Origin of the sequence: Pseudomonas sp. GM78, assembly GCF_000282475.1 — a bacterium.
Classification (GTDB): Bacteria; Pseudomonadota; Gammaproteobacteria; order Pseudomonadales; family Pseudomonadaceae; genus Aquipseudomonas.
Genome location: NZ_AKJF01000124.1, coordinates 1 through 44514 on the forward strand (window position 1 = coordinate 1; position 44514 = coordinate 44514).

38 protein-coding genes are annotated in these 44514 nt (G+C 60.8%); 13 read left to right on the forward strand and 25 right to left on the reverse strand.

Annotated features, from left to right (window positions below):
• Positions 1–120 precede the first annotated feature (120 nt).
• The 5 genes from PMI35_RS11985 to PMI35_RS11970 form a co-directional block, all read right to left on the reverse strand.
• Positions 121–891, reverse strand: coding sequence for an SDR family NAD(P)-dependent oxidoreductase (locus PMI35_RS11985; RefSeq protein ID WP_008061616.1), 771 nt, complete (start codon positions 889–891; stop codon positions 121–123).
• A gap of 49 nt (positions 892–940) precedes the next feature.
• Entirely contained in the window at positions 941–2032 is a 1092-nt protein-coding gene (locus tag PMI35_RS11980; protein ID WP_202949502.1) for an alpha/beta fold hydrolase, read from the reverse strand.
• Positions 2033–2428, reverse strand: a complete 396-nt coding sequence (locus tag PMI35_RS11975; RefSeq protein WP_008061630.1) for a phasin family protein — start codon at positions 2426–2428, stop codon at positions 2033–2035.
• A gap of 20 nt (positions 2429–2448) precedes the next feature.
• Complete coding sequence (locus tag PMI35_RS33345; RefSeq protein WP_008061632.1) at positions 2449–3765, reverse strand: alpha/beta hydrolase; 1317 nt, start codon at positions 3763–3765, stop codon at positions 2449–2451.
• 178 nt (positions 3766–3943) lie between these two features.
• Positions 3944–6004 carry a TonB-dependent receptor gene (locus PMI35_RS11970; RefSeq protein ID WP_008061634.1) on the reverse strand — a complete coding sequence of 687 codons (2061 nt, stop codon included), beginning with the start codon at positions 6002–6004 and terminating at the stop codon, positions 3944–3946.
• A gap of 293 nt (positions 6005–6297) precedes the next feature.
• Between PMI35_RS11970 and PMI35_RS11965 the strand changes: the two genes are divergently transcribed.
• A complete protein-coding gene (locus PMI35_RS11965; RefSeq protein WP_008061636.1) occupies positions 6298–7929 on the forward strand; it encodes a cyclic peptide export ABC transporter in 1632 nt (543 codons plus the stop codon).
• 107 nt (positions 7930–8036) lie between these two features.
• On the opposite strand, the gene fhuF is transcribed toward PMI35_RS11965, so the two are convergent.
• A complete protein-coding gene (gene fhuF, locus PMI35_RS11960; RefSeq protein WP_081504847.1) occupies positions 8037–8726 on the reverse strand; it encodes a siderophore-iron reductase FhuF in 690 nt (229 codons plus the stop codon).
• Between the two features lie 199 nt (positions 8727–8925).
• Between fhuF and PMI35_RS11955 the strand changes: the two genes are divergently transcribed.
• Together PMI35_RS11955 and PMI35_RS11950 are read left to right on the forward strand one after the other, a co-directional pair.
• Complete coding sequence (locus PMI35_RS11955) at positions 8926–10629, forward strand: ABC transporter ATP-binding protein/permease (protein ID WP_008061639.1); 1704 nt, start codon at positions 8926–8928, stop codon at positions 10627–10629.
• Between the two features lie 216 nt (positions 10630–10845).
• Positions 10846–12309: a sensor histidine kinase gene (locus PMI35_RS11950; protein ID WP_008061641.1), complete on the forward strand. Its 1464-nt coding sequence runs from the start codon at positions 10846–10848 to the stop codon at positions 12307–12309.
• On the opposite strand, the gene PMI35_RS11945 is transcribed toward PMI35_RS11950, so the two are convergent.
• From PMI35_RS11945 to PMI35_RS11910, 8 genes are all read right to left on the reverse strand, one after another.
• The gene (locus PMI35_RS11945) at positions 12306–13709 is read right to left on the reverse strand and encodes a DHA2 family efflux MFS transporter permease subunit (RefSeq protein WP_008061643.1); all 1404 of its coding nucleotides are present in this window, start codon (positions 13707–13709) and stop codon (positions 12306–12308) included. The genes PMI35_RS11950 and PMI35_RS11945 overlap by 4 nt on opposite strands.
• A gap of 73 nt (positions 13710–13782) precedes the next feature.
• Complete coding sequence (locus PMI35_RS11940; RefSeq protein WP_008061645.1) at positions 13783–15150, reverse strand: ATP-binding protein; 1368 nt, start codon at positions 15148–15150, stop codon at positions 13783–13785.
• Positions 15147–15809 carry a response regulator gene (locus tag PMI35_RS11935; RefSeq protein ID WP_008061647.1) on the reverse strand — a complete coding sequence of 221 codons (663 nt, stop codon included), beginning with the start codon at positions 15807–15809 and terminating at the stop codon, positions 15147–15149. Before PMI35_RS11935 ends, PMI35_RS11940 begins: the two co-directional genes overlap by 4 nt.
• A gap of 11 nt (positions 15810–15820) precedes the next feature.
• Positions 15821–16465: a tetratricopeptide repeat protein gene (locus PMI35_RS11930; RefSeq protein ID WP_008061649.1), complete on the reverse strand. Its 645-nt coding sequence runs from the start codon at positions 16463–16465 to the stop codon at positions 15821–15823.
• Positions 16462–17271 (reverse strand): SDR family oxidoreductase, encoded by an 810-nt coding sequence (locus PMI35_RS11925; protein WP_008061651.1) that lies wholly within the window; start codon positions 17269–17271, stop codon positions 16462–16464. Before PMI35_RS11925 ends, PMI35_RS11930 begins: the two co-directional genes overlap by 4 nt.
• Positions 17258–17932: a TenA family transcriptional regulator gene (locus PMI35_RS11920; protein WP_008061653.1), complete on the reverse strand. Its 675-nt coding sequence runs from the start codon at positions 17930–17932 to the stop codon at positions 17258–17260. Before PMI35_RS11920 ends, PMI35_RS11925 begins: the two co-directional genes overlap by 14 nt.
• Positions 17929–19416: an AMP-binding protein gene (locus tag PMI35_RS11915; RefSeq protein ID WP_008061655.1), complete on the reverse strand. Its 1488-nt coding sequence runs from the start codon at positions 19414–19416 to the stop codon at positions 17929–17931. Before PMI35_RS11915 ends, PMI35_RS11920 begins: the two co-directional genes overlap by 4 nt.
• Positions 19406–20083 (reverse strand): thermostable hemolysin, encoded by a 678-nt coding sequence (locus PMI35_RS11910; protein ID WP_008061656.1) that lies wholly within the window; start codon positions 20081–20083, stop codon positions 19406–19408. Before PMI35_RS11910 ends, PMI35_RS11915 begins: the two co-directional genes overlap by 11 nt.
• 159 nt (positions 20084–20242) lie before the next feature.
• Here PMI35_RS11910 and PMI35_RS11905 point away from each other — a divergent pair, with 159 nt between their 5' ends.
• The gene (locus PMI35_RS11905; RefSeq protein ID WP_008061657.1) at positions 20243–20668 is read left to right on the forward strand and encodes a potassium channel family protein; all 426 of its coding nucleotides are present in this window, start codon (positions 20243–20245) and stop codon (positions 20666–20668) included.
• A 54-nt stretch (positions 20669–20722) separates the two neighbouring features.
• On the opposite strand, the gene PMI35_RS11900 is transcribed toward PMI35_RS11905, so the two are convergent.
• The 4 genes from PMI35_RS11900 to PMI35_RS11885 all read right to left on the reverse strand — a co-directional run bounded on the left by PMI35_RS11900 (position 20723) and on the right by PMI35_RS11885 (position 25253).
• Entirely contained in the window at positions 20723–21607 is an 885-nt protein-coding gene (locus tag PMI35_RS11900) for a universal stress protein (RefSeq protein WP_008061658.1), read from the reverse strand.
• A gap of 21 nt (positions 21608–21628) precedes the next feature.
• On the reverse strand, positions 21629–22543 hold the full coding sequence (locus PMI35_RS11895; RefSeq protein WP_008061659.1) for a universal stress protein: 915 nt from the start codon (positions 22541–22543) through the stop codon (positions 21629–21631).
• Between the two features lie 192 nt (positions 22544–22735).
• Complete coding sequence (locus PMI35_RS11890) at positions 22736–24091, reverse strand: dicarboxylate/amino acid:cation symporter (protein WP_008061661.1); 1356 nt, start codon at positions 24089–24091, stop codon at positions 22736–22738.
• Positions 24092–24197: 106 nt separating this feature from the next.
• Entirely contained in the window at positions 24198–25253 is a 1056-nt protein-coding gene (locus PMI35_RS11885; RefSeq protein ID WP_008061662.1) for a tartrate dehydrogenase, read from the reverse strand.
• A gap of 136 nt (positions 25254–25389) precedes the next feature.
• Between PMI35_RS11885 and PMI35_RS11880 the strand changes: the two genes are divergently transcribed.
• Positions 25390–26298, forward strand: coding sequence for a LysR family transcriptional regulator (locus PMI35_RS11880; RefSeq protein WP_008061663.1), 909 nt, complete (start codon positions 25390–25392; stop codon positions 26296–26298).
• Positions 26299–26312: 14 nt separating this feature from the next.
• On the opposite strand, the gene ptrR is transcribed toward PMI35_RS11880, so the two are convergent.
• Positions 26313–27209, reverse strand: a complete 897-nt coding sequence (gene ptrR, locus PMI35_RS11875; RefSeq protein ID WP_008061664.1) for a putrescine utilization regulator PtrR — start codon at positions 27207–27209, stop codon at positions 26313–26315.
• A gap of 99 nt (positions 27210–27308) precedes the next feature.
• Between ptrR and PMI35_RS11870 the strand changes: the two genes are divergently transcribed.
• The gene (locus tag PMI35_RS11870) at positions 27309–28700 is read left to right on the forward strand and encodes an aldehyde dehydrogenase family protein (RefSeq protein WP_008061665.1); all 1392 of its coding nucleotides are present in this window, start codon (positions 27309–27311) and stop codon (positions 28698–28700) included.
• 76 nt (positions 28701–28776) lie between these two features.
• Here the strand turns inward: PMI35_RS11870 and PMI35_RS11865 are convergent, their stop codons facing one another.
• Together PMI35_RS11865 and nspC are read right to left on the reverse strand one after the other, a co-directional pair.
• A complete protein-coding gene (locus PMI35_RS11865; RefSeq protein WP_032831777.1) occupies positions 28777–30021 on the reverse strand; it encodes a saccharopine dehydrogenase family protein in 1245 nt (414 codons plus the stop codon).
• A gap of 27 nt (positions 30022–30048) precedes the next feature.
• Complete coding sequence (gene nspC / locus PMI35_RS11860) at positions 30049–31146, reverse strand: carboxynorspermidine decarboxylase (protein ID WP_008061669.1); 1098 nt, start codon at positions 31144–31146, stop codon at positions 30049–30051.
• A 524-nt stretch (positions 31147–31670) separates the two neighbouring features.
• Between nspC and PMI35_RS11855 the strand changes: the two genes are divergently transcribed.
• Together PMI35_RS11855 and PMI35_RS11850 are read left to right on the forward strand one after the other, a co-directional pair.
• Positions 31671–31877: a hypothetical protein gene (locus PMI35_RS11855; protein ID WP_008061677.1), complete on the forward strand. Its 207-nt coding sequence runs from the start codon at positions 31671–31673 to the stop codon at positions 31875–31877.
• A 725-nt stretch (positions 31878–32602) separates the two neighbouring features.
• A complete protein-coding gene (locus tag PMI35_RS11850; RefSeq protein WP_008061679.1) occupies positions 32603–32932 on the forward strand; it encodes a hypothetical protein in 330 nt (109 codons plus the stop codon).
• Positions 32933–33131: 199 nt separating this feature from the next.
• Here PMI35_RS11850 and cynR read toward each other — a convergent pair whose 3' ends face one another.
• Positions 33132–34013 carry a transcriptional regulator CynR gene (gene cynR, locus PMI35_RS11845; protein WP_008061683.1) on the reverse strand — a complete coding sequence of 294 codons (882 nt, stop codon included), beginning with the start codon at positions 34011–34013 and terminating at the stop codon, positions 33132–33134.
• Positions 34014–34134: 121 nt separating this feature from the next.
• On the opposite strand from cynR, the gene cynS reads away from it, so the two are divergent.
• Together cynS and PMI35_RS11835 are read left to right on the forward strand one after the other, a co-directional pair.
• Positions 34135–34602 (forward strand): cyanase, encoded by a 468-nt coding sequence (cynS, locus tag PMI35_RS11840; protein ID WP_008061686.1) that lies wholly within the window; start codon positions 34135–34137, stop codon positions 34600–34602.
• A gap of 60 nt (positions 34603–34662) precedes the next feature.
• Positions 34663–35322, forward strand: a complete 660-nt coding sequence (locus tag PMI35_RS11835; RefSeq protein ID WP_008061687.1) for a carbonic anhydrase — start codon at positions 34663–34665, stop codon at positions 35320–35322.
• A 43-nt stretch (positions 35323–35365) separates the two neighbouring features.
• On the opposite strand, the gene PMI35_RS11830 is transcribed toward PMI35_RS11835, so the two are convergent.
• Positions 35366–36868, reverse strand: coding sequence for an aldehyde dehydrogenase family protein (locus tag PMI35_RS11830; RefSeq protein WP_008061688.1), 1503 nt, complete (start codon positions 36866–36868; stop codon positions 35366–35368).
• Between the two features lie 165 nt (positions 36869–37033).
• Here PMI35_RS11830 and PMI35_RS11825 point away from each other — a divergent pair, with 165 nt between their 5' ends.
• Entirely contained in the window at positions 37034–37825 is a 792-nt protein-coding gene (locus PMI35_RS11825) for an N-acetylmuramidase domain-containing protein (RefSeq protein WP_008061689.1), read from the forward strand.
• Between the two features lie 287 nt (positions 37826–38112).
• Complete coding sequence (locus PMI35_RS11820; protein WP_008061691.1) at positions 38113–38628, forward strand: HvfX family Cu-binding RiPP maturation protein; 516 nt, start codon at positions 38113–38115, stop codon at positions 38626–38628.
• A gap of 66 nt (positions 38629–38694) precedes the next feature.
• Here the strand turns inward: PMI35_RS11820 and PMI35_RS11815 are convergent, their stop codons facing one another.
• Positions 38695–39669, reverse strand: a complete 975-nt coding sequence (locus tag PMI35_RS11815) for a nitrilase-related carbon-nitrogen hydrolase (protein ID WP_008061696.1) — start codon at positions 39667–39669, stop codon at positions 38695–38697.
• 95 nt (positions 39670–39764) lie between these two features.
• Positions 39765–40697: a GlxA family transcriptional regulator gene (locus tag PMI35_RS11810; protein ID WP_008061697.1), complete on the reverse strand. Its 933-nt coding sequence runs from the start codon at positions 40695–40697 to the stop codon at positions 39765–39767.
• Positions 40698–40899: 202 nt separating this feature from the next.
• Between PMI35_RS11810 and PMI35_RS11805 the strand changes: the two genes are divergently transcribed.
• Positions 40900–44388: a hypothetical protein gene (locus PMI35_RS11805; RefSeq protein WP_008061698.1), complete on the forward strand. Its 3489-nt coding sequence runs from the start codon at positions 40900–40902 to the stop codon at positions 44386–44388.
• Positions 44389–44514 lie beyond the last annotated feature (126 nt).

The following is a 44514-nucleotide window of genomic DNA, read 5'->3' on the forward strand; positions in this document are numbered from 1 at the left end:
GCGAAACCCTAAGTGGCTGTTACCGCACGAATGGATATGTACGCGGTCAACAAACAATAGATTGCCTGTCAGGCCGCCTTCGCCGACAAGCCTGGCTCGACAAAGTGTAGACCCTAACCTCTAGAGTCCCGAAACAAGATGCCCGCCATCCACCGTAATCACCGACCCCGTCATCCAGGACGAGGCCTGCGTCGACAGCAACAACAACGCCCCATCCAGCTCCTGCGCAGTCCCAAGGCGGCGCAGGGGAATGCGCTTGATCAGGGCCGCACCCTGTGGCGTGTCCCAAGCGGCTTGCGTCATCTCGGTAGAAATGTACCCGGGTGCGATCGCATTGACCCGAATACCATCACGGGCCCACTCAAGCGCCAGGCTCTTGGTCAGGTGCACGACGGCCGCCTTGGAAGCCGAATAGGCCGCCACGCCCGGCATCACCCGCTCCCCTTGGATCGAGGCGATGTTGACGATGATTCCGCCCTGCCCCTGGGCTTTCCATAGCCGCGCCACCTCCGTGGACACCAGCCAGACGCCGCGAAGATTGGTGGCGATGATGTCGTCGAACTCATCGATCGGCTGGGTCATCGCCGCCCCTTCATGGCCGACGCCTGCATTGTTGACCACCACATCCAGGGGCTTGCCCGTTGCGTTAATCGTAGCGACGGCCTGCGCCACCGAGGATTGGGACGCAACGTCCAGTTCAACGACCGTCACCTGCTCGGCACCAAGCGCCGAAAGCTCGACGGCAAGGGCCTCCAGCCGTGAGGTACGTCGCGCGCCGATCACCACCTGGGCACCGCAACTGGCCGCCAATCGGGCGAAGTGATTGCCCAGTCCCGAAGACGCGCCGGTGATCAAAATCCGTTGTCCGCTGAGCATCGCACCAAGGTTCATCGCAGTTCTCCACTGTTGAATTTGTGTGTTATCGGAAGGGTTGAAAGCCTTACAGGGAGCGCTGCCCCAGCCACTCATCGAGTGCCGGCCACATGCGTTTTTTCGCAGCCGGCCCAGCTATCAAGCTGACATGGCCGCCCGGCAACACCAGTTCCTGCTTGTCCAATGATCCGACCATCGCCACCAACGGTCGCGCACAGGCTGGAGGCACCAGCGAGTCGTGCTCGGCAATGACGTGCAGCAAGGGCACCTTGATGTTTGCCAGATCGATCTTGCGGCCAGCAATGTGCAAGCTGCCTTCATGCAGGCCGTTGTTCCACATCAATTCCTTGATCACCTGGCGGTAGTATTCGCCGGCCAGCGGCAAGTGGTCGTTGCCCCAACCCACCATCATCCGGTGGTGCCTGACGTAGGCGTCGTTCCACATGTTGTCCCACAGCCGCAGTTGCCCGGCGATGCGGCTGGCAGGGCGTTGCAGGTCGATCGCCGCCATGATCATCTCGCCGGGGATGATCCCCACGGTATCGACCAGCTTGTCGATCTCGAAAAAGCGTTGATTGGCGATGCCTCGCGACCAGCTCATCTGCGACCAGTCCACCGGCGTCGTGAAGCACAGGAGGTTCTTCAGCGGGCCGTCGACATGCAGCGCCGCATACAGGGTCGAGAGCACGCCGCCCATGCAGTAACCGGCCAGCGTCACTTCATCGACCCCGGCGTCTGCCTGTACCCGGGCCATGCAGTCGGGAATGAAGTCCAGCACATAATCTTCAACCCGCAGCGTGCGCTCGGCCTGGGTCGGTGCATTCCAGTCCATCACATAGACGTCGTAACCGCGATCGAGGAGAAACTCGATCAGGCTCTGGCGCTCGGCAAGGTCGAAGATGTAGGCCTTGTTGGTGGGGGCCATCACCAACAGCAATGGCACCCGATACACGTCCTGGCAGGTCGCGTGATACCGATACAGGCCCAGCGTGCCCCGCCGGTGCAATAACGTCCGGGGCGTTTTGCCCATCGCGGGGCCGGGTGAACCGAGGAATTCGAGCCCCTTGAGCCGGCGCTGGACCATCCGGTCGACCTCGGTGCAGAGTCGGCCCGCGAAAGCGCGGACGTGACCTTGATGCGGTTGCGTTGCAGCCATCATTCAATCCTCTTTGGGCGCGCGCCTGGTGGCCGGTTTAAGGGTTCGTTTCACTTTTTTCGGCGCAGCCGGCGGTGACGGCTGACGGGCGCGTGAGGGCCGAGGAACAAGCGCGTCATTGACGGGCGCTGGCAATAGGCGATCGAGCTTGTCTTCGATGCGCTGCACAGCGGTTGCCAGCGCATCGACTTCAGACCGGCTGGGCAGCTCCAGGCGGCGCAAGGCGCTGGCGAACGACCGGTCGAACACATGCTGGACACCCAGCGATACCTTGGAGAACTGGTTGACGGCCTTGGCGACTTCCGCCGACTCGAGCTTTCGCGCAGCCAGCGAGTTGATTTCGCCCTCGACCAGGCCGATTGCTTCACGCCAGATATGAAATGGATCAAGAATGCCCATGGCAATACTCCTGCTCAGCTTTACGCTTGTGGATAGGTCTGGTGCGCGATCCGCCGATCGAGCCGTGCGCTCAGCCGGCGGCGCATCAGGGACAAGGGTGCGCTCCAGGGCCGCAGCGCCACCCGCAGGGTGCTGGCGCAAACCGGAGAAACCTCGCGCAAGAGCGTGCCGGTCCAGCGTTCGGTTGCGACCGAGACCATCAGGCTCGACGTCGACAGCTCCCCCATCGCCGCGCACAGGCGTGAGGGTTGCGCGGCTGCCCTGTCGGCAATTTCCACCGTGCGATCCGCCGCGGGCTCGGTGCGAAAGGCACCCGCCAGTGACTCGCCAATACGCTGCAAGGCGTCAGCGCCCGCACCGATGACGGCATCGAAATTCAGGAAGCCATGGAACTGGCCCGCGTAATGCAAAAGCTCCACCGGCACCCCGGCTGCGCGCAAGCGAGCGCTATAGTCCAGCCCGTCGTCGCGGATCGGGTCGAATCCTGCACTGATGACCAGCGCCGGTGGCAGGCCTTGCATATCCTGACTGCGACGCGGGGATAGCCAAGGCGCTTCGGGATTGAGCGAATGGAGCGAGCCGGCCACGGTCTGGTTGATCTGCGCGAGCAGCCTGTCCGTGATCATGAAGCCTTCGGCATTCTCTGCGAATGAAGGAAACTCCTGCACCAGGTCGGTCGCCGGATAAGCCAGCACCTGCAGGCAGAGCGCCGGCCCCCCGTTACGCAACGCTTGCTGGGCCACGGCAGCACAGATATTGCCACCTGCCGAATCGCCGCCGATGGCCAGTCGCGAGGTATCGATACCCAGCGTCGCTCCGTTCTCGGCCACCCATTGCAGCGCGGCAAGACAATCCTCACGCCCCGCTGCCAAGTCATGTTCCGGCGCCAGTCGATAGCGCACGGCGATGCTGATGCAATTGGCGTTGCGGGCCGTGCTGCGGCAAATCGATTCGCAGCTATCCAGCCCACCGACCACAAATCCGCCACCGTGACACCAAAGGAACGCCGGCAGTAGCTGATCGGTTTGATGCGGTTTGAAAATACGTAACTCGATGGGCCCGCCCGGGCCGTCGATGACTGTCTCGTTCACAGTGGCGACCGGGGGCTGTTGCCCCAGGGCCAGCGAGGTCAGGCGCCAGACTTCACGCAGTGCGCGCAGCGAATAGTGTTCGACCGGGCGCAGGCGTGTGGCCATGTTGAGGATGCGTAGAAAAGCCCGGGCATCGCGATCGGGACGATCCGCTCGACGCACGTGCGGCATACCGATGACCCGAGTCCAGACTTGCTGGGTGTTCTTGCGTGTTTTTCCCGCGGGTAAACCGTTTGGCGCTGTCATTCAATGCCCCTCGAATGTGTCCTGCCAACAGCCTACCCATTACTGCCGGTCCACTCTCCCCCTCATGTGGATGGGGGTGACGCCCCCCCCTTGTGCTCTGGTGCAATCGTTTCTACTTGAGCCAAAACGTTCCTGATCTCCCGGCAAGCGCGGGGACCACGGTCCCCGCGCCCGTTGCCTACATGTCGTAGCGCAGGATCAGGCCCGCGGTGCGCGGGGCGCCGACATCGATGATGTCGCCACTGCGGTTGTTGGTGACGTATTCCTTGTCGAAGGCGTTCTTCACGTAGCCGGATATCGAGACGTTCCTGGTGAGCTTGTACTCGGCGTTGAAGTTGGCCAGCCAGTAGGCGTCGGCCTTGCGCTCGCCGGTAACCTGGCCCGCGTCATCGAACTCGTACTCGGACGGGGAAGTGCTCTGCCAGACGACATCAGTGTTGAGGGTCACACGGTCATTCCAGCGATAGGTCGCGCCCAGCGCCATCTTGTACTTGGGCGAAAAGAGGAAGTCTTCGCCGCTCATGTCCCGGCCGTCGCTGGTGACGAAGTCCTTGTACTTGCCATCGGTCACCGAGGCACCGGCATTCAGGGTCAGCTGTTGGCCGAAGTCTTTTTCAACGGAAACTTCCAGGCCCTTGATGTCACTGCTACCGGCGTTGAACACGTCAAGGAACTCGGTTTGCGGGTTCAGCACGCTGACCTGCTGGTCTTTCCAGTCGGTGTAGTACAGGTTGGCGCGGGTACGCAGGGTCTGGTCCATGAACGAGGCGCGGTAGGACAGCTCGTAGTTGGTGGTGAATTCCGGATCGTAGGATTCGTGTCCGCTGCCGGCACGGACGTTGACGCCGCCACCGCGATAACCTCGCTGCACCATGAAGCCCAGGTACTGGTTGGCAGCCAGCTCGTAGTCGAGTCCGAGTTTGGGCAGGACGGCATCGGAGGTCTGCTTGTCTTTGCCAGGCTGCGAGAAATCATCTTCCTTGACGTCGGTGTCGTTGGTCTCGTGGTCGTAGCGCAGGCCGGTGATCAAGGTCCAGCGCGGGGCGAAGGTCCAGTTGACTTCACCGAACACCGCCTTGTTCTCGATCGTCGTATCGCCCTTGACCGTGCCGAACGGATCGCCTTCGAAGAACAAGCGGTCGTGGAAATTGTTGGTGTTGTGGCCGTAGTAGAGGCCGGCAAAACTCTTCACCGTGTCCGAGTTGTAGTTCAGACGCAGTTCCTGGCTGAACAGATCGCCATATTGCTTGCGCAGCACCACCTGGTTGTCGACGGAGGACTGGTCGAAGTCCAGGCGGGCGTCGTAATCGGAGTCGGTGTTGGCCGTGAGGCTGGTGATGGACCAGTCGTCATTGAGACGGTAGTCGACCTTGGCACTGACGGTGTCCTGCTTGAGTTTGTCGTAGGCGTCTGTGTTGGAGTCGATTTTGTAATAACGGATCCTGTCGCCTTGGCGAACGACCGCGTTATCGCCCTTGCGGTTTTCAGCATGGGCATACGTCAGCAGCACATCAAGATCATCGTTAGGCAGGATCAGCAGCTTGCCACGGTAGTTCGCGGTGCGGGTCTGGTTGGCGTCGTTGCCGTTGAAGAGGTTGTCGATGTAACCATCACCCTCCTGATAATCCACGGCGATACGGCCGGCGATCTTGTCGTCGACGATCGCGCCGCCACCGGCCACCGCACCACCGCGTTCACCATAGGTACCGCCATTGGCCATCGCCGAAAGGCTGGGTTCGAAGGTGGGATTTTTGGTCTGGATGACCACGGCACCGGCCAGGGAGTTGCGGCCCTGGGTGGTGGATTGCGGGCCGAGGAATACTTCGACCTGCTCGACATCCCACAGCGGCATCGGGCTCAGGGTCAGGGCACGGTTGGGCTGCACGGCGCCATCGACGAATACCGAGACTGCGCCATTGAGCGCGGCCGGGCCCTGGTCATCGAAGCCGGAGACCGGCACGCCACGGATACCCCAGTTTTCGTTGCCGGACGTGTTGTAGACACCCGGTGTGCGGGCGAAGACATCGACCAGGCTATGGTCTTCCTTCTCGCGCAGTTGCTTGTCCGTCACTACGGCGACACTCGACTGGGTCTGCTCCAGGGTGCGGTTGATTTTTTCACCCGTCACCGTGATGGGCGCAATTTCCAGTGAGCCCGATGGTTCGGCCGCCCATACGCAGTTGGACAGGCAGACCGCCGAGCCCACCGCCAACGCCATTGTAGTTTTTTTGAAATTCACGCCCCGCTCCCCTGCGACAGATATTTTGTGTTTTTTCTTACGTCCAGAACGCCGTGTTCCTACAGCCAGCGGGAGTTTAATCTAAAGTAATGCTTAAACAAACACTATTGATAACCCCTCTCATTTGTATTTAAAGTGCCACTTCGTATCGGATCGAATACATTTCGCTCGCCCCCTGAACCGTTGTTTCCAGGGTTGGCAGCCTTGCATTCACAATGGTTAAGCTGACCGCTACCTTGCAGCAGCAACGGGTTGCCCGCCTTGATGGCGCCCTACTGACGGAGCCGCGTGAAATGGATTTGTTGTTACTCATGGCCAGACGTTCGTGGCGCGCTTTATTGATAGCGACACTCACGGGACTGGTCTGCGGCCTCGCAGCGGCGGGCCTGATCGCCAACATCAACCACAGCCTGACGGTGTTCGACCAACTGCGACCGGTAGACGGCCTGTACTTTGCCGGCCTGGTGGTGTTGGTGGCGGTCTCGCGGGTGATTTCCGACATCAGCCTGCTGCGCCTGGGCCAGGGCGCGGTTCACGATATGCGCCTGCACCTGAGTGCCAGGCTGGTCGATACCCCTTACGCGCAATTGCAGCGCCTGGGCAAACACCGCCTGCTGGCCATGCTCACCGACGACACGCAGGCCATCAGCCAGGCGGTAGAGTGGGTGCCGATCTTGCTGGTCAATGCCGGGATCATTGCCGCTTGCCTGGGTTACCTGGGCTGGCTCAGTCTGCCACTGCTGGGTTTGACGCTGTTGCTGATCGCCCTGGGCAGCCTCAGTTTCAACTGGCCGCAACGCCGGGCACTGACCTCGATCGCCCAGGCTCGCGAGCTCAAGGATCAATTGTTCGATCACTACCGCCTGCTCACCGACGGCAGTAAGGAATTGCAGCTCAACCACCCGCGCCGGCAACACTTCTTCACTCGCCTGCTGCTTCCTGTGAGCCAGCAGTACCGTCGGGATTTCGTGCATGGCATGAGTATCTATGCCGTGGTGCTCAACTGGGGCAATGCGGTGTTCTACCTGCTGATCGGCGTGGTGCTGTTCGCCGCGCCGCACTTCATCGAGCTGAGCGCCAGCCTGGTTACCGGCTACATCCTGGCCATCCTCTACATGATCACCCCCCTGTCGGAGCTGATGCATGCCCTGCCCACCCTGGGTCGGGCCAGCGTAGCACTGAACAAGATCCGCGCCCTGGAAGGCCAACTGCAAGGTGCCAACGAGTCCCTCGACACGAGGACTGCGACCAGGGTTCGCCGCCTGGTGTGCCAGCAGGTCACCCACACTTACTACCGCGAACGCGAGGACGGTCATTTCACCCTGGGCCCCATAGACCTCGCCCTCGATGCCGGGGAGGTGGTGTTCATCACCGGCGGCAACGGCAGCGGCAAGACCACCCTGGGGTTGTTGCTGACCGGCCTTTACCGGCCGGAGAGTGGTGACATCGTGCTCGACGAGAGCGTGTCCTCGGCCAGCGACAACCACCGTTACCGCCAGCACTTCTCGGCGATCTTCACCGACTTTTGCCTGTTCGAAAACCTGTTGGATGGCGACGACCCGCAACGGTTGCAGCAGGCTCAGGAGTACCTGATCCACCTGCAACTGGACCACAAGGTGCAGATCGAGGAAGGCCGGTTGACGACGTTGGCGTTGTCCACGGGGCAACGCAAGCGCCTGGCGCTGCTCAGTGCTTACCTGGATGATCGCCCCTGCTATCTGTTCGATGAATGGGCGGCCGATCAAGACCCGGTGTTCAAGCAGTTTTTCTACAGCAGGATCCTGTCGGACCTGCGCGAGCGCGGCAAACTGGTGATCGTCATTTCCCATGACGATACCTACTTCGACCTGGCCGACCGACTGATTCGCATCGAAAACGGCATGCTCAGCGATGTCACGCCCCGGGCGGAATGCATTCCCCTGTAGGAGCGAGCCTGCTCGCGAAAAACTCCAGGGCGACGCGTTTATCCAGACAGGGCGCGTTATCGTTGACGTCCATCGCGAGCAGGCTCGCTCCTACAAAGTCGAGGCGCTCAACCGTCCTGGTAGATGTAGTGCAGGTAGCTCACCTGCTCTGCCACCGGCAGGCGATGCAGCTTGGGGCAGGATTCGCACAGCACCAGCGGTTCGCCTTCAACGGGTTCGTGCAGCTGGTAATGCAGGCAGCAATGCCGCCGCAATGGCAGTCGGGGGACAATCTGCGGCGCCGGTGATTCGACCATGCGCTGCAGGCCCCGCAGCTTCAGACGGCCATCGTTGACGATCGCCTGCTCCAGCCACTGGTGCGCCTCGGCGAACCCGTCCCTGGACAAGTCGGCATCCATTCTGGCGAAGGCGCCGTCCCAGATGGCGACCATGTTGCCCCACAGTATTTTCGGAGCCAGGCCACCGGCGGCGGCCAGGGTGACGAACAGCGGCGCCAGGTGTTCGTGGATCAACCGCGACCAGTAGGTCGCGCGGTATTGCGGGGCCAGTTTCGCTGGTTGGACAGCCAACCCCACCGCCTGGGGTTGACCATCATCGTGCAGCAGCACCGCCTGCCCTTCCCAGAAATCGAGCGCTGCCTGGCGGGTAAGTACACAGGCGAACGCGGCCGGTAGAACGATGCTCATGTAGTTCATCGACCACTGCGAAACCACCGCAGCACGGTTCACCCCCGGATAAAGCAAGGCGAACCGGGTCAGCAAGGGGTGCAGCACGGCGGGGTCGGCAAGCCGACTCAAGGCGATGGAGGGTTGATCACCCGGCGCATTGCAGATGACCCGCTGAATCGGCGGCCAGGCCTGGGTCAGCCATTCTGGAAATTCGATAACGGGACTCCCGTGACTATCCCTGTTAATTGCAAACGATTAGCATTGGCCGATCCTATCCGTCCTCTCCTGCAAACTCAACGTCGCCAGCGACCGGGCTCACAAGGACCTCATGCAAACACTCCGTAACTTCTGGCGTCTGGCAAGGCCTTTCTGGGCATCCGAACAAAAGTACCCGGCCCTGCTGTTGTTGCTGGGTACGGTGTTGATGACCCTGTGCCTGGTCGGGGTCAACATCCTCACCAACTTCTGGAACCTGCACTTTTACAACGCCCTGCAGGACAAGGACTACGCCGGTTTTCTCCTTGGCGGCGTGCAGTTCATCGCGCTGCAGGTCGGCACCGCGGCCTTTACCGTCGCCGCGTTTCACTTCCAGCAAAAACTGACGTTGCGCTGGCGCCGTTGGGCGACCCGCAACATGCTCGGCCAATGGCTGGGCAGCCAGCGTTACCAGAGGCTGAAGCTGACCGAGACCGACGTCGACAACCCTGATCAGCGCATCGCCGAGGACATCGACCTGTTCATCGTCAAGTCGCTCAAGTTGAGCCTGGGGTTGCTGACGTCAGTGGTGTCGCTGTTTTCCTTCCTGCATATCCTCTGGCAGGCTTCCAGCCTGGTCAGTGTGCCGTTTGCCGGGCAATCCCTGGTCATCCCGGGGTTGCTGGTGTGGATCGCCCTGGTCTACGCGCTATTGGGCACGGGTCTGGCGTTCTGGCTGGGGCGCGCATTGCCACGGCTGAACTTCATGCAACAGCGGCGCGAAGCCGACTTTCGTTTCTCGTTGATGCGCTTGCGGGAAAACGCCGACTCGGTTGCCCATTACCGCGGCGAAGCCATGGAGAATGCCCGTTTCAACCAACGCCTGGAAGCGGCGCTGGAGAACTTCTGGGCGCTGGTGAAAAAGCAGAAGCTGATCATGGGTTACTCGACCTTCTACTTGCGCAGCGCCACGGTCATCCCGATGTTCATCATGGCGCCACAGTTTTTTGCCGGTGCGTTTCCTCTTGGTCGCCTGACCCAGATCAGCGCCGCCTTCGGCGAAGTGCATGCGGCCATCGCCTACCTGGTAGAGGTGTTCCCGGAACTGTCGGCCTGGAAATCGGTGATCGACCGGCTGATCGGTTTCCAGGAGCGCCTGGACAAGGTCGATGTCAAGTCGGGGGTCAGCCTGAGCCAGCAGTCCGACGGCCTGCATATCAAGGATCTGGACATCTGGCTGCCAAACGGCCGGACCTTGCTCGAAGGCTTTAACCTGTCACTTGAGCCCGGTGACAGCCTGCTGATCAGCGCGCCGTCCGGCTACGGCAAGTCGACACTGATTCGTGCGCTCACGGGACTTTGGCCCCATGCTCGCGGTTCGGCCCGTTACGACCGGGCGCGCACCCTGACCCTCTCGCAAAAACCTTATCTGCCGCTGGGCAGCTTGCGCGATGCGCTCTGGTATCCCCTGCCCCCCCATCGCGATCACGACCTCGAACTGCGCCTGGCCATGCAACAAGTCGGCCTGCAACACCTGGGCGAACAACTGGATGAGGAACAGGATTGGGCCCAGACCTTGAGCGTCGGCGAACAGCAACGCTGTGCCTTCGTTCGGGCACTGATGGTCCGCCCCAGCGTGCTGTTCCTCGATGAGAGCAGTTCGGCACTGGATCATGCGAACGAAACGCGCTGCTATCAGTTGCTCAAACAGACACTGCCGGAGGCGATCCTGATCAGCGTCGGCCACAATGCCTCGCTGGAACGCTTCCATCGGCACGTGCTGGAACTGCAAGGCGAAGCCCGGTGGCTGCATCGAAAGGTGGTGCAGCCCGTCTGACTGCGCAGGGCGCGCAACCGCTGTCCGGCGCTCAGGGGAAAATGCCCCCACATATGGGTTTTAGTACCCGCTTCGGGCCCGGTGTTTCCCTGGTGAGACGGTTGCCAGGCGCACCGCGCAAGCGCGGCATTGCATTGGCATGGATACTGCTGTTCACCCAGGGCTTGGTTGAGTGGTTGAAGCTGCTGGAATGCAGCATACCCTGGAGTACTCCCTATGCCTGCAATCGACGTGCTGTATAAATGTTTTCGCCCTGGAACAGTTGACTCGATTGCACCCACTCAACAATTCAATCTGCTGCGCTGGTTTTCGATTGCCAGCTTCCTTCTCGTCAGTGTGATTGCATTTGGGCTGGGCTCTTTGTCGACGAGTTTCCTGGTCGCGGAAAGCCTCGAGCGCGATGCACTGACGTCAGCACAGTTCATCCAGACCATCGCAAAGGGTGATATACGCCATCACGGACTGGCGGGTATGCAGATCGGGGAGTTGCTGGCATTCACTCAACAGAAGACGATGCCACAAGACCAGAAGCAGATCGCACAGCCCATCAGCTTCGAATTCCTGGACTATCTTGCGCAGCTCCCGAACTCGCTCCTGATCAATATCTATTCCCCACTTCGAACAGTGGTCTGGTCAACCAACAAGAAGCTGGTTGGGCGAGCATTCCTGAATGACGAGCTTGAGCAGGCATTCAGTTCCAAGGAGCGGATATCCACCAAGTACAGCAATGTCGATGCAGACCGCAGCGAACAGAAATTCCTGCACCCCCCGAAAGAATTCTTCATCGAAAGCTACATCCCTATCGTCGATGACCAAGGGAAAATTCTGGCGGTGGTTGAAATCTACAGGGAGCCTGCGGACCTCATTGAACGCCTCAACCACGGGCACTGGCTAATCTGGCTGTCCACCATGGGCGGTCTGATGGTTTATTTCGGGATTTACTGGATTGCCCGACGAACATCGATCCAGTTGGCGTCAAAAGAAGCTCAAGTCGTTGCCAACAAGACCTACGTTGGCTTGGGCGAAGTGTCCACGGCCATTGCCCATAGCCTGCGTAACCCACTGGCCTGCATCCGTTCAAGCGCAGAGTTGGCAAATGACATGGACGGCCAGCCTGCAAGCAAGCACCTCGACAATATTGTCGCTCAGGTGGACCGGATGTCGCGATGGGTACAGGAATTGCTCCTGTGCCTGGGCCCGATCCGCGGCGAGGCAGAGCTGGTGGATCCGATGGAGATGGTACAGGTCGCACTCGACAGCTTCAGTGCGCAACTGAGTGCATCAAAAATCCAGGTGGCGTTCAAAAATGAATCCACGCCCCGGGTCATCAGCAATCCGCTGTTGCTCTCGCAGATTTTGAGAAGCGTCATTGCCAATGCCATAGAGGCGATGCCGACCGCAGGAACCCTGAACATCGAGGCTCGCCTGGATGATGCCCAACAACGGCTGAACCTGACCATCTGCGACACCGGGGGTGGATCTTCCCGGCAACAGCAACTGATGGCCTTCAAATCTTTCTACACCACCCGACAAGGCAGGCTGGGTATTGGCTTTATCATGGTGAGGCAGATCATGGAATGTTTCGGCGGCGACGCGCGCCTGACAATCCAGGACAAACAGGGAACATCGGTGCACTTGAGTTTCAGGGTCCAGGACGGGAAAGCCAACGCACCGCACTAATCCTTGGCCCGTGCACGCTGCAACACCGCCTCCCCCGCCTGGGGCGGCAGTCGCAGGTTGTCCAGCAAGGCGATGGCCGCAATCACCGCCACACACAGGAATGTCAGCTGGAAGTCGGCAGTCTCGGCGTGCCCTGCGGTGCCATGGATGTTCATGGCCAGGCGCAGCAGCAACGCGCCGATGGCCACCCCCATCGCCATGCTCAACTGGAAGAACATGCTGAACAAGGTTGAAGCGTCGCTCATCTGTTCCTTGGGGATTTCGGCAAAGGCCAGTGTGTTGAACACGGTGAACTGCATGGAGCGCGACAGGCCACCGACGAACAGGATGAACAGGATCAGCGCCGGACTCATGCGCTCATCCAGCAGCGCACACGCCGCGATCGCCAGGACGCCAAGGATGCCGTTGACCATCAGCACCGGACGAAATCCCCAACGCTGCATCACCCAGGTGGTGAAGGGTTTCATCGCCAGGTTGCCGGCAAATACCGCCAATACCAGCAGCCCCGCATCGAACGCAGATAGACCGAAAGCCAGTTGAAACATCAGCGGCAGGAGAAACGGCAAGGTGCTGATGGCAATCCGGAAAATCGAGCCCCCGCACAGGCAGACGTTGAAGGTACGAATACCGGTTACACCCAGCGCCAACAAGGGTTGCGCATGCCGACGCATATGGCGCCAGGCGAAAATGCCGAGAACCACACCGGTGCCACTCAGTGCCAGGCCTTGCAGCACATCGTCACGACTTTGCCCGAGCATCTCCACGCCATACAGCAAGGCAGCGCTGGCGATACCCACCAACAGAAAGCCTCTGAAATCGAACGTCCTCGCACTGGCGTCGTCCCGTTTGGGCAGCAAGGCCAGCGCGGCAATCAGGGCCAACACGCCCAATGGCAGATTGAGATAGAAAATCCACGGCCAGGAAGCGTGGGTGACGATGAAACCACCCACGGGAGGGCCAAGTACCGGTGCGACCAGGCCGGGCCAGGTAATGAATGAGATCGCGCGCACCAGGTCTTTCTTCTCGGTGCTGCGCAGCACTGCCAGCCGTCCCACCGGCACCATCATCGCGCCGCTGATGCCTTGCAGCACGCGAGCGGCGACAAAGGTTTCGAGGCTGTCACTCAACCCGCACATCAACGAAGACAAGGTGAACAGGACGATCGCCGAACTGAAGACCAGGCGCGAGCCGAAACGATCAGCCAACCAGCCGCTCATGGGGATGGACACCGCCACGGCGAGCATGTAGGCGCTCATGCCAATGTTCAGGTCCACCGCCGCGACGCCGAACGTCCTGGCCATGTCAGGCAACGCGGTCGCGATCACCGTGGCGTCGAGGTTCTCCATGAAGAACGTGACGGCTACCAATAGAGCAATCCATGTTGAGCGGCGTTGGGACATCGGTCATTCCTGTTTGACTGCGTGGTTGCTCGACTGGCTAACCTGCGCACTTTGCGTCATGTAAATGACAACGTCAAAAGCGCCGGATTTCCAACGAAGCGCGCAATCCACCCTGCTCGCGATTCTCCAGCCTGACCTGCCCGCCCAGGCGATCGGCAATGGCCCGAACAATGGTCAGTCCCAAGCCTGCTCCCTGGTCATTTGCCCGGCTGTAAAATCGCTCGAACAGCCGCTCGCGGTCCTCTTCCTGGATCCCCGGCCCCTCGTCCTCCACGGACAGTTCATAGCCCTGTTCGGTTTTGGCCAGCCTGACGGTGATCAGCCCATGCACAGGCGAGAAATTCGCCGCATTGGTCACCAGGTTGTTCAACGCAATATCAATGGCGGCGGGATCGACTTTTACCTGGCTGACGTCGCCGCTGACATCGAACACCAGCTCCAGGTTTTTGCCCAACAACCAGGGCGTCAGCTGAATCAGGCTGTCGCGAACCGTGGCTTGCAGGTCAATGTATTCAGGGGGTTGAACGCCTGCCTGGGGTTCGATACGCGCCATCGTGAGCAACTGGTTGACCAGTCGGCTGGTCCGGTCCACGCCAGCGATCAGGTGTTCCAGCGATGCGCGGCGCTCCGCCTCGCTCCCCGCCTCCATCAGGTTCTGCGCATGCACCCTGAGCACCGCCAGCGGCGTGCGCATTTCGTGGGCGGCGTCGGCGATGAAACGTCGCTCACGCCCCAGTACTTCCTGAATCTGCGCGAGCACGCGGTTCAGCGCCGCTTGCATGGGCTCCAGCTCGCTGGGCAGTGGCGACAGGTGCAACGGCTCCAGTGAACCGCTGTGCCGTGCACGCAGGGTCGCCGCCATGTTCGCCAGCGGCTTGAGACCCCAGCCGATGGCCAGCCAGACCATCACCGCAAGCAGCAGGCTGCCCAACATGTTGGGCCAAAGGGTATGGCGCACGATCCGGTCGACCAGGTCCGCCCGTACGTCGTCCCGTTCACCGACCCAGATCCGCAGGTGATTTTGCTTGTCTTCCAGCAGGAACGCGCGCCAGTGGCGGTTGTTCAGGTCCACCACATCGCTGAAGCCGGGCATGGAGGGGGCAACGGTAAAAGAGGGAGCGCTGGCGGTGTGCACCAGCACTTCGCCCTGGGGATTGAAGACCTGAAAGGCAATCTTCCTTTCATAGGGGTGACCGTCACCCCTGGGCACCGCTTCGCTCAAGGCCTTGTTGAACGCCTCATACAACTCGGCGTGCTCCTTGCTGGCCAGTGGCATGCGCAGCACGCCTTGCAGCAATCGCGCGTTTTGCGCGAGTTGGGCGTCGTAGACTTCGGCAATTTCGTGATGGCTGTCGTACAGGTTCAAGGCGCTGATCACACCGAGACCCGCGAGCATCAGGCCGATGATCAGCGTCAGGGTGCGACGGCGGATCGACGTCACCGACGCTCCTCCACCAGATAACCGACGCCGCGAATGGTACGGATCAGGTCGGTGGAGAACTTCTTGCGCAGGTGATGGATGTGCACTTCCAGGGTGTTGCTTTCAGCCTCCTCGTTCCAGCCGTAGAGCAATTGCATCAGATGGTCGCGGGTCATGACCCGGCCCGGCGGCGAAAGCAGTTCGTGCAACAGCTGATACTCCTTGGGCGTGAGCGCCACCGGCTCGCCCTGGTAGCTGACTTGCTGGGTGCCAGGGTTGAGCCTGATGCCAGCGTGCTCGATCAACACCTGTGCGCGCCCGGCGCTGCGCCGCAACAGGGCGCGCAGGCGCGCCTTGAACTCGGCCAGGTCGAAGGGCTTGATCAAGTAATCGTCAGCCCCGGCGTCGAGCCCGGCAATGCGGTCTTCGGTGGCATCCCGGGCCGTGAGAATCAGCACCGGCAGGTTCGAGCCGCTGTCGCGCAGGCGCCGCAGCACTTCGAGCCCGTCCATGCGCGGCAGGCCAAGGTCAAGCACCGCCAGGTCAAAGGTTTCGCTAAGCAGCGCATGCAAGGCGCTGCTGCCGTCTTGCAACCAGTCGACGGTATAGCCTTCGCGCCCCAGGGCTTGATGAATGCCTTCGCCGAGGGCCACATCATCTTCAATCAGTAGTAAGCGCACGCGGGCTCCTGTCAGCCAAGTTTCCTGTTCACGTCCACCAGCAGTGTTTCGATCTCTTTGCGACGCCCGGTATCGGCGGTTTCCCGACCGGGCCGAGGGGCTGCCAACAGGGCTTTTTGCAACGCGGCCCTGGCCTCAGCGTAGCGCTTTTGACGGTAGAGGTGGTCCCCCCAGAAGTACAGGCTGTCGATGCCATTGGGGTTCATCTGCAAGGCGACCTTGAGCAATTGCTCGGCTTTGTCGGCGTCACCGAAACCGATCGGCCAGCCTGGCACGCGGTCATACAACGCACCGAGGCTGGTATAGGCCGAACCTTGCAAGGCCTTGGGGTCCAGGGTCAGGGCTTTTTCCAGATACTGCCTGGCGTCCTTGACCTTGCCCAGGGCGCCAAGCCCCCCTTGGGCGCCGGCCCAGCTGCTGGTGACGATGCCGGACCAGATCCAGGCCTCGGCCACTGACTGGCGTTCCTGGGTAAACGCAGCCGCCTGGGTGGCGAGTTTTTCGAAGGCGGCAGTGCGCTGCCCCTCGGGCAATTCGTACTGAATATGCGCCCAGCTCTGCTGGATGCCATTGAGACGTTGCTGATCGGCGGCGTCCAGGGCCCAAACGCTCTGGCTCAAGGCGCCCAGCAGTAAACACGCGGCAAATTTTTTCATGGCTCGAGGTTCTCGTTGTCCGGCTTTTGACTCAGGCGGCGAATCAGTGGCAATTGCTTGCGCAAACCCCGATCCACCAGGTGGGGCAACAGGCTGTTGAGGCGCACGAAAAAGCGCTCCGGCCAGCCCAGGTACAAGTCGCGGCGGTCGCCGGCAATGGCGTGGATGACCGCCGAGGCGACGGTCTGCGGGTCGTCGACGCTGGATTTGAGTGCGTCGTTCAAGGCCTGCGCCGCCGGGCTGTTCATACTCGTGCGGGTGGCGCGCGGTGCGACGTACAACACACCGACCCGGGTGTCCGCCAATTCCCGGCGCAGGGCTTCGGAAAACCCGCGCAGGGCGAATTTGCTGGCGCAGTAACTGGCGTAACCGGCATAGCCAATCGAGCCGTAGGTGGAACCGACGTTCACCACCATGGCGCTGTCGGCCTGCTTGAGCAGTGGCAGCAAGGTTTTGGTCAGGCACACCGGCGCGCTGATGTTCACCGCCAGCATCGCGTTGATTTCGCTGTCATCGAGTTGTTCGAGCATGGCGAAGTGGTTGACTCCGGCCGCATTGATCAGCAGGTTAATCACGCCCAATACTTCGGCGGCGGCCAGCACCTTGCGCCGGTCGGCCTGCACTGTCAGGTCGGCGCCCACCCAGAACAGCCTGTCCCGATAGCGTTCGAGCAAGGGCTCCAGCGCCTCCCGATGCCGAGCCACGGCCAGCACCGTGGCGCCACTGGCGCACAGAGCGGTGGCGATCGCCAGGCCAATGCCGCCGCTGGCGCCGGTCAGTACCACGCGAGCCTCAGACAGGCGCATGCGGGTTCTCCCCGTCCCGTGGCAGGCCACGGAACATGTCGGCGTAAAGCCGGTAAACCACTTTCGAGGCGTGGATGACGGCGGCCTGATCGCCAGGGTCGTGCAGTTTGTTCATGAGTCGGCGGTAGGTCTGCATATGCTCGATGTCCAGCGACCCGTGGGAATCGAGGTAGCTGAAGGCGCTTTGCGGCAGCCCCAGGCGCTCGCGAATGCTGCCGGCGGCATGGGTGGCCAGGGCGATGCTGGTGCCCTCCAGCACATTGACCATGCCGAACAGCCCTACCGGATTGCCCCGGGCAATCAAGTCGTAGAGAAAGCTGACCATCAGTTCGATGGCCAACGAAGGCTGGCCGTCGCGCACCGCTTCCTTGTCGCCGCCACAGGCCTGGATATCATCGAGTACCCATTGTTCGTGGCCGTACTCATCCTCGATGTACTCACATACGGCCTCACGCAGCCACTCCAGGCGCGACGGCAGGCGTGCACCGCAGGCCATCATCAACGGCACGGTGTGGCGCACGTGGTAGTAGGCCTGGGCCAGGAAGGCCCGGTAGCTCTCCAGGCTGACCTTGCCTTCGAGGGCATCGACGATGATCGGCAGATTGAACAGCGTGTTGCGCTCCTGGTGGGTGGCCTCTTGCAGCGTGTCGAAAAAGCTCATGGTGCGGGTTCCTCGAAAAGTGCCGACTCAGTCAGCTGGACCCGGTATCGCTCGACGATGGCATCGCGGCGTGGGCGACCGTTGGCCGTCAGCAGGCCATTTGCAGCGGTGAAGGGTTGTTCCAGGCGGGTCCAGTGCCGGACCCGGGCGTAATCGGGCAAGGCCTCGTTGGCCTCGGCCACGGCGGCGGCCAATTGCTCGTCCGGGCAGTCCGCACGGTACGGCCAGAGCAATGCATGGTTGCCCGGCAGGGCTTCGCCATGGACAAAAGCCTGGGCGATATGACGGCGCTGGGTCAGTTCGGCTTCGATCCACTCCGGGTTGACGTTGCGCCCGAAGCTCGTAACAAACTGATGTTTCTTGCGGCCCTTGAGGTAGAGAAACCCTTCCTTGTCGAACTCGCCGAGATCACCGCTGGGCCACCACTGATCAGCGTGCGGCGCCTCTCCCAGGTAACCCAGCAGCGTCGAGCCCTTGATCAGCACTTCGCCGTCGTCGGCCAGGCGAATCTGCACATGGGGCAAGGGCCGGCCGACGCTGCCAGGACGCCAGGCTTGCGGTGTATTGAGGCACACCACCGAGGCACATTCCGACAGTCCATAACCTTCGTAGACCGGCACGCCTGCACGTTGGGCACGATGCAGCAAATCCAGGCTAACCCGCGCACCGCCCACGGCGGCAAACCGTAGATGTTCTGGATCGAAGGCTTTCTGCTCGGCCGCGCTGACCAGCATCAGCAGCAACTGCGGCACTAGGATCAGGCTCTGGGGCGATCGTTTGGCCAGGCATTCCAGCAGTTGCGGCACATCCACACCACTGGCGCCCTGAATCCCCAGGGCTTCCTGGCTGGGCAGGCTCAAGGTCGCGCCGGCATACAACGCAGCGTAACAACCGATGTTCTCCAGCAAAATGGCGAGCGGCAGCAGCGCCAGATGATGCCGGGGATGGCAGCTTCGACTGGCCTGATCCAGTTCGCGGGCGACCCGCAGAATGCTCTCGGCGCTCAAGCACACGCCTTTGGGTGTCCCCGTGGTGCCGGAGGTGAACGTCAGCTTGGCGGTGCCTTCGGGCATGCGCTTCGAGTCACTGAAGGTGCGGCGCCAGAATCCAGCGGTAGTTTCATAGTCATAGCCGGCCGCTTGCAGTGGCGCCGCCAGTTGCGGTTCGGCGATCACCCTTTCGGCCTGGCTTTGTTCCAGGCAATGACGGCACTGCGCCGGGCTGAAGAAAGACGGTAGCGCGACACAGGTCAAGCCTTCGAACAGCGCGGCCAGGTCCCAGAGCATCGCTTCGACGCCATTGTCCAACGCCAGGGCAAACACCTTGATGTGTTCATCGCGCAGCCGTTGCTGGCGGTCGATCACTTCGGCGTACAGGGTGGCGTAGTCCAGTTTCAACTGATCGCCCCACAAGGCAATGCCATTGCCCTTGCGTTCGGCTTGATCGCGCAGCGTCTGTTGGAAACGCTCGACTTCAGGCGACATGGCAGCAGCCCTCGATGGACGAAGGCAAACCCAGTCGACTGAACAGACCTGTGTTGCGTAAATGAATGAACCCGCTGCGGATATTGCCAACATGAACCCAGGGTTTGCTTTCGTAGTAACTGCCCCAGGCATGGCGGTCTTCGCCCAGGCGCGCAGGATCGGCGGCACACAGTGTCACCGGCTTCAAACCCAGGCGATGGAAACTGTTGACCAGGCCAATATTGCCGGTGAACGCCACCCACTCCAGACCGCCCATGGCCAGCACGTAGGTCATCGCGATGATGCTCATGCGCGCACTGCCCGTGTCGGCGGCCGCCAGATTGCCGACTTCGACGATGGCGGATCGGTCTACGATCCGGTCCGCTGCGGCGCTGATCAGCGGATCGATCGGCTCGTCCAGATAGCCCTCCAGAAACAGCGGTTGCGTGCCTGCCAGTCGCACCCCGGCCACCGCACACAAGGCACCGGACGCATCGCTCATGCCAAACAGTTCTGGCATGAAATGACGGATGTCGGCGCCGTGGGCCTTGCGAAATCGCTGCTGGATGAAGCCTTCGAAGACCGACCGCTGCGCGTCGTCGGGCAAGGCCCTGAGCAGGCTCATGGGCGGTGTTTCGGCTTGGCCGAAATACAGCGGCAACTGCACGTTCCAGTTGAATTCGGACATTGGAAAACCCCTCCCCCGGATCAATTGGGGAGCAGTATCAAAGGGATTTCTTAACGAAGTCTGAAGGTGAAGAGGCTATTGATCGCTACGCTTGGCTCAAGGCCGGTTGATTTTTATCAGCTGCCGGCTCCAATTGGATCGGCCCTCGGGAGATTGGCCATGCTGGCTGTCACGCTGATCAATGCGCTGGTGGTGATCCTCGCCATCGTGATCCACTACGAATGCCTGCTGCGTCTCAACGACTGGCTGCCCCGGCTCAAGCTGTGGAGCCGCTTCAGGATTGTCGTCGGAGTATTCGGCGCCCTGCTGGCCCACGCTGCAGAAGTCTGGTGCTTCGCGTTGGTCTATTACCTGATGGTGCATTCCGGCAAATGGGGCAGCCTGACGGGCAATTTCGACGGTTCGCTGATGGACTGCGTGTACTTTTCCTTCACCACGTACACGACCATCGGCTTCGGCGATATTTCACCGGTGGGCGACCTCAAGTACCTGACCGGGCTTGAGGCCCTGACCGGGCTGGTCCTGATAACGTGGACCGCGTCCTTCCTCTTTCTGGAAATGCAGAAGTACTGGAAGCGCAAATAATCACGTTTGCCAGGCGTAGCAGGCAGTGTGCGACAATTCACGCCTCCATTCGATCTAAACCGCCAGAACGCAGCACGGCACTTGATACAGGATATGCTCGGTGGTGCTACCCAGCAGTTTGCCCACCCCATGGGACTGAACCCTGCCCATCACGATGACATCCACGTCATGCTCATTGGCGAACTCGCTCAGCACCGACACCGGATGCCCCTGGATGAAATGCCGACGATCAGGGGGAACGCCGAAACGCCCGGCCAACCTCAGGAAGGACTGTTCCAGATCGGTGCGTAGCTCTCGGGTGAGGTCGGCGAGCGCCAGACCGCCCATGTCCGCCAGATAACCCGCCGTGATATCGCAGGCGTACAACAAATGCAACTCGGCGCCACACTGCAGGGCAAGGCTTGCGGCCTGTTTGATGATCTGCTCATTCAGTTCGTTGTCGGCTGACTCACTGTCTGACACCTCGACGGCTGCCACCACCCTGCGTGGCAATGCGGCGCCACTGCGACCCACCAGAAACACCGGTACTGGACAATGGCGCAGCAGATGCCAGTCCAAAGGCGTGAAGAAGGCGCGCTGGAGCGCTGATTCATGCTGAATGTCCTTGATCAACAGGTCGGGTTGCAGCTCTGCGACGTGATCAAGGATGTCCTGTTTCATGTCCTCAGCCCAAACCACCTCGTTGGTCACCTCGATACCTGTGCCACGCAGATGTTTTGCCTGGGCCTCAAGCCAGTCGCGGTGGTCCTGCAGGTAGTGCTCCCGAGCGAGTTTTCGATCGCCTTCTTCAAGCAGCGATAGCCATTTGAATGAGGGAATCAGCGCCGCGATATGCAGGCTCGCGCCACTGGCCTTGGCCAGCGCTGCAGCATGGTTAATGGCTGAGGGATGGCGCAGGGCCGGGTTGATGATAAGCAATAACCGTTGGTACTGGCTCATGACAGGTCTCCAGTCAGATCATCATTCAAAGCTGGCACGCTGCCTGACCGCCAGCAGACTCCCCGGCACCGAGTATAGCGCCCGCTCCGTATTGCTACCGATCAGCCGTTCGAGCCCCACCCGGTGCACAGTACCCATCACCACCACATCGGCCAGAAACTCCTCGACGAATTCACTGATCACCGGCACTGGCAGCCCCATGACGAAATGGCGTCGCTCAGGCGGCACGCCGTAGCGCTCCGCCAGTGTGAGAAAAGCCTGGTGCAAGGATTGCCGCATCTCCTCGAAGCAGTCGACGCCCCAACCGCCCCCGGCCATTGGCGCGTCACTGTTGAACACGGGCGACAAGTCATAGGCGTACAGCAGGTGTAACGGCGCATCGCATTGCAGGGCCAGGGCATTGGCTGTCTGGATGATGGTGTCATTCAACCCGCTGATTTGTGCCGTCGAATCGTACGGGTCCACCGCCGCCACGATTCGGTGGGGCAAGCTGTAGCGGACGTGGTTGACCAGGTGCACGGCAACCGGGCTTTCGCGTAACAAGTGACAATCGAGTGGCGTGATGAACACCCGCTTCAGCGCGGGTTCAAGGGTCACATCCTTGATCAGCAGGTTTGGCTTCAGGTCTTCCACCGTCTTCAAGATGTCCAGCAACGGATGGGTGGTGAAGACGGCCTTGACCGAGACCTCCAGATCCAGGTCGCTGAGCCGATCGAACTCTTCGGCCTCCCAGCGGCGGTAGCGACGCCAATAGCGCTGCTGCTCTGCGTCGTCGACTTTGTCCTCCCACAAACGCGCCACGGGCGCCGGTTCGACAAAGGCCCGCACATCCAGCGCAGCCCCGGCGGCCTTGGCCAGGGCGACGGCGCGCTGCATGGCGGGGGACTGCCGCAGGCTTTGATCGGCGATCAGTAGCAACCGTTGATAATGGCCCATCACACACCTCCGTTCGATCCCGGTCATCACCTGCCGGCATGCTTCAACATTGCGCGCTTGTACCTCGTGCGAATTGATCTGGATCAAGCACGCTGTAAAGAATCGCCCCGCGATGTTCCGGTACTCGGTCCATAGCGGGGCGATCCAATCCTCGAGATTGCAGCATTCGTTCCGGCTTGAGCGCCCTGCCCCTTACGCCCTCGTGGCTTTCTCCATATTCGCGCGCAAAGGGTTGATGGCTAACGATGGCGCCACGGCGGCACTCTCTGCCGGCGCTACCTCGGGCGTTCTGTCTTCGGCGTCGCCATTGAGGGCCTTGTGCATTTTTTGTGTGTCCAGCGCTCCGACCCATTTGGCGATGGCCATGGTGCCCACGCCATTGCCAATGGTGTTGGTGATCGCACGCGCTTCCGACATGAACCGGTCGACACCCAGCAGCAACACCATGCCCGCCACCGGAATCGTGCCGAGGGACGAGAGCGTTGCCGCCAGGATGATGAAGCCTGAGCCGGTGACGCCCGCCGAGCCCTTGGAGGTGAACATCAACACCGCCAGCACAATCAACTGATCGGTCAGGGTCAGTGGCGTGTTGGTGGCCTGGGCGATGAAGATCGCGGCGATGGTGTAGTAAATCGCCTGGCCGTCCGGGTTGAAGGTCAAGCCCGAGGGAATGATCATGCCGGCCACGGGCTTGGAAACACCGGCCTTTTCCATCTTGGCAATCATCTGCGGCAACACCGACTCCGAAGAGCTGGTGCCGAGCACGGTGAACAGTTCTTCCTTGATGAACTTGAGGAACTTCCACAGGCTGAAACCGCTGTAGCGGCAGATCGGCCCCAGGACAAAAATCACGAACACCGCGCAGGTCAGGTAGACGCAGGCCATCAGTTTGCCAAGGGAAAACAGCGAGCCGAAGCCATACTTGCCGATGGTGAACGCGATGGCACCGAAGGCACCGATGGGCGCCAGACGCATGACCATGTTGACGATGCGAAACATGCCCTGCATCAGGCTATCGAGGGTGTCGACGAAGACTTTTCCGCGCGGCCCCACATACGCCAGCGCGACACCAAGCAGTATCGAGAACAGCAGGATCTGCAGGACATTGCCCTTGGCAAAGGCGTCGACAATGGTGTCGGGGATGATGTTCATGATGAAGTCCATGAACGAGGCGTGCTTGACCGCGGAGGTATAGGTGGCAAGGCTTGAAGTGTCGAGGGTGGCGACGTCGATGTTCATGCCGGCGCCAGGTTTGAAGACATCGACCACCACCAGGCCGACCACCAGGGCCAGGGTGGAAACCACCTCGAAATAAATCAACGCGCGAAACCCGACGCGCCCCAGCTCCTTCATGTTCTCCATCTTGGCGATGCCGGTGACCACGGTCAGGAAGATCACCGGGGCCAGGAGCATCTTGATCAGTTTGATGAACGCGTCGCCCAAGGGCTTGAGCGCAGTGCCGGTCTCGGGAATGAAGACGCCGACGATGGCGCCGAGAATGACGGCGATGAGCACTTGTACGTAGAGTTTGCCAAATATTCTTTTCATGACAGGGCCCTGATTTTTTATTGTTGTCAGGAAATGCCGAGGAGCCGGACCCAGTGATCCGCCCCTCGGCGTTGTGCCGCAGTACTCTTTGAATCGCTGGAAAATATCAGCGGTTGATCAAGGCGATGATGGCCTCGGTGATCTGCCGGGTGGTGGCGTTACCGCCCAGATCCGGGGTATGCAGGCCGCTTTCAGTTACGGCTTCGATGGCCGACATCAGTTGCTTGGCCGCGGCGGGCTCGCCGAGGTGTTCAAGCATCATCGCCGCCGTCCAGAATGTCGCGATCGGGTTGGCGACACCTTTGCCGGTAATGTCGAAGGCAGAGCCGTGGATCGGTTCGAACATCGACGGGAATTTGCGCGACGGGTTGAGGTTGGCAGTCGGCGCGATGCCCAAACTGCCGGACAGCGCAGCGGCCAGGTCGGAAAGGATATCGGCGTGCAGGTTGGTGGCGACGATCACGTCCAGTGTCGACGGCTTGAGCACCATGCGCGTGGTCACTGCATCCACCAATTCCTTGTCGATCTTCACGTCTGGGAAGTCCTTGGCGACCTCATAGAAGATTTCGTCCCACAGCACCATGCCGTGCCGCTGGGCGTTGGACTTGGTGACCATGGTCAGGTGCTTGCGCGGACGGCTTTGCGCCAGCTCGAAAGCGAAGCGATGGATGCGCTCCACCCCGGCACGGGTGAATACCGAGACCTCGGTGGCGACCTCCTCCGGCAAACCCCGGTGCACGCGGCCGCCGTTGCCGGAGTATTCGCCCTCGGAGTTTTCACGCACCACCACCCAGTCGATTTGGTCGCCGTTATGCAGCGGGCTTTTCACCCCGGGCAGCACGCGCGCCGGACGCACGTTGGCGTATTGATCGAAGCCCTGGCAGATCGGCAGGCGCAGGCCCCACAGGGAAATATGATCCGGTACGTTGAGCGCACCGACGGCGCCAAAGAAAATCGCGTCGAAGGTTTTCAGTTCTTCCAGCCCGCCCTCGGGGATGTAGTAACCGTTTTTCAGGTAATTGTCCGAGTTCCAGTCGAAGTGTTTGAAATCCAGCTCAAAGCCGGACTTTTTCGACAGGGCTTGCAGCACCTCGACACCCGCGGCGATCACTTCAACACCAATGCCGTCACCTGGAACCGCAGCAATTTTGTATGCGCTCATCGTTAACTCCACTCTCTTCACGTTTTTGTTGTGCCTGTTGAACGGGGTGTTCAATCAGGGGGTGAGCGGAGTATATGTAGTGAGTAAATGAGCGTGAGTTACCCAAAATAACTACATAGATGAATTTGAGTTACGAATGGACCAGACCCTGGATTTGTCTTTTTTCTACCTGCTGGCCAACAAAGGCAGCCTGGCAGCCACGGCCCGAGAACTGGGTGTCACACCGCCAGCCGTGAGCAAACGCCTGACCGCCCTGGAAGCACGGCTTGGCACACGCCTGGTCAATCGCACCACACGGTCGATGAGCCTGACGTCGGAAGGCGAGCTGTATTTCTCCCACGCCGCGCGGATCCTCACCCAGATCAACGAACTTGAGCAGTTGGTCAGCAGCAGCCGCGCCACCCCCAAGGGGCTGATCCGGGTCAATGCCTCCCTGGGCTTTGGCCGACGCTACATCGGCCCTGCCCTGGCGGCGTTCTTCGCGCAATACCCGGAGGTGGAAATACAGCTGGAAATCAGCGACCACCCGCTGGATCTAGCGACCCACGGCTTTGATTTGGGCATACGTTTCGGCACCCTGCCGGATGCCGCCTTCCATGCGCGCAAGATCGCCTCCAACCGCCGCCTGTTGTGCGCTTCGCCGCTCTACCTGGACAAACACGGCACGCCAACAAAACTTGCCGAGTTGCAGGATCACAACTGCATTTTCATCCGCCAGAACGAGTCACCCTATGGCGTCTGGAGCTTCAACAACGGCGGGCGCAAGGACAACATCAAGGTGCATGGCGCCTTGGGTTGCAACGATGGCGAGGTGGCGCTGAACTGGGCGCTGGATGGCTTTGGCATCTTGCTGCGGGCCGAATGGGACATCGCACGTTATGTGCGCAGTGGCCGCTTGCGCCTGGTGCTGGAAGACCAGACACCCACCCGCGCCGACGTGTATGCGGTCTATCCGCAACAGCTGCATTTATCCGCGAGAGTGCGCTGCCTGATCGACTTTCTGATCGAACGTTTCAAGCACATCGATAACATCGAGGAAAACTAGCGCCTGAACCGGCACTACGCCCCTTCCCCTCTATTCACCTGATTTATTGCTTCACACCGCTCCTCCAGCAACCGCACGAACATGGTCAGGCTCTGCGACACCGTGCCCCTGCGCCACACCAGCCAGGTGCGCAAATAACGGAAGGATTCGGACAATGGCCAGACGCTGACCGTGCTGCAGCCGGGCATGCTCTGAAGCATGCTGCGCGGCATCAGGGCCAGGCCGGCGCCGGCGCTGACGCAGGCGAGCATGCCGTGATAGGACTCCATTTCGAAGATCTTGCCCGGCACTGCCGCGTCCTTGGTGAACCAGCTTTCGAAGTGGTGGCGGTACGAGCAGTTGGAGCGGAAGGCATAGATGTTTTCGCCGTTCACGTCCTGCGCGCGATGGATCGGGCTGTGGTTGAGCGGTGCAATCAGCACCATTTCTTCTTCGAACGCCGGCACGCCTTCCAGCGCCGGGTGCAGTACCGGGCCATCGACAAACGCGGCGGTCAGGCGGCCTGCCAGCACCCCATCGATCATGGTCCCGGACGGTCCGGTGGACAGGTCCAGTTCGACCTTGGCGTACTGCTGGTTATAGGCCGCCAACAGCTCGGGAATCCGCACCGCCGCGGTGCTCTCCAGCGATCCCAGGGGAAATGTACCCTGGGGTTCTTCACCGGCCACCGTGGCGCGGGCTTCCTGGACCAGGTCGAGAATCCGCCGGGCGTAGTCGAGGAAACTCCAGCCGGCCGGCGACAGGCGCAGGCGGCTTTTTTCGCGGATGAACAGGTCGACGCCCAGATCCTGTTCCAGTTGCTTGATCCGCGTGGTCAGGTTCGAAGGCACCCGATGGATGTGCTGCGCGGCCACGCTGATGCTGCCGTGCTCGGCGACAGCCTTGAAAATCTCGAGCTGAACCAGATCCACATCATTCTCCAAACGTGAACGGGACGCTCATTATTATTCAGTTTCAAGAAAACATACAGCACCGTAACCTGAGCGCATTCCTACCCGCAGGACGGTGCCATGACAAACATATCCATCCTTACCCACGCCATTTCGATCAACCCGGCGACTGGTGAACAGATCGGCCACTACGCTTACGAATCCGCAGCGGCACTGGACGCCGCCCTGTCGCGTTCCGCCAGCGGGTACCGTGCCTGGCGCCGCATACCGCTTGCACAACGCGCACAGCGCTTGATTGCCCTTGGCCAGGCCTTGCGCGACAACGCACAAGCCTTGGCCACCATGATCACCCTGGAAATGGGCAAGCCGATCGCCCAGGCTCGCGGTGAAATTGAAAAATGTGCGCAACTCTGCACCTGGTATGCCGAACACGGCCCCGCCATGTTGAACGCTGAACCCACCCTGGTCGAAGGCGGCAAGGCGCGCATCGAATATCGCCCGCTGGGCCCGATTCTCGCGGTCATGCCGTGGAACTTCCCGATCTGGCAAGTGCTGCGCGGTGCGGTGCCGACGCTGCTGGCCGGCAATACCTACGTACTCAAGCACGCGCCCAATGTCATGGGCAGCGCCTACCTGCTGCTGGAGGCCTTCAAGCAAGCGGGCTTTGCCGAAGGCGTGTTCGAGGTCATCAACGTCACGCCGGACGGTGTTTCCACGGCGATTGCCGACCCACGCATCGCCGCCGTCACCCTGACCGGCAGTGTGCGCGCCGGCATGGCCATCGGTGCCCAGGCTGGCGCGGCACTGAAGAAGTGCGTGCTGGAACTGGGCGGTTCCGATCCGTTCATCGTGCTCAACGATGCCAACCTCGACGACGCCGTCAAAGCGGCGGTGATCGGTCGTTACCAGAACACCGGGCAGGTCTGTGCGGCAGCCAAGCGGCTGATCGTCGAGCAAGGCATAGTCGAAGAATTCACCCGGCGGTTTGTCGACGCCACGCGCAAACTGGTGCTTGGCGATCCACTGTCCGCCGAGACGTACATCGGCCCGATGGCCCGCTTTGATCTGCGCGATGAACTGGATCAACAGGTGCGCGACACCCTGGAGGAAGGCGCGACCTTGTTGCTGGGCGGCAAGAAAGCCGAAGGCTCGGGCAACTTCTATGAGCCTACGGTACTGGCCGGCGTCACTGACCAGATGACTTCATTCAAGCAGGAGCTGTTTGGCCCGGTCGCTTCGATCATTACCGCCCGCGACGCAGCGCATGCGCTGGAACTGGCGAACGACAGTGAGTTCGGCCTGGCGGCCACCGTCTACACCGGCAATGTCGAGCAGGCCCAACAGATGGCCGGTGAACTGGAAACCGGCGGGGTGTTCATCAATGGCTACTGCGCCAGCGACCCGCGCGTGACCTTCGGTGGCGTGAAGAAAAGCGGATTCGGTCGCGAGCTGTCGCACTTCGGCGTACGTGAATTCTGCAATGCACAGACGGTGTGGCTGGATCGTCACTGATCGAATCCAACAACCTGGCACACACAAAAACGCCGCTCAATGAGCGGCGTTTTTTTGCATCAAAGGTGTGCAAGCCTCAGGCCTTGCAGTCCCAGGCACGGTCGCCGTGCTCGTCCTTGACGCGGGTAGGCAGGCCCATCACGTCCAGCGCCTTGAGGAACGGCTCGGCTGGCAGCTCCTCGACGTTGACCATGCGCTGCACGTCCCACTCGCCGCGGGCTACCAGCAGGGCTGCAGCCACCGGTGGAACACCGGCGGTATAGGAAATGCCCTGGCTGTCGGTTTCGGCAAAGGCTTCCTCGTGGTCCGCTACGTTGTAGATGAACACTTCGCGCGGCTGGCCGTCCTTGGTGCCCTTGACCAGGTCACCGATGCAGGTCTTGCCGGTGTAGCCAGGGGCCAGCGAGCTCGGATCAGGCAGCACGGCCTTGACCACCTTGAGCGGCACGACTTCCAGGCCTTCGGCGGTCTTGACCGGTTGCTCGGAGAGCAGGCCGAGGTTCTTGAGTACGGTGAACACATTGATGTAGTGCTCGCCGAAGCTCATCCAGAAACGCACGTTGGGCACGCCGAGGTTCTTCGACAACGAGTGCACTTCATCGTGACCGGTCAGGTACAGGTTCTGCGAACCCACTACCGGCAGGTCGTCGGTGCGCTTGACTTCGAACATGGTGTTGCTGGTCCACTGGCTGTCCTGCCAGCTCCACACCTGCCCGGTGAACTCGCGGAAATTGATTTCCGGATCGAAATTGGTGGCGAAATATTTGCCATGGGAACCGGCATTGACGTCGAGAATGTCGATCGAATCAATGCGGTCGAAATACTGTTGCTGGGCCAGTGCCGCATAGGCATTGACCACACCCGGGTCGAAGCCCACGCCGAGGATGGCGGTGACGTTCTTCTGCTGGCATTCCTCGAGGTGCTTCCACTCGTAGTTGCCATACCAGGGCGGCGTCTCGCAGACCTTGCCCGGCTCTTCGTGAATGGCGGTGTCCAGGTAGGCCGCGCCAGTATCGATGCAGGCACGCAGCACCGACATGTTGAGGAAAGCGGAACCGACGTTGATGACGATCTGCGATTCGGTTTCGCGAATCAGCGTCTTGGTCGCCTCGACGTCCAGGGCATTGAGGGTGAATGCCTTGATTTCAGCGGGCTGTTTGAGGCTGCCCTTGGCCTTGACGCTGTCGATGATGGCCTGGCATTTGGAGATGTTGCGCGACGCGATAGCAATACGACCAAGTTCGTCGTTGTGCTGCGCGCACTTGTGGGCCACCACCTTGGCGACACCTCCTGCACCAATGATAAGTACGTTCTTCTTCAATTTTTCTCTCACTCCTTCTCAGCCAGCTTACGAGAGGCTGGACATATAGTCGTTGTAACCGAACTCACGAACCACCTCGACACTACCGTCGAGTTGTTTCACTACGATGGACGGCATTTTCAGGCCGTTGAACCAGTTCTTCTTGACCATGGTGTAGCCCGCGGCGTCGACGAACGACAGGCGGTCGCCGATGGCCAGCGGGCGATCGAACTGGTATTCACCGAAAATGTCGCCGGCCAGGCAGGATTTACCGCACACCATGTAGGTGTGCTCACCCTCGCTCGGGGCCAGCTTGGCATTCAGGCGGTAGATCAGCAGGTCGAGCATGTGGGCTTCGATGGAGCTGTCCACGACCGCCAGGTGCTTGCCGTTGTAGAGAGTGTCAAGCACGGTGACTTCCAGCGACGCACTCTGGGTGATGGCCGCCTCGCCCGGCTCCAGGTAAACCTGTACGCCGTATTTCTGCGAGAACGCCTTGAGGCGCGCGCAGAACTCATCCAGCGCGTAGCCTTCGCCGGTGAAGTGAATACCGCCACCCAGGCTGACCCACTCGACCTTGTGCAGCAGGTGACCGAAACGCTCTTCGATGGTGCACAGCATTGCGTCGAACAGGCCGAAGTCGCCGTTCTCGCAGTTGTTGTGGAACATGAAGCCGGAAATCTGCTCGATGACCTGCTCGATCTTTTCCGGGTCCCACTCGCCCAGGCGGCTGAACGGTCGTGCCGGGTCGGCTAGCAGGTAATCGGAGCTGCTCACCTGCGGGTTGACGCGCAGGCCACGAACCTTGCCTTCAGACGCTTCAGTGTAGCGCTGCAACTGGCCGATGGAGTTGAAGATGATCTTGTCGCAGTTGTCGAGCATCTCCTCGATTTCGTCATCGGCCCAGGCGACGCTGTAGGCGTGAGTCTCGCCCGCGAACTTCTGCCGACCGAGCTTGAGCTCGTACAGCGACGACGACGTGGTGCCGTCCATGTACTGCTGCATCAGGTCGAACACCGACCAGGTGGCGAAGCACTTGAGTGCCAACAGGGCCTTGGCCCCGGACTGCTCGCGCACATAGGCAATCTTTTCCATGTTGCCCAGCAGCTTTTGCTTGTCGATGAGGTAGTACGGCGTTTTGATCATTTCGAGGCCTCCGGCAAGGCCAGCCAAAAAAAGGATGCGCATTGTGCCCGCACTGGCCACATATCGAAAGAGCAGAAGTGCAGTTCGTCGGCCAGGGATCTGCGCGGCGACCCCGCAAGATCGCACTCATAGGCGACAAAAAGATGACGCCGCGGCCAATTGCCATCTATTTTCGATCTCGCCGACGACCGGTCTAACACGGCACAAAAAACGACTATTGTTTTTAGTGACAGGTCACTGGTGACCGAATGTCACCGCTACGATATCAGACTCACCAATCGCCCGTTCAGACTGGGGACAAAGTAAGGCGTAACGCTTGGCAAGGTGTTTTAACCCGACCACAGGCCTCGCCCATAACCTTTCGTCGCAAATGAAATCGACCCTGGTAAACCCGGCCTTCTCTGGCTTGGGGATTGCACCGGCCCGCGTTAGCCATAGCGAACGACATAAAACTGACGCGATGGCCATCCAATCAACGCTAAAGGACTCCAGCAATACGCTTGGTCAGTCACCGGAGATGTAACGTGTCAACTCTCAACGAAATCGCAGCGAACCACGCGAGAATGGCTAAGGCAAAGGAACAGGAGTCGACCGGACTGAGTGAGCGACAACCGCACATTGTAGGAAGCATTGAAATTCCCTCCCACGTCGAGCAACCGCATATCCCTCTGCACCTCATCACCGCAGCCCAGGACAACAACCTCGCCCAGGTATCGGCCTTCGTAGCCTGACGGCGCTCGACGCCAGAGATTACCCTGCGCCAGACATTGCAGGAGCCCGGCTCGCCGGCGAAGAGACCCGAACGCGCGATGCAGTATTCGAGGACGCCTTCGCCGGCAAGCCTGGCACCTACAGTTGATCGGGTACATCCACGAGCGACAGTTTGGCTGTCAGACCGCCATCGCTGGCAAGCCAGCTCCCAAGTGTAGACGCACATACCCGCCTGCAACCCCCACTTTCTAATTCCAAAACAGCTTTGTCGGACAATATGTAGTGTCTAAAAATATTCACTACAAAACCGTTGACGCCTTCGATTTGCCCTTGCATGATGCAGACGTCTCCCCGATCGGGAGTAGCAACACGCTTGAGCAAGCTCGTCTGACCGCCGAGCTGTTTTTTCCGGATACACGCTGCCCACAAGGCAGATTGAAGAAGCTGACCTGGCCTGAACGTCCAGTACAAGGACGAGAAGCGCTGGCGATCCATCCTCATGATGCTTGTGGCCGACCCTCAAAACGTCGGCAGGGGCCGAAGGTTATCGCCGCTTCTCTTCGTTGTGACGCTATTGCGTAGCAGTTATTCAACACGACTACATGCAACAGACGCGGTACCCCGCCGATTTCGGCGGACGACTGCTGACGTCCTGGTTTCGGTGCCAGGGATCAACTAACCGATGGGCTACTTGTATTAGCGAATCAACTTTGAAAGATCACCAAATGGTCAAGGGGGCTTTATCATGAACCTGAACAATCAACCTACTATCGAAGAACTGGCTCGTATGTTCGCGGCGCAAAAAGACAGCCACGACAGCCATATCCTGTGGATCAGCAAATCGGGCCAGGTGCATATCGACTGCCTGTCGCCACATGCCCATGAAGCGGAGTTCGACCAGAACAACCAGAACCTGCTCGCCCGACTGAAAATGTACCGTCGCGGCCAGGGCTATGTCGGCAAGAAAGCCGCCGCCGACAAGGACTTCATCGGTAATGTCCTGCAAACGCTGAAACAGGCCTGGGACTCGCTGCAGAACCAGAACGAAGTTCGGGTGATTGACCGGTTCTACTGATTGATTAATTAGTACCTCAATACAAGAAAGGGCCTGCTCCGGATAAGAGCAGGCCCTTTTTTAATGCCTTTCCTGCCCCCCCCCAATTAACCACTGTAGGAGTGAGCCTGCTCGCGATAGCGGAGTGCCAGGCGCCAAATTTGTTGAATGTAAGTCCGTCATCGCGAGCAGGCTCACTCCTACAGTGGTTACGGGGTGTTCAAGAGAACTCGGTGCCCAGCACCAGATCCATGAACGCCACCGACGCCGCACTGTGATAATTGTTCTTGCGTCGAAGCAGCGCGGCCCCGCGTTTGGGCCCCTCACCCAGCAATGGAATCCTGCGCAATGCACGCTCTGAAGTGGCGATCGGTTCCGGGAGGATCGTGGCAATGGCGGTGTGCGCAATGACTTCCAGCAAGGTGTTCACCGAGTTGACCTCAATGACCACCTTGGGCGTGATCTGCGCGGTGACGAAGTACTCATCAATGCAGGTACGGGTGATGAAGTCCTGGGTCAACAACGCAAACTCCAACTGCGCCACTTCTTGTGCGCTCAACGCAGCCTGGCTTTCATACAGTGGGTGAGCCCGGCCCACCATCAGCCCCAGGGTTTCGGTAAAAGCCGGGATCGATTCGATGTCGGCATTTCTCACCTGATCGAACGCAATCGCGATGTCCAGCGAATCATCCGCCAGCCCCGCCTCGATGTCGGCCATCGACAACTCGAAAATCTGCAGATGGATGTTCGGATACCGCGCCACGTAATCGCGCACTAACGGCCCTGCCAGATAAGCCATGAAGGTGGGCGTCATGGCCAGGCGCAAGGTGCCACGGGACAGGTCCTTCACGTCATGCAGTGCCCGCTTGCCCGCCTCAAGTTCCACCAGGACCCGACGGGCGCATTCGATGTAGGCCTCGCCCGCGTCAGTGGGCTTGACCGTACGCGAGGTGCGGTCGAACAGGTTGACGCCCAGGGTTTCCTCCAGTTGCCGGATCTGTTGCGACAGGGTCGGTTGGGAAACGTGCAGCGCCTCGGCGGCGCGGGTGAAGCCACCGTGGTCGGCGACGGCCAGCAAATAACGCAGATGACGCAGCAGCATGGGATCACCTTCTATAGGCAGAGCTTATGCATCGCATTGTATATCGGTCTTGGACGCTATGAATGGATCAGCAGAAGATGGCTTCACACCCGAAACAGCCCACTGCGACAGGAGAAACACCATGCAACAGTCCCACGCCTACAACGATCCCAGCCTGGCCCTGACCACTGAAGTACTGGATGCCAAGGCGCGTAAAAACCTGTCCTGGCAGGATCTGGCTGAAGGCACCGGCCTCGGCCTGGCCTACGTCACCGCGGCCCTGCTCGGCCAGCACCCGCTGCCGGAAAGTGCCGCCAACGTGATTGGCGAGAAACTTGAGCTGAACGCCGACGCCATCGCTCGCCTGCAGATCATTCCGCTGCGCGGCAGCCTCTCGGGTGTCCCGACCGACCCGACCATCTACCGCTTCTACGAAATGATCCAGATCTATGGCACAACGCTCAAAGCCCTGGTCCATGAGCAGTTCGGCGACGGCATCATCAGCGCGATCAACTTCAAGCTGGACATGAAGAAAGTCGAAGACCCGGAAGGTGGCTCCCGCGCCGTGATCACCCTCGACGGCAAGTTCCTGCCGCTGCGCCCTTTCTAAGTGGATACCGGCCCGCGCTGTGCCGCGGGCCAAACCCGACTCCCCCCTGAGGACGCAAACATGCAAGCGCTCATCGATGGTTTCCTGAAGTTCCAGAAGGACGTCTTTCCGCAACGCACCGACCTGTTCAAACACCTGGCCACCACGCAACATCCCGGCACCTTGTTCATCACCTGTTCCGACAGCCGCGTCGTGCCGGAACTGCTGACCCAGCAAGAACCCGGTGAGCTGTTCGTCATCCGTAACGCCGGCAATATCGTGCCCTCCTACAGCCCTCATCCGGGCGGCGTGTCGGCCACGGTGGAGTACGCGGTCGCCGTGCTGGGCGTGACCGACATCGTGATCTGCGGGCATTCCGACTGCGGCGCGATGACGGCGGTGGCCAAGTGCAAATGCATGGACCACCTGCCCGCCGTCAGCGGCTGGCTGCAACACGCCGAGTCGGCCAAGGTGATCAACGAATCGCGACCCCACGCGGATGAGGCGGCCAAAGTCAGTTCGATGGTGCGTGAAAACGTCATCGCGCAACTGGCCAACATCCAGACCCACCCAAGCGTGCGCCTGGCCCAGGAGAAAGGCCTGTTGAACCTGCATGGCTGGGTGTATGACATCGAGACCGGCTCGATCGATGCCCTGGATGCGGGCAGCCGCACGTTCGTGTCGCTGGCCGAGCACCCGACGACTTGCGCCGTGCAAGGCAAACCCGTCGAAGCCGCCTGAGCTTGAGGGCAGCGACCGCCCGGGCAGCCGCTGCGCAAGTTTTTTAGCGTTTGACCGACAGATCGACCTGGGTCATGCGACTGCGAATGGTAAACACACCATCACCCGAGAGAATCGCGCTGCGTGCGAACAGGCGCCCGCTCTCCCAGTTCGACAAGCCCAGTTCCGGCTTGTTGAGTGCGTACTGGCCATCGACCCAACGGGTGATTCCATTGCCGACAAAGGGCGCGTTGACCGCGTTATAGAAGCGTTCCTGGGTCGCCGCATTTTCACTGAGCAGCGACACGGTGAATTGCGGACTGTAGCGGTTGAACAAGGCGATGGCGCTGTCCAGGTCGTCGACGATCTTCAGACTGACTTCCGGGGTTTCTTCCCATTCCCACTCGCGACCCAATTGATCTTCCGGAAAAGGTTCGGCCAGTGCTTCGGTGCGGTAGCCTTCGGCGCGGTAGACCTCGACACTGGCGGTTTGCCAATCCGCCGGCAGGAACGCTTCGCTGCCCTCTACGATGTGCAACTTGCAGCCCTGGCCGCGTGCCTTGCCGGCCTGCTGAAGCGCGTCGAGAAACAGCGGCACCAGTTCGGCGGCGCGATCGCGCTGGATCAGGCACACGTTGAGGGTGTTGCAGACCTTGCGGTCGAGGGAGTTGCGCACCACGGCGGCGAAGCGCGTGGCATCGGCGTCGGTGTCGGCGATCAACCAGGCACCGCCGGTGCCATGCAGGCTGACGGCGGTGCCGGCCTGTTGCGCGATGCTGCCCAGCTGACTGACGGCGCGCCCCGAACCACGGGCCACGGCCAGCGACAGTCGTCGGTCGGCGAACATCGCCCAACCGGCGGCGTGATTGACGCTTTCCACCAACGACACCGCACCGGTCGGCAATCCGGTGTCGTGCAGTGCCGGGTTCAGTGCGTGAGTGACGATGGCCTGTGCCGTGCCCAACGCATCGCTGCCAATGCGCAGCACCGCGGTGTTACCGGTGCGCAACACGCCGGCGGCATCGGCGAAGACGTTCGGCCTGCCCTCGAAGACGAATGCGACGATACCCAGCGGCGAGACCACTTGTTCGACTTTCCAGCCGTCGTGCTCGACGCAACTGATCACTTTGCCGCGGGTGGCCGACGCATCGCGCCAGGCGCGCAGGCCGGCAATCATGTCGCGGCGCATGCGCTCATCGGCCAGCAAGCGCGTGGTCGAACGACCGCGGGCCTTGGCCCGTTCGATGTCGGCCAGGTTGGCGGCCTCGATCAAGGCCCAGCACTCAGGCGTCTCCAGACGTTGGGCGAACACATCGAAGAAGGCGCTGATGGCCTGGTCCGACACCGTCGACATCGCCTTGAAGGCCGCTTCGGCACGTTCGATCGCCAGCGCTGCCGCTTGCTGGTCCGCCACCGGGATCAGCAACAGTTCGCCACTGACCTGCTCCACCAACAGGTGGTCACCGGGCGCAAAGCGTGCCGCCAGTTCGGGGCTGACCACCGTGACACGATTACCGGCGAAAGGGATCGGCGTGCCAGCGACTAGACGTTCGAGTGCAAGAGACATGAAGCGGTATCACCATGCAATGGGCGGGCGGAAAATGTATAGCAAAAGCCGCCGAGCGTCATCCGCCACGCCCCTGCACCGATGATCGCAAACCCGCCGGCGCCGGGCCGGCGCACCTACGCTTAAAGCGTACCCCCCGCGTTTGCTGTTTCGAAGGAGGCCGTCATGAGCGACGAATTCAGAAGCCATGGCGCAGCCCTTGACGACGAAGGTCTGGAAAATGCCCTGGACCTGGCCAAAGTCAGCGCTGCACAACTGTGGGCTGTTCTGGCAGTAGAAACCTCCGGCAACGGATTCTTTTCCGATCGCCGTCCGAAAATCCTTTTCGAGCGTCACGTCTTCAGCCGCTTGACCCAGCAGAAGTTTGACGCACAACACCCCGATATCAGCAGCAAAAGCCCTGGCAACTATGGTGCGTCGGGGGACCACCAGTACGACCGGCTCAACCAGGCGATTGAGCTGAACCGCAATGCGGCGCTGCAAAGCACGTCGTGGGGGCTGGGCCAGATCATGGGGTTCAACTTCGCCTCCACCGGCTGCGCAGACGTCGAGTCGATGGTCAAGCGCATGGTCCTGTCCGAGAACGAACAGCTGCTGTGTACGGTCGGCACGTTGATCGGTGGCGGTTCCATCGGCGCGCTACGGGCCAAGGACTGGGCGAACTTCGCCCGTCGTTACAACGGCCCCAACTATGCCATCAACAACTACGACGTGCGGCTCAGTGCCGCGTATCAAAAGTTCTCCTACGGCGGCACGCCCGACCTCAGGATTCGCACCGCGCAAACCTACCTGACGTACCTGGGCTGGCACCCCGGCACGATTGACGGCATCGTCGGCAAACAGACCCGGGATGCAATGAATCTGTATCAGGCCAAAGAAGGCCTGGAACTGACCACGGTGCTCGATGACGAGACGCTGGAGCATCTGCGCAGCCGGATTCTGGCGATGCCGCTCTGACGTGATGCCCAGCCGGATTAATAGTCCTGTGCTGGTCCCTGTGGGAGCGAGCCTGCTCGCGATGAGGCCTGACCAGTCAATATCAATGTTGACTATAAGTCCGCCATCGCGAGCAGGCTCACTCCCACATTTCTCTGAACGTATCAAAGTGTGTACAGCCCCGCCCCTGACACACCAGGCCTTCAAATCCCCGCGCCAACGACACACCGCAGATACACCCGGTTGATGAAATACGTCTCAACGGGCACACCCCCGGTCCGACATCCCTGCCTTGAAGGAGATCAACCATGAACGCCACTATTTCATCGGCCGTGAAAGGCCTGCACCTGAACCTTGACCGTGCCGGCAGCTGGATCGCGCCACTGACCTTGAGGGTGTTCCTAGCCTGGGAATTCTTCGAGTCGGGCCTGGAAAAATTCAATGGCGAAAACTGGTTCGCCGACATCCAGGACCGCTTCCTGTTTCCGTTCAACCACCTTCCTGCCACGCTGAACTGGGAATTGTCGATGTGGGTTGAGCTGATCTGCGCGCTCGCCCTGCTGGTGGGCCTTGCCACGCGGTTCTCGGCGATCAGCCTGATGGTGGTGACCATCGTCGCGACAGCTGCGGTGCACTGGCCGGCCGACTGGTCGACCTTGAGCGAACTGGCCCAGGGTTACTCCATCAGCAACAAAGGCTTCGGTAACTTCAAGCTGCCGCTGATCTACCTCGCCGCCCTTGTGCCGCTGCTGCTTTCGGGCCCTGGCAAGTTCAGCCTCGATGCGTTGCTGGCCCGGTTTTTCTGGCGCCGCAATCAACACTGAAAAGAAACCCTTTAACCAAATAAAAAATGGGGACTTCGATGAAGCCCCCATTTTTTTGCCCGCAAATTATCGAAGCATTTCTTCCACGGTCTCAATCCCCGCCAGTTGCGGATGCGCATTGCGTTCATGTACATGAGCATGCGGGGTGCGGTCGATCAGCAGGCTCAGCAATTCCGGACGGCTGTAGTGGCCGCGCGAATCCATCATGCGCTTGCGCTTGTCGATCAGGCTCATGTCGAGGTCGACGATCACCTCGCCTTCACCCTCGGTCAACGCCCCCAGCACCTCGCCGTTCGGATTGATGATTGCGGTGTAGCAACCGCCGGAGATCGGACCGATCGGGCAGCCGGTGTCGGCCATGATCTGCGCCTGTTGCTCAGGGTTGAGCCAGGCCGTGGAGTTGACCACGAAGCAGGCCGCTTCCAGGGCGTGCTGGCGAATGCTGACTTCCATCTGCGAGGCGAACAGGGTGCCGGCGAACGAGCCCGGGTACATCGAGGCGTGGATCTGCTCGCCATCGGCCATCAAGGCGTAACGCGCCAGCGGGTTGTAATGTTCCCAGCACGCCAGTTGGCCGATGCGCCCAACCGCGCTGTCGGTGGCGCGCAGGCCGGAACCGTCGCCCATGCCCCAGATCATCCGTTCATGGTAGGTCGGGGAGATCTTGCGGCGGCTCTGGATCAGTGCGCCGTCGGCGTCGAACAGCAACTGGGTGTTGTACAACGTACCGCCATCACGTTCGTTGACGCCGATGGACACCACCATGCCGGCCTCCCTGGCCGCGGCACCAATGGAATCGGTCACCGCCGACGGCACCGTCACGGCCTGGTCCAGCAGTTTGAGATGTTCAGCGCCCATGGCAAAGGGCGCCTGGACAAACGAGAAATACGGGTAGTACGGCACGATGGTTTCCGGAAACACGGCGAACTGCACGCCCTGCCCGCCGAGCTCGAGAATCTTCTCGACGACTTTATCGACGGTGCCTTCACGGCTGTAGAGCACGGGGCTGATTTGTACGGCGGCGGCTTTGACAAAGGTCATGGCGGTCATCTCATTGAGGGAACGGGCTTCAACGAGATAAATATTACGCTAATAATATTTAGTCCTGAATGTCGTATACACCACCTTTTAGGACATCACCCCCGAGCAGCCCGCTGAATCACCTGCGGCGGCTGCCCGAAAGCACGCAGAAACGCCCGACGCATGCGCTCCCTGTCACCAAACCCGGTTTCGGTGGCCACCACATCGATCGAGTGCCGGCCGGTTTCCATCATCAACCGCGCGGCCTCCACCCGCAGGCTTTCGATGGCCTTGGCCGGCGATTGCCCGGTTTCGGCATTGAACACACGGCTGAATTGTCGAGGACTGAGATTGGCGGCGCTGGCCAGTGCCTCGACCGACAGTTCGGACTTCAGGTTCTGCTTGGCGTAAGTCAACGCAGCCTGGATGCGATCGGTCCTGGGCTGCAACTCCAGCATGACCGAAAACTGCGACTGCCCGCCTGCCCGGCGGTGATACACCACCAACTGACGGGCTACCCGCCGCGCGACTTCGGCCCCCAGGTCCATCTCGACCAGCGCCAGCGCCAGATCGACGCAAGCGCTCATGCCCGCGGCCGTCCAGAGGTTGCCATCGTTGATGAAGATGCGGTCCTCTTCGACTTTGATCCTGGGGTACGCCCGCTGCAGCGACGCGGCGTGACACCAGTGGGTGGTCGCCCGCCGGCCATCGAGCAAACCGGCCTCGGCCAGGGCAATGGCCCCGGTGCAGATCGAACCCAGGCGGCGAGTGTTCTGGCTGGCGCGGCGCAAAAACTCGACCAGGCCGGGTGATACCGGGCGAATCAGGTTATCGCCCATCACCAGCAACGTATCGAACGAACGCTGGCCGAACGCTGTGGTTTCTACGGCAAAACCGGCGGAGGTTTGCACCATGCCGCCGTGTTCGGACAGCAAGGCGATGCTGTACACCGGCTCCTGCATAGCGTTGTTGGCTAGTTCGAATGTGGCACACATGGCCAGGCCGAGGACCTGGAAACCGGGGTAAACGATGAGTCCGATGTGTTGCATGGTGGTTGTCCAGAATGACCTTATTAGTGGCATAGCCGGTTATTCAGCCATAGCACCACACTGTACGCCAGCCGCCGTACTGCGGATGAAAAGCCATCCGACGGCAATTCGGCCAGACAATCGCCCATTAAGGCCATACCCCTTCATTTATTGGGTCTATAAATAACAGTACAGCGTTGGCCGCAAACAAGAGGCACAGGCCATGGACAGCAAGGATTCGGGCACAAATATGGCCTTCTGGCTGCCAGGCAGTGCGGTCATCCTGAGTCTGGTGGTATCGATGTTCGCACTCACCCGCGAACCCTTCCTGGAGCCGCGCCCCATCGGCGCCCAGTTCCAGGCCCAACTGCCCATCGAAGCCCGGCTGTGGCAGGACCCTTTCGACGCCGTGGAGCGTTATCGCAAGAAGCTTGCCGACAGCAAGAACCCGGACGCCGAGAACGTTTGCAGCCCCGACCTCTCTCCCCTGGGCGCAGGACAATCGGCGCCCGACATCATGGTCGCGCTGGTCGAGGGCGGCCCCTACGCCGATGAAGTCGAACGGCGTCGGCGCATCCGCTATGCCTTGCTGGCCGGGTTCAAGAACTCCCATCGGGTGCCCGATCAGGAGCAGTACATCCACTGCCTGAAACTGGCCGCCAACCTGTCACTGGAGGCGCCGCAAAAAAGCGCTTTCGTCGATATGCCCTACGAAGTGTTCGTGTCCAATCCCTTCGATCCACCGCTGGCGCTCGAGGGCAAACCCGCACCGCCCGACCGCACGATCGTGTTCTGGCTGAAACAGGACGCGCTCGGCTCGACGCCGCTGCAACAGCTCGAAACTCTACGCGACAGCCTGAACAAAAAAGTCGCCATGGCCTGCGCGCCAGCCCCCTGCGCCGAACCACCGGCCAACGCCGTGCTGAAGGTCATAGGCCCCTCGACCTCGACCGTGCTGCGCGACATGTTCCAGGACCAGGACATCGGCAAGGCCTCGCCGAACATGGAAATCTACTCGCCGCTGGCCACGGCCGATAACGAAACACTGGATCGCGGCTACCAGAAGCTTTCACCGCCCCTGCAAAACCGGCAACCCATGAAGTTGCTGCGCACCGTCAGCGACGACGGCACCATGACCCAACTGATGCTCGAGGAGTTGAAGCTGCGCCGCGTCGACCCGGCTACTGGCGTACGCTGCGGTGAGGGCAAACTGAGCCGGATCGGCTCACCCTGCACCGGCAATCTGCGGCGCAGCGCCAACCGCATCGCGTTGATTTCCGAGTGGGACAGTTTCTACAGCCGCGCCCTGATCGAAAGCTTCAAGTTGCAGGTGGCCAGGGACGCCCGACTCGGCGACGGTGACAACCATAAGGGTGCTGTCGACCAGTGGATTTTACGCTTCAGTTACTTGCGCGGTCTCGACGGGCGCCTGCCGGAAGAATCGGCGAGCACCGATAAAACCGCCACTTCCAATGTCGGTAAAAACGCCCCTGGCGTGTCCACAATCGACCTCAGCCCGCTGGAGAAATCCGACGGCAATTCCCAGCTCGACTATCTGCGACGCCTCGCCGACCACATCGCCAGCGAAGACGCGGCCTATCGACGCGATGGCGAAAGCGGCATCGGCGCCATCGGTATCCTCGGTGTCGATGCCTACGACAAGCTGCTGGTACTGCAAGCCCTCAAGAGCCGGATGCCCTACAAGCTGTACTTCTCCACCGACCTTGACGCGCGCATGCTGCAACGGGGCCAGGCGCAAACCACGCGCAACCTGATCCTCGCCGCGCCCTATGGCCTGACACTGACCCGCGCCCTGCAACAGGACGTGCCGCCGTTTCGCGACAGCCTGCAAAGTGCCGTGTTCATCTCAGTACTGGCGGCCTTGGCCCCGCAATCCTTCGATGCCAAACGCGCGAAGTTCGACTATTCCAAATCGGAGCTGCTCTCGCCCGGCATCTACGAAGTGGGCATCAGTGGCTTCATTCCCCTGGCCACGCGACTGGGCGCCTCGCGCCCCATCAGTTGCCAGGCGCCCACCCAAGCCCAGTCGGAGCGCGGCATACTGCCCCACGACCTGATGGCGCTGCGTTGCCTGCAAGATCCATCGCCGCCGCCCTACCCTGAACCCTCCCGGTCCCTGCGCGAGCGATTCAAACAAAGCCAGTCGTTCTTCTGGGCGGGCCCCTTGACGCTTACCCTGCTGACCATCGCCGCGTTCATCCTCTGGTGGCGCATCGAAGGCCCTCAGGACGAACACGACACGCGCCTGGCGTGGGTACGCGGCGTACCTATCACGCTGTTCATGGTCGCGGCGGCCTGCGCCTTCATCGCCACGCGCTACTGGCACGCGGAGTTCCTGTGGTTCACCTTCGTGCTGGTGCTGCTGGGCATCCTGTCTTCGAACCTGCTGCGCCGCTCCACACGGCGACTGGCACTGGCCCAGGACGCGACGGCGAGTATGACCCCGGCCTCATACGATGCCTGGGCGTGGTACATCGTGGTCCCGCTGGTGGTGTTCATCCTCGCGTTGATGCTGGCGTACCAGATGCGCAGCACCTTGACCGACAACGGTCTGGGCGAGCCGATGTTCCTGCTCGAAGGCATCAGCGCCTGGCCGACCGTGGCACTGCGCCTGCTGGCCGTGCTGATCTCGCTGTCGGCGTTGACCTGGGGCTGGCGCAAGCTGCGCATCAACCGCGCCGACATCGAAAGCGCCTTCCATTTGCGCCTGCACATGCGCAAATACCAGACGACCCTGTGGGGCCAGGTGCAACGGTTGATCCGCCGCGGCAGACGCTGGAGCTTGCGCCGATGGTGCAATGAACTGGGCCATTGGCTGCTGCTGATTTTCTTCCCGCTGATGAGCGCCAACGAAGACTGGTCGAAGTCCTGCGCCGCCGCCCAGGCCCGCTGCACGGACGGACGCAAGATGATCGTCATTGCGCGCTTCTGGGGTGAGCACTGCATCTGCGGTTCGTTCGGTGCCCGCCTGTTGCGGGCGATGCTCGCCACCTGGGCCTACGTCGTGGTCACCAGCGTGCTGTTCGTGATCTGGCCCATGGAAGGCACGCCCGTACGCGGCGCCTCGGATTGGTGGATGTTGAACTGGCTGATTCCGACACTGACTTTCCAGCTTCTGGTGTTCTGGGTGATGGATGCCAACCTGTTGCTGACGCGCTTCATCCGTCATTTGAGCGAGCACCATGCGATCTGGCCAGGGACTTTGCAGGCCGAGCACAAGAAAATCTTCGGCATGCTCAAACATCCCTGCATCGATGAGTGGGTGGATCTGCAGCTGATTGCCAAGCGTACGTCGGCGGTCAACCGGCTGATTTACGCGCCGACCGCAGTGCTGTTGATCCTGCTGGCGTCACGCAGCAGCCTGTTCGACAACTGGCCGACGCCGCCGGGGCTGATGATTTCCTACCTGCTGACCGCGTTGCTGCTGCTCAGCTCCGCGCTCACCCTGCGCCGAGCCGCGGAAAAGGCCCGCACGGTGGCCTTGCAACGAATCGACGCCTATTTGCTGGAAACCCCGGAGTCGACGCCCGGCTATGCCAAGTTCAAGATGATCCGCGAGCGGGTTGCAACGCTCAACACCGGTTCGTTCTCGCGCTATTCCGAGGATCCGTTGATTCGTTCGCTGCTGTTGTCGCTCACGGGTATCGGCGGTTCGGCGATTGTTGATGCGTTGAATTATGCGAAGTTTTGATCGGTTGCTGTTCATAAGAATTGGATGGGGTGTATATCCGTTGCTGCGGTAACGGCGACTTATGGTTTCGCCCTTACGGCGACTCCCTTTTTCAAACGCCAAAAAGGAAGCAAAAGGCTTTGCCCC

Excerpts from the sequence above, each read along its gene's own strand:
- PMI35_RS11950 (WP_008061641.1), top strand. The coding sequence starts at position 10,846 with ATGCCTGCAATCGACGTGCTGTATAAATGTTTTCGCCCTGGAACAGTT.
- PMI35_RS11930 (WP_008061649.1), bottom strand. The coding sequence starts at position 16,465 with ATGAAAAAATTTGCCGCGTGTTTACTGCTGGGCGCCTTGAGCCAGAGC.
- PMI35_RS11895 (WP_008061659.1), bottom strand. The coding sequence starts at position 22,543 with ATGGGCCATTATCAACGGTTGCTACTGATCGCCGATCAAAGCCTGCGG.
- PMI35_RS11955 (WP_008061639.1), top strand. The coding sequence starts at position 8,926 with ATGCAAACACTCCGTAACTTCTGGCGTCTGGCAAGGCCTTTCTGGGCA.
- PMI35_RS11925 (WP_008061651.1), bottom strand. The coding sequence starts at position 17,271 with ATGCGCCTGTCTGAGGCTCGCGTGGTACTGACCGGCGCCAGCGGCGGC.
- PMI35_RS11885 (WP_008061662.1), bottom strand. The coding sequence starts at position 25,253 with ATGAGCGCATACAAAATTGCTGCGGTTCCAGGTGACGGCATTGGTGTT.
- cynS (WP_008061686.1), top strand. The coding sequence starts at position 34,135 with ATGCAACAGTCCCACGCCTACAACGATCCCAGCCTGGCCCTGACCACT.
- PMI35_RS11980 (WP_202949502.1), bottom strand. The coding sequence starts at position 2,032 with ATGATGGCTGCAACGCAACCGCATCAAGGTCACGTCCGCGCTTTCGCG.
- PMI35_RS11825 (WP_008061689.1), top strand. The coding sequence starts at position 37,034 with ATGAGCGACGAATTCAGAAGCCATGGCGCAGCCCTTGACGACGAAGGT.
- PMI35_RS33345 (WP_008061632.1), bottom strand. The coding sequence starts at position 3,765 with ATGACAGCGCCAAACGGTTTACCCGCGGGAAAAACACGCAAGAACACC.
- PMI35_RS11820 (WP_008061691.1), top strand. The coding sequence starts at position 38,113 with ATGAACGCCACTATTTCATCGGCCGTGAAAGGCCTGCACCTGAACCTT.
- PMI35_RS11910 (WP_008061656.1), bottom strand. The coding sequence starts at position 20,083 with ATGTCCGAATTCAACTGGAACGTGCAGTTGCCGCTGTATTTCGGCCAA.
- PMI35_RS11810 (WP_008061697.1), bottom strand. The coding sequence starts at position 40,697 with ATGCAACACATCGGACTCATCGTTTACCCCGGTTTCCAGGTCCTCGGC.
- PMI35_RS11965 (WP_008061636.1), top strand. The coding sequence starts at position 6,298 with ATGGATTTGTTGTTACTCATGGCCAGACGTTCGTGGCGCGCTTTATTG.
- cynR (WP_008061683.1), bottom strand. The coding sequence starts at position 34,013 with ATGCTGCTGCGTCATCTGCGTTATTTGCTGGCCGTCGCCGACCACGGT.
- nspC (WP_008061669.1), bottom strand. The coding sequence starts at position 31,146 with ATGATCAAAACGCCGTACTACCTCATCGACAAGCAAAAGCTGCTGGGC.
- PMI35_RS11975 (WP_008061630.1), bottom strand. The coding sequence starts at position 2,428 with ATGGGCATTCTTGATCCATTTCATATCTGGCGTGAAGCAATCGGCCTG.
- PMI35_RS11920 (WP_008061653.1), bottom strand. The coding sequence starts at position 17,932 with ATGAGCTTTTTCGACACGCTGCAAGAGGCCACCCACCAGGAGCGCAAC.
- PMI35_RS11835 (WP_008061687.1), top strand. The coding sequence starts at position 34,663 with ATGCAAGCGCTCATCGATGGTTTCCTGAAGTTCCAGAAGGACGTCTTT.
- PMI35_RS11880 (WP_008061663.1), top strand. The coding sequence starts at position 25,390 with ATGGACCAGACCCTGGATTTGTCTTTTTTCTACCTGCTGGCCAACAAA.
- PMI35_RS11985 (WP_008061616.1), bottom strand. The coding sequence starts at position 891 with ATGAACCTTGGTGCGATGCTCAGCGGACAACGGATTTTGATCACCGGC.
- PMI35_RS11890 (WP_008061661.1), bottom strand. The coding sequence starts at position 24,091 with ATGAAAAGAATATTTGGCAAACTCTACGTACAAGTGCTCATCGCCGTC.
- PMI35_RS11915 (WP_008061655.1), bottom strand. The coding sequence starts at position 19,416 with ATGTCGCCTGAAGTCGAGCGTTTCCAACAGACGCTGCGCGATCAAGCC.
- PMI35_RS11945 (WP_008061643.1), bottom strand. The coding sequence starts at position 13,709 with ATGTCCCAACGCCGCTCAACATGGATTGCTCTATTGGTAGCCGTCACG.
- PMI35_RS11870 (WP_008061665.1), top strand. The coding sequence starts at position 27,309 with ATGACAAACATATCCATCCTTACCCACGCCATTTCGATCAACCCGGCG.
- PMI35_RS11805 (WP_008061698.1), top strand. The coding sequence starts at position 40,900 with ATGGACAGCAAGGATTCGGGCACAAATATGGCCTTCTGGCTGCCAGGC.
- PMI35_RS11900 (WP_008061658.1), bottom strand. The coding sequence starts at position 21,607 with ATGAGCCAGTACCAACGGTTATTGCTTATCATCAACCCGGCCCTGCGC.
- PMI35_RS11830 (WP_008061688.1), bottom strand. The coding sequence starts at position 36,868 with ATGTCTCTTGCACTCGAACGTCTAGTCGCTGGCACGCCGATCCCTTTC.
- PMI35_RS11905 (WP_008061657.1), top strand. The coding sequence starts at position 20,243 with ATGCTGGCTGTCACGCTGATCAATGCGCTGGTGGTGATCCTCGCCATC.
- PMI35_RS11815 (WP_008061696.1), bottom strand. The coding sequence starts at position 39,669 with ATGACCTTTGTCAAAGCCGCCGCCGTACAAATCAGCCCCGTGCTCTAC.
- PMI35_RS11850 (WP_008061679.1), top strand. The coding sequence starts at position 32,603 with ATGAACCTGAACAATCAACCTACTATCGAAGAACTGGCTCGTATGTTC.